Origin of the sequence: Lapidilactobacillus concavus DSM 17758 (assembly GCF_001435835.1) — a bacterium.
GTDB lineage: Bacteria > Bacillota > Bacilli > Lactobacillales > Lactobacillaceae > Lapidilactobacillus > Lapidilactobacillus concavus.
This window is the reverse complement of sequence record NZ_AZFX01000036.1, coordinates 1-57,671: the sequence shown is the minus strand read 5'-3', so window position 1 is coordinate 57,671 and position 57,671 is coordinate 1. Positions and strand designations below refer to the sequence as shown.

The window sequence follows — 57,671 nt, the reverse complement described above, 5'->3', positions numbered from 1 at the left end:
CTCGGTGAGCTCACCCGTGGCATCGACTAAATCAGCAATTCCCCACCAAGGCTCCAAGCAAATATAATTACCTTGTTTAGGATAGGCTGACCAAATCCCTAGATAAGGCGCATCTTTCGTCTTTAGAGTTACCCCATGATTAGTTTTATCAGATAAAATCTGAATTTCATTTTCATCATTCAATTGAAAGATCAAGGCATCATCTTTGAAAATCTCATGAGTCACTTGCCAATCAACGTCCGTTGGTGCCAATGTCCGATGATCGAAATCAATGCCGGCTTTGGGATCCAACGGAATCTGGATGCGGCTCTTGCTAGGTTTGAAGCGCAAGAAATAATCATCAAATTTCAAATCATCTGTGAGTGGGACACGGAAGGCAGGATGACCGCCCACGCTGAAGTAAAGAGGTGCTTCTGTACTAGGATTAGTCACTTCATACTTAACCTTCAACAGCTGGTTGATCAGCGTGTACTTCACCCGAAATTCAAACTTGAACGGATAAACCGCACGTGTTTCTTCGGAATCAGTCAACAAGAAGACAATACTATGATCCGTCTGCCGCTCGACAGTAAACTCGTGGTCGCGTGCAAACCCATGCTGAGTCATATGATAAGTCTGACCCTGATAACGGTACTGATCGTCCTTCAATTTACCAACAATCGGAAATAAGACTGGCGCATGACGCCCCCAAATCTCGGGATCAGCTTGCCAAAGATACTCGTCATGATTGTGCTGGCCAACAATACTTTGGAGTTCAGCACCTAATGTCGAGATTTTAACTTGATAAAATTCATTGTTCAATTCAATCTGCAAAATTTTCACCTGCTATTAAAGAATATATTTACTGAGATCTTGATCGGCCACAATATCGTCAATTCGGTTGGCAACATATTGTTCAGTGATCATCACCTCGCCCATTTGCATATCTGGACCATCGAATAAAACTTCTTCGAGAACTTTCTCGAGAATGGTCGACAAACGCCGCGCACCAATGTTATCACTACGCTTGTTGACTTGATCGGCAGTTTCGGCAATCTTCTCAATGGCTTCCTTCGTGAAAGTCAGTTTAACACCATCTGCCCCGACCAACGCAATATACTGCTTGATCAATGCTGATCGTGGCTCTGTTAAAATCTGAACGAAATCATCCTTGGTCAAATCATTAAGCTCAACGCGGATTGGAAAACGACCCTGCAATTCAGGAATCAAATCGCTCGGTTTGGTCTGAGCGAATGCCCCTGAGCCAATAAATAGCACGTGACTGGTATCCAGTGGCCCATATTTCGTGTTGACCTGCGATCCTTCGACGATTGGCAAGATATCGCGTTGAACCCCTTCGCGTGAAACATCACCGGAATTATTCTGTTTGCGAGAAGAAAGCTTATCAATCTCGTCGATGAAAATAATCCCATCATCTTGTGCACGTTGAATGGCACGTTGATAGAGATCATTCTGATCAACCAATTTTTCCGAATACTGACGGGCCAAAATTTCTCGTGCGTCTTTAACGGGAAGTGTCCGTGAGATTTGACGTTTAGGCGTCAGTTGGCCTAACATGTCACCCATATCGATGCCCATGCTTCCCATCATCTCATTCATCTGATTCGATTTCTTGGGCTCATCGACTTTGATAGTAACCTCTCGATTCTCCAATAAACCACGATCTAGTTTCTCAGCCAAATCCATGCGTTCTTCCAAAACTGCCTTAGAAACATCTTGAGCATCATGGTCATCATCGTCGCTCTGACCAACAGGTTGTTGCATCAGCTGATTCATGAGTTGCATCATATTGTTGGGCTGTTTAGCTTGTTTCTCCTTGCGCTCACCGGGTGCCAACAAACGGATCAACTTCTTGTTAGCCTCCTTCAATGCTTGAGTGTGCACTTGCGAATAAGCCGCTTCTTGTTCAATGACAACGGCCGTATCCGCAAGATCACGTACCATTGCTTCGACATCACGGCCGACATAACCAACTTCGGTGAATTTTGTGGCTTCAACTTTAACAAATGGTGCATTAACAATTGCAGCTAATCGACGGGCAATCTCAGTTTTACCGACACCCGTTGGCCCAATCATCAATAGATTTTTAGGAGTGATATCTTTTTGCATTTGGTCATTTAATTGATGCCGACGATAGCGATTATATAACGCAATTGCGACGGCGCGTTTGGCCGCATGTTGTCCGATGACGTATTCATCGAGCGCGGCGACAATTTCTCTAGGTTTTTTTTCTAAAGCCATGGCTAAACTCCTTTTAAGTAGTGAGCGTTAAACCCGCTCTTTCAAGCGGTGGTCATCATTATGCTTCGAATTGATCAGTGATGATCTGGTGATTCGTGAAAATATCAATCGATGCTGCAATATCGATGGCCTCATGCGCAATCTCTTTCGCACTCATCTTTTCTGCGTGTCGGGTCATCGCAATCGCCGCGGCTTGGGCAAAGTTGCCGCCTGAACCGATGGCAATCACATCTTCATCGGGTTCGATGACTTCACCATTACCCGAGATCAATAATAAATGTTCACGATCAAAAGCAATCAGCATAGCTTCAAGCTTCTGTAAAGTGGCATCCTTACGCCAGTCTTGTGCAAGTTCCACGGCTGAACGGCGTAAATCGCCATTATATGTTCGTAGCTTCTTCTCGAACCAATCTGAAAGTGTAAAGGCATCCGCAACACCACCAGCAAATCCAATAATCACATGATTATCAAAGATGCGGCGAACTTTATGCGCAGTGCCTTTCATAATGTATTTCTCGCCCATAGTCACCTGACCATCGCCGGCGATTGCGATTTGTCCCTGATGTTTAACTGCTACAATTGTTGTCATTTGAATGCCTCTCTTATTTTTTCTTTTGATCACTCGCGCGCGGGAAATATTGTTGATAATCCGCTTGCAAATGTTGCATCGTGACATGCGTATAAATCTGCGTCGAAGACAGGCTAGCGTGACCCAACAATTCCTGAACCGTCCGCAAATCTGCACCATGATCTAGCATATGCGTGGCAAAAGTGTGCCGCAACATATGCGGATGAATATCGCTATGCAGACTAGATTTCTTGATCACCTGATCTAACACATACGCAATACCGCGTGATGTAATCGGTTGGCCGAGCTGATTCACAAAGACGTAGCCATGTTTTGTGGGCGTCTTGCCAGACATTAACTTAACTCGACCATCTGACAAATAATCCGTCAAAGCTTTCTTGGCGTGATGTCCAAACGGCACGTAACGATCTTTATTGCCTTTACCATGAACCAAGACAATTTGCATAGAAAGATCTAGTTGAGTCAACGTGAGCTGGCTCACCTCACTTACTCGCATCCCCGTCGCATAAAACAACTCCAACAACGCGCGATTCCTTTGCGTCAACGGCTCATCACCCTCGACGGCTTTGAATAATGCATCCATTTCTTGCTCATAGAAAAAACGTGGCAAAGTTTTAGCTTGACCTTTAATTTGCACCGAAGCAAATGGATTTTGTACAACTAGTTTATGATTTTCGAGGTAACGATAAAAGGACCTTAAGGCGGATATTTTACGACTGATCGTGCTGCGCGCCATCTTTTTCTGGGTCAAATCAGCCAAATAAGTCTCGACTTCCAGACGATGAACGTCGCCATATGAAGCCAGCCCCCCATTTTGACTCAAGAAATCCGTAAATTCTTGAATATCATCGAGATAGGCTGTCTTAGTCAATTCCGAATACTGCCGCTCAACAATCAAATAACGAGCAAATTCGTCTAACCACTGCGTCTCTGCCATAAAAAAGCCTCCAATCAATATCTACTTTACCATATTGAATGCAGGTTTCATAAAAAGTTTCTTGTTAATTAACGGATTTAGCTGTCTCTGCAATCAAAGCTAGCGCTCGGTCAGCTAAAGCTTGCTGTCTCACTTTTTTGTCTCGAATCGGTGTCAGTAGACTCGGGAAAATACCGAAGTTGGCATTCATCGGCTGAAAATGTTTCGCACTGGCATGGGTGATATAATTCGCCATCGAACCCATCGAAGTCGCTGGTGGCAAGGTCACTAATTCCTGACCAAGTGCAAGCCGCGCCGCATTGATGCCTGCCAATAAGCCACTCGCCGCACTCTCGACATAACCCTCAACCCCAGTCATCTGACCGGCGAAAAAGAGTTCTGAATTCTTGAGCGATTGATAAGTTGGCGCAAGCAACTCAGGTGAATTCATGAAGGTATTTTGGTGCATGACACCATAACGGACAAACTCTGCCTGTTCCAAACCAGGAATCAGTCGGAAGACGCGTCGCTGCTCTCCCCACTTTAAATGAGTTTGAAAGCCAACGAGATTATAGAGACTTCCTGCCGCATTATCCTGGCGTAATTGAACGACCGCATACGGCCGCTGACCCGTTTTTGGATCTTCGAGACCAACTGGTTTCAACGGCCCAAACAACATCGTTCGTGCGCCTCGTCGCGCCATCACTTCGATGGGCATGCAGCCTTCAAAAACTTGGTCATCCTCGAAACCATGTAGTTCTGCCTGTTCTGCAAATGCAAGTTCATGCTGAAAAGTCTCGAATTGTGTCTTGGTCATTGGACAGTTCAAATAGGCGGCTTCGCCCTTGTCATAACGTGACTTCAAGTACACTTGATCAAAATCGATCGATTCCTTGGTCAAAATTGGCGCGGCCGCATCAAAGAAATGCAGTCCGTCAACGCCATTGAATCGCTGAATGGTTTCTGCTAACGCAGGTGAGGTTAACGGGCCTGTCGCAATCACCGTTACCCCCTTTGGGAACTCGCTCAATTCTTCATTGATAATCTCAATCAACGGATGCCGGCGCAACGTCTCGGTCACTTGTCCAGAGAAATGGTCACGATCGACCGCTAAAGCGCCACCGGCAGGAACCGCGTTTGTATCCGCAGCACGCATGATCAACGAGTCGAGTTGGCGCATCTCCTCTTTCAAGAGTCCTACGGCATTCGTGACTTGATTCGCCCGTAACGAATTCGTACAAACCAGCTCCGCAAACTGGTCCGTATGGTGAGCGGGTGTTTGATTCACTGGTCGCATTTCGTATAAGCGGACATGCACCCCACGACGAGCAATTTGCCAGGCTGCCTCAGAACCGGCCAACCCAGCACCAACAACATTCACAACAGGTTCGTTTACCATCTTGATAACCTCATGATTTAGCAATAATTAGCTATTTTCCGATTATTTTTGAACTTGTTCTTCATAGTCGCCGTTTGGACAGATGACTTGGCGACCGCCTTTAACTTTTTTCTCAACGAGATAATGACCATCGACTGGGCAGTCACGGCCCACCGGCTTATCCCAAGTCACAAAGTCACAGTCTGGGAAGCGCGAGCAACCATAGAAAATCCGATTACGTTTCGACTTTCGTTCGATGACTTGACCCTCGCCACATTTTGGACAAACGACGCCGATTTCTTTAACAATGGCTTTCGTGTTGCGGCAATCAGGGAAGCGACTGCAGGCATAGAATTTACCGAATCGGCCCAGCTTGATGACCATCGGTGCACCACAGATGTCACAATCAAAACCAGCGGGTTCATCTTTGATCTGAACTTTTTCGATACCTTCCTCGGCCTTGACTAATTCCTTCGCGAAAGGCTGATAATAACGATCAACAACCTTGACCCAATTCTCTTGGCCCGCTTCAATGCCATCCAACTCATCTTCAAGTTTGGCAGTGAAGTCGATATTCACGATATCTGGGAAAAACTCCTCGATTAATTTATCGACGATTTCCCCGAGCTCCGTTGGCTCAAAACTCTTCCCATTCAATTTAACATAGTAACGCTTCTGAATCGTATCGATAGTTGGCGCATAAGTTGATGGACGACCAACGCCGTTTTCTTCTAGTGCTTTGACTAAACTTGCTTCAGTATAGCGAGCAGGTGGTTGTGTGAAATGTTGCTGTGGATCAGTTTTGACCAACTTAACTTGATTGCCGACTGCTAACTCAGGTAGCACGTTGTCTTTTGAATCATCGCTACTGCCTTGATAGATCTTCGTAAAGCCAGCAAACTTCATCTGCGAACCCGTCGCTCTAAAAATCACGCCATTTTGTTCGAGATTCATGGTCACCGTATCATAAACAGCTGGTGTCATCTGACTGGCAACAAATCGTGACCAAATCAATTGATACAACCGTAATTGATCCCGCGACAAGACGTCCTTGAGTGACTCTGGTGTCCGCATCACGGAACTTGGACGGATGGCCTCGTGAGCGTCTTGAGCGCCTTCCGGATTTTTGGTCTTGTGTAATTTGGTTGCTGCATAGGCCTCGCCCAAATTTTCGTGCAGGTAAGTAGCGGCCTCATGTTTAGCAACACTAGAGATCCGCGTTGAATCCGTACGCATATAAGTGATCAGTCCAACAGTGCCTTCCTTGCCCAGACTGATCCCTTCGTAAAGCTGTTGCGCCAACATCATCGTTTTACGCGTCTTATAGTTTAAACGCCGGTTAGCTTCTTGTTGTAAAGAACTCGTCGTAAAGGGCGCCGCAGGGAAACGCTTTCGCTCCTTCTTGGTCACCGTCATGACATTAAAGGGTTGCTGTTTGTCGATTCGCTTAAGAACAGCTTGAACGGCATCCTTATCAGCGAGCGGTTGCTTCTTCTGATCGAAGCCATAAAAATTCGCCGCAAACTTTTTTCCACGACCCTTTTGAAATTCAGCCGCTAAACTCCAATATTCTTCGGGCACAAACGCGTTGATCTCACGTTCTCGATCAATGACCAGTTTCAATGCAACCGACTGAACACGACCAGCTGAGAGTCCTTTTTTAACTTTTGCCCACAAAATTGGACTGATTGAATAACCGACAAGTCGATCCAAAATTCGCCGTGCTTGCTGGGCATCTACCAAACTCATATCAATACTACGCGGTGTCTTAAAAGCATTCTTGACCGCATCTTTAGTGATTTCATTGAAGACAACTCGATTATCTGCCTTCGGGTCCAAATCAAGAATATGAGAAACATGCCAAGCAATTGCTTCGCCTTCACGATCCGGATCGGCTGCGAGATAAATATGGTCAGCTTTTTTGGCGGCAGTTTTTAACCCTTTAATGGTGTCACCCTTGCCGCGGATGTTGATGTAATGGGGTTCATAATCATTTTCAATATCAATACCCATTTGACTCTTAGGCAGATCACGTATATGTCCAAGACTAGCGACCACTTTATAATTACGGCCTAAATATTTCTCAATGGTTTTGGCTTTTGCTGGGGATTCCACGATGACAAGATTTTTGGTGGCCATGCAAAAACTCCTTTCTTGATCCAATAGCAACAATGAATCGCCGATAACTGACGATTCAAATCGGAAATAATCATAAGCTAGACTTAATCAAGTTGTCAACCATTAGAAATTCGGCCATCTCAAAAACAAGCGTTAAAATTCGCAATCAAAAAATGAATTAGGCGCCCCGCCAAGCACATTCGGTCACTTTTAAAACATCGTCATCAACCGGCGGAATTAAATTGAAAATCAGTTAAAATGTCGCTCGCACAAAGCACCGGTGTCGCACCGGCCTGAATCAATTGATTGGTTCCTTCAGAGAGTTCACTCAAGATATTACCTGGAATGGCGTAGACGTTTCGGTTCTCTTGGAGTGCCAGATTAGCGGTAATCAACGATCCACTTCGCCTTCTCGCTTCTGTCACCAAAACCGCCTCCGATAAGCCCGCAATAATTCGATTACGCTGTGGAAAATGAAATCGACGCGGAGGTGTACCAGGTAAATATTCGGACAATAATAAACCATGCTGAGTGATCACCTGTTGTAAGGCCCGATTTTGTTCAGGATAAACGACATCCAGACCATTTCCAATCACCGCAATTGTTTTGCCTCTTGCCAACAGGGTTTCTTGATGAACCAGTTGGTCAACACCCATCGCCAACCCACTAACCGTTACTAGTTGCTTGCCCACAAACTCAGGAATCAATCGGCGTAAACAATGTTGGCTATAGGTCGTGCATTGACGCGCACCGACGATGCCAATTTTATGCGCGTCCAGTAAATCGCGCTGTCCTCGATAGAAGAGCAAAATGGGGGGTTCGTAAATTTCCGCCAAGGCCAATGGATAGTCATCATCTAAGATAGAAATCATCTGTTCACCGGGCGGCTGTGGTTCGGTCAATACACCCGGAAAAAATTCGAGTTGCGAGCGTATTAAGTGATTAGCAACTGGCCAACTCGTTACTGAATCTAAAGCAACTTCCGCCAACAACTGCGCTAAGTTAAGCTGATCTCGATAATGCCAGCGCGTGTCTATTTTAGCGGCCAATAAGAGTTCGTTTTTATTCAAATCATCACCTACTCATTAGTAAGTACCCGCTTGAGGACGTTCGCCCTTTCTGAAAGTTTGTGGATTGATCAGCTGTTTCATCTTTTCAGAAAACTAAGCCATTAGCGCCGACTACAAAATTCATAGGCAGCGAGTCAAACTCAAAAAAACACACCAATCAATCGCGATGATCTCATGAAATAGATCGTCGCAAGCGATTGGTGCGTTTAATGATTGACAACTTTAAGCGATGTCAATAAATAAATTAATCTTCGTCTGGATATTCGCCAGCGTGATAGACATTTTGAATATCGTCATCATCTTCCAATTGGTCGATCATGCGATCAAACTGTTCAATCTTTTCAGCTGGAACTGGTGTCGTGTTTTGTGGCACCATAGTTAATTCAGATTTGACAAATTGATAACCCTTGGCAGCCAATGAATCACGTACAGCGCCAAAATCTTTAGGATCGGTGTAAATTTCATAGACTTCTTCGGACGTTTGTAAATCGTCGCCGCCTGCATCCATGACATCTTCTAGCATTTGATCCTCGTCAGCGTCTGTAGTTGTGCGATCGATGGCTAAATAACCACGACGATCAAACATGTAACTGACAGAACCTGTTGCGCCTAAATTACCACCATTACGTGTGAATGCAACGCGAACATTTGAAGCCGTCCGATTTTTATTATCAGTAAGTCCTTCAACTAAGACAGCAACGCCACCAGGTGCATAGCCTTCATAGGTGACCTCTTCGTAACTTTCGCCTTCAGCACCCTGAGCCTTCTTGATGGCGCGGTCAATATTGTCGTTAGGCATATTGGCAGCCCGCGCTTTATCCATCACCAAGCGTAATGAAGGGTTATTCGCAGGATCAGGATCACCACTCTTTGCGGCCATATAAATTTCACGTGATAATTTTTGGAAAATTTTACCACGTTTTGCATCCTGTGCATTCTTACGACCTTGAATATTGTGCCATTTTGAATGTCCTGACATTCGCTTCTCCTTCTTTCATTAACAAACTTGGTTAAAACCGTAATTAATCATATCAAAATCAACCTTTTTACGCAATGACTTATTCAAAAAGAGTCAGCGTTTTGACGTTCAAAAGGTAATGTCATGAAGCGTTGTGCTACCGAAACCTTAACCCACCTCGAGTACGTTGATGGTGAACGATCAATGCTGCAATGAGCATTGCTAATAACACACCAACTAAGGCCCCAGAAGAATCGAGCATAACATCTTGAATCATTGGGGTGCGATCGCCAGTTAATAACTGATGAAATTCATCCGTTGCGGCATAACCGGTTGCACTCAACCAGACTAACAAGGCACGCAAACCAAATTTAGGTACCGCACTCGTTAGACCAAGATAAGCAAATAATCCGAGCAATAAATTGTTCCCAAAATGAGCTGTCTTGCGCAACAGGAACTCAATCATACCTGCCAGCCCCTCAGTTTTTATACTATAGACATGCCCAGCATAGTTGATCGAAATCGGTGCTAACCATTTTCGTAGCCAGTCAAAATTAAATTGATTAATTTCAGGCACGATGGTCTGTTGATGATAGGTCATCGAAGAACTGATGAAAATTAAAACCATCATTAAAACTGCAAGTGCCAAAAATATTTTTTCGTGTTGGTGACGCATGACTTCCTCCTGTCGAGCTTCAATATTCGGCCGACAAGCCACACTACTCAACGCCCCATCGACCGACCTAACCGAGTTATTGTAGCACGTCCACTATTCATCGGGCAACGCCAGCACCACTCAGACAGACTGCGGCCCAAATCATTCCCGCCTATCAGGTTTAAAGCTGGCTAATTCGATTCAAGATAAATCGTCGGCTTTAAGAATGTGCCAGATTATGATACATTAAAGCTAGTTTTCGTGATCGACCGTTTGATCATCGTTCTAATCTCAGTTCATAAAGGAAGCTCACCCGATGGATCATCAACTCGAACAACTCTTACGTCAACATTTCGACGCCTTCAGCCCCAATGACGAAACCGAGGCATTATTTGCGAGTATTCTCGCGAACTTAAATGAAGAAGCACGTCAGAAAACGAAAAAAGGATTGCCAACCGAGCAAATTCTTGCCGAAGCACAGCATAGCTTGACCGACGTCGACGACTTACTCGTTGCACTTTCGAATCGCGGTCGTGATAAAGTCTTCGACACCCATCAACTTGGCCGCTTCTATGATCGCTTTTTTGCCGCCAAATGTGTCCATTCATTGCACTGTGATGTCAGTCAATTGAATCAAATCATCATCGATTATCGTTTGGCAACCTTTGTCGTCAGCACTAGTCTAGATGACGAACTAGTCGTTAACGAGTACATGAATCACGACCGCAAGAGTCTGTATGTTCAGAAGCAACAGGATGGTGACAAACTGAAACTGGAGCAGAAGACTCGTGGTGGCGCGTTGGCTTTCATGAAAATACGCGTCGAGATTCTGATTCCTCAATCTTTTACTGGCTTTGTTTATCTGAACACTCGCAGCGGTAACACGATTATCAGTCACTTATTGGGCAACTACATTTTGGAAGTGAGCTCAACTAGTGGTGCGCTTGTGGGTCATGATCTCTCATTGAGTCAAATTCACCTCCAATCAAAATCCGGTTCGATCAAAGCCGGTGAATTGAAAGCTGACCAAATCGTCATGAGTAGTACTAGCGGTGCGATTCGTTGTCAGCATGCCTTCAGCCCAATTCGAACTGGCATGATCAGTGTGACCGCACGAAGCGGTAACGTTGATTTAACCCATCTTAAAGCCAGCGAGCTGAACGCTGAGACTCACAGTGGGTGTTTAAGTGCGACTGGTTTAGAAGCCGCTCAGTACCATTTCTCGGCGAAATCTGGTAACCTGGTGGCAACTCATTTGCAGGGTTCTGGCCAATTCGGAACGACCAGTGGGAATCTTAATCTCGACTTTGATTCGATTGACGCTAATTTGATTGTCAACTCAACGAGTGGTTCAATCACTGTCAAAACGCCCGCTAGCAGTGAGTATCGCATCAACACACACAGTGCGAGTGGAAACATTGTGCTGCCATTCAGTGCTCGAGTAGATCCCTCTCAACGGCAACATTTCAAGCTCGGGCAGCTAGGCGAGGCCCCAACCTTCGAGCTCAGTGCCCATACACAAAGCGGTAATATTCGACTCACGACTGAAACAATGGCTGACTAGAGCAAAATTTTTTAGATGACCATGGCTCACTATCACCACCCTCACGAAGTTTCACTGAATCCAAAAAACGTTGTGTCTCACAACCGACTTTCAGCAGTGCTGAAAGCATTGAGTTATTGAGACACAACGTTTTTTAATTTAGCTTAATAAAACAGCATCATCATTCATTTCTTGTCCACTATTCGCTTTGAAGAGATCAAGTAAGTCGCTGACTGTCAATTGCTGCTTGTCTTTGCCGCTGATATCCACGACAATGCGGCCATGATCTAACATAATCAGCCGATTGCCATACTTAATGGCATCGGTCATGTTATGAGTGATCATCAAAGTCGTGAGATGTAACTCTGCGACTAACTGATTGGTCAAGCGCATGACAATGGCACTTGTTTTCGGATCTAGCGCCGCCGTATGCTCATCTAATAAGAGCAACGCAGGATTCTTCAACGTGGCCATCAACAGCGTGATTGCCTGGCGCTGACCACCTGAGAGTAGACCGATATCGGTCGTCAATCGATTCTCAAGACCCAAGCCCAAGGTTGCAAGACGCTCTTGAAAGAGTTTGCGATCACGACGCTTAACACCTGAAGACCAGAAGTTCCGCCATTCACCGCGGCGCAAAGCCAAGGCCAAGTTTTCCTCGACGGTCAGAAGTGGTGCAGTCCCCATTTTAGGATCCTGAAAAACACGACCAATCAATTTAGCGCGCTTTTCAACGCTTTGATAGGTCACATCGGTCTGATTGATCAAAATATGACCCGTGTCAACAGGCAAACTACCTGCGACACTATTGAGTAATGTTGATTTACCCGCACCATTACCACCGATGACGGACACAAAGTCGCCAGCCTTCAAAGTCAGATTGATGCCCTTGAGCGCGTGATTTTCATTAACCGTTCCACGCTCAAAATATTGATGTAAACGGCGAATTTCGAGAATATCTTCGGTTTGCGTTTTAGTCATTCGTTTGCTCCTCCTCACGATCCAGATTAGCGAGACGATTCTGATGACGCCGTTCACGTTGTTTGATCAGTTGACGCAGCAGTGGCAAGGATAGGAACAATGCCAACATTAATGAATAGAACAAACGTAGACTATTCGGATCGACACCGAGCCATAAAACAATTGCGATGATGAATCGATAGATGATCGCGCCACCGACGATCGTGATTAAGCGAACGCCAAACGAGACGTTGTGAATGATCACTTCAGCAATGATAATTGCTGCTAATGCGATGACCAAGGTGCCAATTCCCATGCTACTATCTGCATAACCGTTGATTTGTGTCATCAAACTACCCGATAAAGCAATCAATCCGTTAGAAATCATGTAAACGACCATTTTCATATTGTCAGTACTAATTCCGTTCGCCAGACTCATCTGCTCGTTATCCCCAACTGCACGTGCAGCAAGGCCCATTTCGGTGTTGAAAAAGAACACTAATAAAGCAATCACAACCACCAACACGATTGTGCCAATCACGATGGCAGCAATCGTCTGATCGGAGATTGGCATCAAGGTCAACACCGTCTTCACATCACCAATCAGTGAAACGTTGGCCTTGCCCATCACGAAGAGATTCACTGAATACAAGCCAGTCAGGGTTAAGATACCCGTTAACAGTGCCGGAATCTTTAGCTTGGTGTGCAAGAATCCAGAAACGAATCCTGCCGCGCAACCACCTAGAAATCCTAGTAGCGTGGCAACGATTGGATTGGTGCCATTAACGATTTGATGAGCCGTGATTGCTGCGCCGAGTGGAAAGCTCCCCTCTGCGGTCATGTCTGCAATGTCTAAAATTCTAAACGTCAGATAGACGCCAATGGCCATTACGGACCACAAAATACCTAATGAAATACTCGAAACCACGATATCCAAGATTAATCACTTCACCTTTGCAATTGTTTGTTGACTGATATTAAAAACTTTAGCAAATTCCTCATTCACTTGTAAAGAAACATCTGTTGGTCGTTGGACTTCCATCTTGGCTGGATTTTGTTTGTCCTTGATTATCTTCACTGCCATTTTAGCCGTTTGTTGACCTAATTTGTGATAATCCAGTGCTTTTGTTGCCACTCCACCGAGTTTCAACATGGCTTCAACAGCTGGTACGACGGGAACTTTTTTTTCTTTTGAAATTTTTCCAATCGTTGCCATTGCACTTGCTGCAACATTATCCGATGGGATGTAGACAGCATCCGCCTCTTGACAGAGACTACGCATGGCCTGCTCGACATCATTCGTTGTGGCAACTGTTCGACTAACCGACTTTAACCCCAGCTTCTTGATGGCTTTCTTCGCAATCTTAATCTGATAAACGGAGTTGGGTTCTGCGGCGTTATAAAGCAGTCCAATTCGCTTCGCCTTGGGAAATAATTGGTGCAACAAATCGACTTGTTGCGCAACCGAAACCAAATCGCTAGTCCCAGTGACATTGCCACCAGGCGTTTTCAAACTTTTAACGAGGCCGGCACCCACTGGATCAGTGATGGCAGTAAACAATAGTGGCGTTTTAGCATCTGCTTGTTTCAACGCCTGTGCGGCTGGCGTAGCAATGGCTAAGTTAACGGCATTTCGATCACGCTGCAGCCGTTCGCTCATCGTTCGTAAGTTCGATTGATCTCCTTGAGCGTTCAAGTAATCGATCTTCAAATTTTTCCCTTGATGGTAACCCTCTTTTGCCAACTCAGAAATAAATCCTTTGCGTGCGGCATCTAAAGATTCGTGATCCATTAATTGCAGAATACCCACACGAACTATTTTTTGATCAGACGCTGAGCTTTGCTTTCGACAACCACTCAAACCTACTGCTAATCCGGCCAACCCTATCATGGCAAGACTTCGAACTATTTTTTGACTCCACTTCATGATGCTTCCTCCTCAAAATAAAAGCCGCAGGATCGAATTCACTTCAATCCACGCGGCAATCTCTGAGTCACACCATAAAAAATACCACGTAGATTAAAAATTCTCACATGATCTACGTGGCTTAAAGTCGTCAAATTACTTCGGCCAACATAGATACAAACCGCCGAGTTTGCATCTATGTCGACACAAACCGGCTATCTAAAGAAGCCGAAGAAAAAGCTGTTGTTTAATTGTGGTTTTGAATCGTTTCTCATTCAAATCACTCCAGTTTTTACTATGCTTCTCATCATAGATGAGGAATATCCAAAAATCAAGTCAAAATTTTATTTTTTGCATCGATCAGTAAATCAGTCTGTTTTACTTAAATTTGCTCTGGTCAATCTTGAACAATTTGGCCAACTGATCATTGAAGCCTAGCTTGACTTCTGCAGGTTTTTCAACTGGTAATTGTTTAACCGTCTTTTGCTTCTTGATGATCTTGATTGCCATCTTGGCAGTTTGACGACCGAGCAAGTTGTAATCAATACCACGCGTTGCAACCCCACCTAATTTAACCATTGGTAGCGTTGCTGGGATAACAGGTGTCTTTGTATTCTCAGAAACCTTGCCAACAGTTGCCATTGCTGCTGTCAGAACGTTGTCTGCAGGAATGTAGATGGCATCCACTTGTTTAGCTAAACTAGCGGTTGCTTGCTCAACATCATTCGTTGTTGCAACTGTCCGTGCCTTAAACGCGAGTCCCTTTTTCTTAATGATCTTCTGTGCTTGTTTGATCTGAACAACAGAATTTGGTTCTGCTGCATTGTAAAGCAAGCCAATCGTCTTTGTCTTAGGGAAAAGCTGTAATAACAAATCGAGCTGACTTTCAACTGGAACACTATCGGTAACACCGGTCGCATTCTTGTTTGGCTTTGCAAAGCTGTTAACCAAACCCGCATTAACTGGATCTGTGATCGCCGTGAAAAGCAGTGGTGTCTTCTGATCAGCCGTCATCATCGCCTGAGCGGCAGGCGTCGCAATAGCAAGGTTTAGGACGTTTTTATCACGTGCAAGCCGCTCACTCATCGTCTTCAGATTGGATTGGTCACCTTCAGCATTGACGTAATCAATCTTGATGTTCTTGCCATCAACGTACCCTGTAGACTTCAATTCGCTTGTGAACCCTTTACGTGCTTCGTCTAAGGCACTTTGGTCAATCAATTGTAAGATACCAATTTTGATCTTGCCGTCACTCTCTGATTTCTTACTCGAGCAACCCGCGAGTAAGGTGACCGCAGCAATTGTGCTTAATCCCATTAATAAAGCTTTCTTCAAAATCGTTTTTTTCATCATTTTACTTCCTCCATTTTTTATCACACGACGCAAAAGGCCAGTCACAGAGAAAATCATTCCTGTGGCTGGCCAATTTAATTCTACCTAGGTAAATTAAAAACCACATGGAATTATTCTCTCCATGTGGTTAATGCGCGTGGTTAATGCGCAAAAATTAACTGCGACCATCATGGATACAAACCTCGAGGCGGCTTGCATCCTTAATGATACAAACCGCTATCCGTAATAGCCGTAGTAATACGTGTTATTCAGTTGTGTTCGATTAAATGTTCTCATTTAAATCACTCCACAAACTTAGTATGTTCTTAGAATAGACATTTAACGTTCTAAAGTCAAGCGATTTTTCTAAATATTTTCATGAGGCTGTGGCTCTTGAGAAAATGGTGCGGCTAAATCAAAAGCAATTGGTTGTCGTAACTCGATCAGCTCAGGCGCCACAAAACAATCATAGGCAACAACTTGCACACCCGCCGCCTGCGCTGTGGCAATGGCGGCCGTTAACTCAGGTTGCAAATTGGTATTGATCGTCATCTTTCGCATACCGCTCATTTGCACGACAAAAAGTAAAAACGCTTGGTAGCCATCAAGTTGTGCTTGCATCAGTGTATGCACATGTTTAAGACCTCGAGTTGTGATGGCATCGGGAAATGCCGCCAGACCATCTTGCTCAAGTGTCACGCCTTTAACTTCGACAAAATATGGTCGCTCGTCACTGAATTCACCCGCCAGATCTAACCGCGAGTCTCCATAGACAACTTCTCTTCGAACATGCTTAACGGATGCAGGATATGGCAGTTGAATCTGCCCACTTGTTAAACCTAACGCAGCTAAATCATTAGGCACCTGCGAATCAATGTTGATCCAGTTGCCTGCTTTATTCACTGCGATCAAATCATAGGCTGTCTTTCGTTGCGGCGCGTGTGAGTGGGTCAAAGCCACGATTACGCCTGAAATCAGGAGCTCCCGACACTTTCCTGTGTTCTTCACATGGACGGTTAAAGATTGTTCACCTTGCTGGCAAATCGCAATAAAACGATTCGGACGACTCACAAAAGTCGCCAAACTAACCTCAGGATACTTCATCAAGCGAGCATCTTTTCGATAGCTTGTGCAACACCACCGTCATCATTGACGCCGGTCACGAAATCGGCAATTTTTTTAACTTCAGGAATGCCATTTCCCATCGCAACTGCTGTTCCAGCGAAGTCGAGCATGGCTAAATCATTGTGCTGATCGCCAATCGCCATCACGTCTGCTGGTTTGATCTTCAGATAATCGGTTAAGTAGGCCAGCCCTGTCCCTTTCGTAGCCGCCTTAGGCATTACATCGATATAGTTCGCATCAGACCGTAAGAAATTGAAGCGCGTTGTTAATGCAGGATCCAGTTCGGCTAAGAGGCGATCGATTTTTTCAGGATCATCAATGAACATGCATTTAGGCATCCGTAAATCGTGAGGAATCTCGGCTAAATCACGAATCTTCAACGGCAGATTCAATAAATAAGACTCCGCGGCAATCGTGTGATTCAGATTATGACTCGTCGTATAGATCGCATCGTTGTTTTCGATACATAGCGAGAGATCGTAGGCTTTCGAGAGCGCCACGAGATCTAAATAATCGTCATAGCTAAACGTCGTACTGGACAAGACTTGTCCCGTCACGCTCTGAACTAACGAGCCGTTGAAGGCCACCACATACTGGTCTTCATCCGTAATGCCCAAAGTTTTCAATTCTGCACGCAATCCTGATAAGGGTCGGCCGGTTGAGAGTACAATCTTGACCCCACGTGCACTAGCAGCTTTGATCACCTGAATATTTTGTGGTGCAATCACATGCTGCGAGTTGAGTAAGGTACCGTCCATATCAATTGCGACTAATTTAATCATGAATCTGAACACTCCTTCGTTGATTTAATAAGCATTAATTTTTCCGTGACTCGTCATGAACCGCTGTCGCCAATTCCAGCCACTCCGATTTCAGCAGCGAATACCAATTATGGTCGACCCAACCGCGTTCAAGTTTTTCGGCGCGCCGATTCACGCCATCGAAATGAAACCCAGCATGGCGAATGACCGCATTGCTTGGCTGATTACCAGTTGCAGCAGCAATCATCAGTTTTTCTAACCCATATTCACCGAAACTGATCTCGAACAACGCTAGCAAACTGCGATGCATGATGCCATATCCTTGTTTATCTTGAGCAAGCCAATAGCCAATATCTGCCGATTGCGTCTCCGCATGAATCGTGTTCAAACTGAGACAACCCACAATTTCACCATGAAACCAAAGCAGCAAATTTAAACTGCGACCGTCAGCAAAAAGCCGGAGCTGTTCCCGAAATATGTCCGCTTCGGCCGCAACGGAATCAAGCTGCCGCGGCCAAGGTAGCCATTCGGCTAAATAAGCTTCGTTTTTTTTAATCAACTCAAAAACCGACTGGGCATCGATCACACGTGGTAGCACCAGGCTAATTTCGTCATCGACGCGATAACTAAACATGACGTCTCACTTCTTTTCTAATTCTTTGCGCCAGTCACGTGACCACAGTAGTCCCATGACGCCTTCACCAACATGGACACCAAGTGTCGGGCCGATGTGGCTCTGAATCACCGTTAAGTCGGGTTGTAATTCTCGTAGTTTAGCGGTCCATTGCTCAGACTGTGCAGGTGAATTACCATCAATGACTGTTACTTGAAGGGGATAATCGGCAGCGGCTTGTGCAGCCTCAAAGTCAGCCAGCGCGTGAGCAAAGGCACGGCGCATCGTCCGCTCCTTACCCTTCACAACTAATTTGCCCGCCTCATCAAAAGTGATCATCGGCTTCATCTGCAACAAATTTCCCAGCAATGCACTCGTATTTGAAATCCGACCAGTTCGCAAGAGATGAGAAAGATTGTCGACAATAAAATCCAAATCGATTGTTTCCCGCAGCGCAAGCAATTTAGGCATAATTTCTTCGGCGTGTTCACCCTGTTCAACCAAATATTGCGCATAACGGACTAAGTCAGCCTCTCCAGCACTCGCCTTACGCGAATCGAAAGGATAAACCTTAATTTCAGTCACAGTCGGTGCGTAGGCACAAAGATTTTCATAAAAAGTGGTGATACCACTCGATAGATTAATACAGATGACTTCGTCGTAACCGGCAGCACTAAGCTCATCAAAAGCACCCTGCATTTGATGCATCGTGATCTGCGCAGTCGACGGTAATTGCTGTTCTTCGTGTAAACGCCGATAAAATTCCGGCGAGGTAATGCTGACATTTTCAAGAAACTGCTCTTCACCAAAAATAACTGTGATTGGTAACATCGTGACGTTCATTGCCTTTGCTTCCTCAGGCGTCAAATAAGAAGCACTATCCGTTAAAACAGCTGTTTTCATTGATTTCTCCCAAACGTTTATCTTTACGTTTCATTTTACTGGATTGTCTGAAAATGTACAGTGAAAAACCAGAAATGTTTGCAAATCGTGTGGCCACCTCAAGTCGCCGACAGCCAAAATAGCACGAATCAGAACTGAAGAAGCACAAAAAGTGATGACAAAATCGTCATCACTTTTTAAATAGCGTCTCCTAAAATTAAAATCAATCATCAATAATCATGCGCTCGAAAAATTGATCAGTCTTGATTCGCGTCACACGCAATTATTTCGCCTATTACTCGACAGTCACACTCTTAGCGAGGTTACGCGGTTGATCGACATTGAGGCCACGCTGGATCGTGGCAAAATAGGCAAGGAGTTGCCCGCAGACGCCAGTTAACAAAGGCATCAATTCCGTCGTTAGTGTGGGTAAAACAACCTGATCGGTGGCCTCCTGACACACTTTCGATGCAATAACTAAAACGTTCGCCCCACGTGCGCGAACTTCTTGAACATTGCCGCGCGTGTGGGCAGCCGTTTCTGACTCGGTAATAAACACGATCACTGGTACGCCAGTTTCGATCAAGGCAATTGTCCCGTGTTTCAACTCACCCGCTGCGAAGCCTTCGGTGTGTACATACGAAATTTCCTTCAACTTCAACGCTGCTTCGAGACTGACATCGTAATCAATCCCACGACCCAGATAGAACGCATCCGTCCGCTGGCCAAGATAGTTCTGAGCCAGTCGTGCCCAAGCGTCATGATCAGAAACCAAGGCTTCCATTCCAGTCGCTGCTATGGCTAATTGTCGGCGGAGATCGAAGGTTTGCGCAATCTCGAGTCCACGAGTCTCACCCAGTGATTTTGCTAAAACTGCTTCAACAGCAATCTGAGCAGTATAAGCCTTCGTTGAAGCAACAGCAATTTCCGGACCGGCGTGCAGTAATAGCACATAATCAGCTTCTCGCGCCAATGTCGAGTTAGCCACATTGGTCATGACTAACGTAGGTAGGCCACGACGCTTGGCCTCGATCATGACCTGACGACTGTCGGCAGTCTCACCACTCTGCGACAAGAAGATGAAGAACGGCCGCGCCGATAGAATTGGCCAATGATAGCCAAACTCACTGGCAACGGCAACTTCAGCTGGAATCTCTGCATATTTCTCAAACAATCGCTTACCAACCAAACTAGCATGGTAACTCGTACCGGCCGCAACGAAGTAGAGACGGTCAGCTTGCGTTAACGCGTCCAACAGCTTTTTTTCAATGATTGACTGATCATCTGGGGTTAAATACGCTTGACTAATTCGTCGCATCACAGCTGGCTGTTCATCGATTTCTTTCAACATAAACGTTGGATAACTTCCTTTTGAGACCGAAGAATCGTCTATGGTGATCGTAATGGGTTCACGCGTCTGTTTTTCACCATTCAATGTCAATATCTCGACATCCGTTGAAGTAACTAAGGCTATTTCCTGATCACGAAGTTCCAAATAAGTCGATGTTTGATCATAGGTCGCTAAGGCATCGGATGCAATCAGGTTGAAGCCATCCGCCACGCCAATCAGCAGTGGACTCTTATTCTTACCGACATAAATTGTATCGGGTTGTTGCTTATCAATTAGCAATAGCGCGTATGAGCCTTCAAGCAGCCCCAGCGCCTTCTGAAACGCTGCCTGTGTCGTTAACCCCTCTTGTTCAACAAATGCTGCCACCAGCTGTACAATCACCTCTGTGTCAGTCTGACTCACAAACTCGGTATCCTTTAAATAAGTTTGCTTGAGTTCATGGTAGTTCGTGATGACACCATTATGTACCAGGTAAAAACGTCGTGAGGTAGAAAATTGAGGATGCGCGTTGGCAACACTTGGTTGGCCATGAGTTGCCCAGCGTGTATGTGCAATGCCGATTGTGCCTTGAATTTCATGACCCACTGCCGCACGCAAATTTTCGATTTTGCCAACAGTTTTAATCAGATCATCGTGACCATTCTGATCGTTAACGTAGAGACCCGCAGAATCATAGCCTCGGTATTCCAAACGTTCCAAGCCTTTCAATAAAACTTCAGTCGTTGCTGTTAGTCCAATAATTCCAACAATTCCACACATAATCTCGTCGCCCTTCCGATAATTGGTCTATATCAATTATTAACTTTGATAAATGAGTACAAATGCGATTTTAATACTGTATAGCAACGATGTCAAGACGAAAATTATCAATTGGTCTATTTCGTTAATCCATATTGGTCTATCTAATTATGACGTCGATAACTCACCTCATGCCACAATCAAGCCTAACTTGTTAGTTGCGACAGCACCAAAAAATCCTCCGTCATCATTTGATGACAGAGGATTACTGAGTTTGATTTTAGTTAATGGTTGCAGTTAGTTAATCGACGCCGATCTCGTTACGAACGACATCAACGATTTGTGCAACGTAGTTATCCACCAATTCTTGTGTGGGTGCTTCGGCCATCACACGTAACAATGACTCTGTACCGCTAGGACGCACGAGTACACGACCATCTCCAGCCATTTGTTTCTCGACCGTGTCGATGGCGGCAACGATGGCTTCATGATCGCGCCAATGTTTCTTATCACTAACTTTAACATTGATCAAGCGTTGTGGATAGGTTTTAACGGGGGCCGCTAATTCTGAGAGCTTCTTGCCTGTTTGTTTCATGATGTTCAGCAGCTGAATTCCCGTTAACATGCCATCACCAGTGTTATGGTAATCAAAAATGATGATGTGACCAGATTGTTCACCACCCAGATTATAATCATGGGCACGCATCTCTTCGACAACGTAACGGTCACCAACTTGAGTTTGAACAGACTTTAACCCAGATTTTTTGATGGCCTTATACAAACCGATATTACTCATAACAGTGGTGACGATCGTGTCATTCTTTAAGCGGCCACGTTGTGAGAAATAAGTCCCAAGAATGTACATAATCTTATCACCATCGATGATATTACCCTGTTCGTCAACCGCAATACAACGGTCACCATCTCCGTCGAAAGCTAAGCCAACATCCGCGCCAGTTTCAACGACCTTAGCCGCTAACTGCTCGGGATGAGTTGATCCAACGTGATCATTAATATTAAGGCCATTTGGCGAGGTGGCAATGGTTTGAAAATCAGTATCCAAATCAGCAAATAAACGATTCACCAGCTTGCTGGTGGCACCGTTGGCAGAATCCAAGACAACTTTCACACCGGTCAATTCGTCAGAGACAGTCTGCTCAATGAATTGTAAATACTTCTGTGCTGCTTCAGGATAATCGTCAACCGTTCCCAACCCTTCGGCTGCAGGACGTGGTAATTCATCAACGGGGGCATCCAAATACTTCTCAATTTCTTCTTCTTCGCTATCTAACAGTTTGTAACCGTCTGGGCCGAAAAACTTAATGCCATTATCTGCCGCAGGGTTGTGTGAGGCAGAAATCATAATTCCGGCGTCGGCACCTTGCGCCTTAACCAGATAAGCAACGGCTGGTGTCGTGATGACCCCAAGTTTAAGCACTTCAATACCAACAGACAACAAACCTGAGACGAGTGCATATTCAAGTAATTGACCAGAAGCACGTGTATCACGAGCAACGAGGACGCGTGGCACCGTATTTTCGCGATCAGCAACCTCCTGTGCGTGCTGAGTTAAAACATAACCACCTGCACGACCCAATTTAAATGCTAATTCTGGTGTCAATTCCTTATTGGCAACACCGCGAACCCCATCAGTACCGAAATATTTTACCATCAAAAATCTCTCCTTATTGTTGCTTATTCAGCGTCACTGCTTGAAGATGAATGACTTGACTAATCTGGGCTAGTACTCGAATCTTCACTGTCTGAGTCCGAAGATTCAGAGCTACTTTTGGCAGAACTTGAAGATCGACTCGACGTGCGCGACGAACTACTCTGCGAACTCGAACCACTCGGCTGCGATAATTCATCATTAACTTGAGACACTTGAATATTGACCGTGACCGAACTTGGGTCGATGTTAACCACACCAGACGGCTTGTCGATCTTGACCGTTTTTTGTATGCTGCTGTTGACCTTGCTGACACTCACAGGCACTGTAATTGTCTTGCCAATCTTGTCCAAGACACTTTGCGGTGCGAATAATGTCACCTGAGTCACTGAGCTCACAAGGGAGTAAACGCGTCCCCCATCACCACTACCACTCTGTTCAAAATCAAGTTTCACTTTTTTGCTAGGCAAATAGATTGGCAACTTCACGTGTGCTGTCTGAGGTGTCAATAAGACATCTACTGTGTTGCCATCCTTATCTAGTGCATCGAGTAAAACTTCCTGTTCGTAATTATCTTTCGTATTGTTGCTGATGTCAAGTTGTGCCACAACTTCGCGCACGCGAGAAACCTCACTCTTGGCACCCGAAACACGCACCGTTGATGGGCTGATCGATGGTGTTCCCACCAAATAACCATCTGCGATCCGACTCGTATTATAGTTGGCTTGAATTGGGAACGTCTTATCTTTACGAGTGGCAATCTTAATTTTGACCGTCTCAGGTTTGATTGAATATTTCAGCGATCGATTCAATCCAGATTGCTTGATCTTAACCGTGTGCGTGCCCACTTTTAGCTTACGAACATCAATGTAGACACGGAAATTTCGCATATTACGAGCGGCACTCACGTTAGCACTTGGTCCTTCGATCGTAATTGAAACTTGTCTAGGATAACCCGTGACATAATAGACGTCCTGATCCGAATCAACTTGTAAATTCGTCTTCAGAGTTTCCTTGGTATCGGCAACAGCTGTCTGCTCTGCAGTCTGGGAGTTCGAATGTGTTGCCCCTAAATTCTGGCTGGTCACCCAAGCAAAAAGCAGCGCAGCTAATCCTAACGACAATACCCGATAGACCCACGGGCGGTTAAAAAATTCTTTCATTTCTTAGACCCACCCTTCTGAATAAAAGCGAGTGCTTGTTTCCACCAATTTTTCTGCTCTTCGGTACTATCGAAGTGAGCGTGTAAGTACTTCAAATAGTCATCACGATTCAATCCGTGGATCAACTGGCTATTCTTGGTAATGCTGACCTCACCCGTCTCCTCTGAAACAACGATTGTCAGTGCATCGGTCACTTCGCTAATCCCTACTGCAGCACGATGACGCGTTCCAAATTCTTTAGGAATCATGTTACTCTCGGATAAAGGCAGATAGGCCGCGGCAACCGCGATTTTATTATCACGAATAATGACCGCGCCATCATGCAACGGTGTATTTGGGATGAAAATGTTAATCAACAATTCACCCGTGACGTCCGCATCCAACGGAATTCCTGTTTCAATGTAATCCTCGAGACCAGTGTTCATTTGAATACTGACCAATGCCCCAATTCGCCGCTTCGACATATATTGAATGGCTTTATCGAGTGCATTAATGAAATGATCCGTCTCTTCTTGGACCTGATGGCTACCACCGTCGAAGAATTGACTACGACCAATTCTTTCCAATGCACGCCGAATTTCCGGTTGAAAAATCACAACCAAAACAACGACACCCCAATTGATTACCATGTCCACAATATAGGACACGGTATGCAGGTTCAGATAGTAACTGACTGCCTTGATCAGCACGATCACTAAAATACCGTTTAACAGCTGTACTGCCTTCGTGCCGCGGACAATCATGATCAGTCGATAAATGAATAGCCAGACGACAAGAATATCGATCAAGTTCGCGAGGTTTTGCCACGAGATCATTTGACTCCAATTTATATTCATGATCAACCTCCTCAGACTTATGATATGTTATATGGCTAGTTTATTACAATCGCGCCCATTTAACAATCAGACAGACGCACAATTTACCCGAAACAACCGGATGATTAACCACTTTTCGTTTGCCAAGTGTTCACCACAAATCCATTCCAATCCCGACTTTTATATCCCAAATCAACTTAAAATTATCCGGGAAAAGTTTTCGTTCAATAATGTTAATTTCTATAAACTAAATGAGAACTTCCAACAACATGAGTTTCTCAATGTGATCCTCACGATCAGTGACCGATTGATTTGACGATCTACGGTCAAATTTTAGCTTTATATTGGTGAGAAACATCGAACTACGGTAGAATAGAAGCTGAATAGATCATGAAAGGATGAAGCAGATGAAGTTTCAATCAGAACCCGGGCGTTTCTTTCTTGAGGATGAGCAGGGTCAATTGACAGCTGAGGTAACCTATCAGCAAGCCACTGGCAAAGATCTTTACGTTATCGATCATACATTTGTTGATCCGTCATTGCGTGGACAAGGTATCGCAAGCCAACTCGTTTACGCAGTCGTGGAAAAAGCGCGCGCAGATCACAAACAAATCATTCCATTATGTAGCTACGCGAAAATGGACTTTGAACGCAAGCCAGAGTATGCAGATGTTTACTATCATAACCCAGAAGGAGATCGTTTGGAAAATGGACACTAATCAGTTAAAAAAGGCGGCCGCAGAAAAAGCTGCCGAATTCGTTGAGGATGGCATGATGTTAGGGCTTGGCACCGGTTCAACTGTCTTTTATCTTGTTGAGGCAATTGCCAAACATGTTCGCGAAGAGCACTTGCAAATTACTGGTGTCGCAACTTCTTCACGCACTGCCCAACAAGCAACCAGTTTAGGGATTAAAATGATTGATATTAACGACGCGCCCACACTCGATTTGACGATCGATGGTGCCGACGAGATCGATCAGAATTTTCAGGGGATCAAAGGCGGCGGTGCGGCTCACCTACTCGAAAAGATTGTTGCCATTAACTCGAAGCGGAATATCTGGATCGTCGACGAAAGTAAATTAGTCGAACATCTAGGAGCATTCCCTCTGCCATTAGAGGTCATTCCTTTCGGTTGTGACAAAGTCTTTCAACGATTGACGGCAGAGAATTTACAACCTAAATATCGCCTCGATGACAAGGGGGAACGCGTTCGCACCCACAACAAAAATTTTGTCATCGATCTTCACGCCGGTACCATTGCACATCCACATCTTTTAGCAGACTGGCTGGATCATCAGACGGGTATCGTTGAACACGGTCTTTTCTTGGACTTAGTTAATACTGTTGTCGTCGGCAAAGAAAGCGGCGTTGAAGTTTTGCAAGCCAACAGATAAGAAACTGGCTTTGATGACATGCACCGTTGAAACCCATTCTGGGCAACCGTCTAGTCATTTTCAGTTCGCCGTTTTTTAAATAAACGGACCCTTTTATTAATAATTAATTAGACTTTATTTCAGAAAAGAGTTACGATAACAATTGTAACTATTAGAATTTGGAGGCTTATTTATGAGTAAAGAGATATCTGCAGCAAATGTTGAAAAATTTGCTCAAGACTTCGATCAATCACCAAAATCAAATGCAATTGCTAATACCGTTGCTCAAAACGGTATCTTGGCTTCCAGCCGTAACATTGCGTCTGACGTTGCAATGACACCTAACTTCTCGGTTGAGATTCAAACGGGTGCGGTTGCTAACCAGAAACAATCTGGCCGTTGCTGGATGTTTGCCGCATTGAACACGATGCGTCACCCTTTACAAGATCAATTCAACTTGAAGGGCTTTGAACTTTCTCAAAACTATACCAACTTCTGGGATAAATTTGAAAAGTCTAACTTCTTCTATGAAAATGTGATTGCAACAGCTAACTTACCACTCGGCGATCGCAAAGTTGACTTCTTATTGGCAACACCACAACAAGATGGTGGCCAATGGGATATGCTTTGCGCATTGATCGAGAAATATGGTTTGGTTCCAAAGTCAATCATGCCTGAAACTTACAACAGCTCACGTTCAATGGAATTAAACTCGACTTTGAACACAAAGTTGCGTAAAGATGCCATTGAGTTACGTCAACAAGTTGCTGCAGGCAAATCCGAAGATGAAATCAATGCAACTAAGACACAAATGTTAAATGAAGTTTACCGTCTGTTGGTCTTCACTTTAGGCAAACCACCCGTTAAATTTGATTGGGAATACACCGATGATGATAAACAATATCACATCGAAAAAGATCTCACCCCACAAAGCTTCTTTAAGAAATTTGTTGGTTGGAATCTTGAAGATTACCTCTCATTGATCAACTCGCCTACCGAAGACAAACCATACAATCATCTTTATACCGTTGACTTGTTAGGTAATGTCGTTGGTGGCCGCCAAGTTCGTCACTTGAACTTGAAGATTGAAGACTTCAAAGCCTTAGCCATTAAACAACTCCAAGCTGGCGAAACAGTTTGGTTTGGTTCTGATGTGGGCAAGTCTTCTGACCGTAAAGAAGGTATCATGGACACAAACGTTTACCAACGCGAAGATCTTTTGGACATCGATCTTTCAATGTCTAAGGCAGAACGTTTGGATCACGGCGAAAGCTTAATGACTCACGCCATGGTCTTAACGGGTGTTGATCTTGTTAATGGCAAGCCAACTAAATGGAAGGTTGAGAACTCATGGGGTGAAAAAGCCGGCAACTTCAAAGGTTACTTCATCATGAGTGATGCTTGGTTCGACGAATATGTTTACCAAGTTGTGATCAACCGTAAATATCTGACACCTGAACAACAACAAGTTGAAGATGCAGAGCACGACAACCCTACCGTCCTTAAACCATGGGATCCAATGGGCGCATTAGCACTCTAAGCTTGAAATATTCTTAAACATCATTAAAAGGCACTCCAGAAAAAGTCGTTTTAACTACTTTTTCGGAGTGCCTTTTTGATTCAATTTTGACAAAAAGCTATCTTTCACTTCATGAGTCGTCTGAAGGAATTTGTTGACTATTTCCGGTTCAAACCGACTAATTCAAAATTTCCTTAGACCGCAAATTCAATTGACGATCATAATCATAGACCAGCGGTTCACCATTGCCAACCTCGACGCCATCGATCTGATCATCAGGAATTGCCTCCAAGTATTTGATCAAGGCGCGTAATGTGCTGCCATGCGCCACAATCATTTGATCTCGACCCTGCCGCAATTCTGGAACGACATGATCCAGATAATAAGGTAACGCGCGGCGACTTGCCATCTGTAGGCTCTCACCCAGTGGAATATCTTGTGGATCCAACAACGCGTATCGACGATCTCGATCACGCGTTGCCAGTAATGGCGGTACAGCCGTATAGCTCCGGCGCCACAGTGCCACTTGCTTCGCACCATATTTTGTTCGCGAATCATCTTTGTTATGACCACGCAACGCGCCATAGTGTCGTTCGTTCAAGCGCCAGCTTTTATAAATGGGCAAATAAAGCCAATGCCGTGCTTCACAAATAATATTTGCAGTCTTAATCGCACGCAAAAGCACGGAAGTATGAACAGTAGTTGGCATAAAGTCGATTCCTGCCAATAACTTCCCGACTTGGCGTGCTTGGGCGACCCCTCTGTCGGTTAAATCAACATCGGTCCAGCCTGTATAAATATTTTCCGCATTGGCCGTACTTTCGCCATGACGCACTAGAACTAATTTTGCCAAAGATAAACCCCTTCTATATCCATTCAATCGATCTCAAAATTCTAATCCAGTGACCACGATCTGTCCAAACGATTCAGGTAAAGCTACCGCCTATTTCAAATCATCTTCAGAAGTAGTTGCCAATTTTTGTTTGATTTGAGCAACGACTTCGGCAATCGTTCCATCCTCAAAAGGACTCTTCAAATGGCCTAATTCGATCAATTCACCAAATGTCTTTTTGCCACCAGCCTTGGCCATCATCAGATAGTCTGTCCAAGCCTTGGGATCATGTTCAATATTGAATCGTTGCCAGAATTCGAAGGCCACGACTTGAGCGAGCGTATAATCAATGTAGTAGAACGGCACTTCGAAGATATGGCCTTGACGATACCAGAATAACCCGCGATCCAAATCAGGCACTTCGGAATAATCACGGTCTGGCAGATACATTTTTTCCAAACGACGCCACGTTGCCTTACGCTGTGCAGGCGTCATCTCAGGATGCGTATAAACTTCGGTCTGGAAATGATCGACCAACGCACCATAAGGTAAGAAAATCAACGCATTTGATAAATGATCGTACTCATATTTGGCCGTTTGCTTGCCGAAAAACTTATCAATCCAAGGATAGGCGATGAACTCCATGCTCATGGAGAAAATTTCGGCTGCTTCGGTCGTTGGAAAAACACACTCCCAAGCGTTCGTATCTTGTGCCTCGTGTGTCTGGAAAGCATGCCCTGTTTCATGAGTCAGAACATCTACATCGCCTGAAGTGCCATTGAAATTAGCAAAAATAAATGGCGTTTTGAACGCTGGCAGGTATTCGCAGTACCCCCCACTTTGCTTACCGTGATGACTCAATAGATCCAGATTGTGATTGTCAATCATCATCTGGAAAAACTCACCCGTCTCAGGCGATAACTCATGATAAAATTCATTCGCCTTTTGCACCAATTCATCAGCTGTCCCTTCAGGAACGGCATTGCCAGATGGAAATGTAAAAGCCTCATCAAAAAATTCGAGTTTATCTAAGCCCAAACGTTGGCGTTGACGCTCATGAATTGACGTGACCACTGGGACCACTTGCGTTAAAATTTGTTGGCGATAATCTGCAATTTCTTTTTCACCATAGCCAAAACGGTCGCGAACGTCTAAACTCATGGCAGCATAGTCACGATAGCCTAATTGATGAGCCATCTGTGTGCGCACCTTAACCATCTGATCATAAATATCATCGAATTCTGCTTCGTGGTCCGCATACCAACCTGCCATTGCCAGACTAGCTGCTTTTCGCAAATGACGATCGGGATCACTCCCAAATTTACCGAGCTGAGGCAATGTATAAGTTTCGCCATTGAACTCAATTTGTGCGGAAGCAATCAGCTTAGAATAACGACTGACGAGTTTATTATTCTGCTGCATCAATGGAATATTCTCAGCAGAAAAACTGCGAACTTGTGCGGCTGCCAGCTCAAAGAGTGGCGCAGGTAAAACTTCGTGTAATGCTTCTTGGAACGGTGAAGTCACCAATGCTTCATAATATTGAGACGTCAACTCGTCATACTTTGGACCTTCATTATCCCAATAATCGTTCTCGCCTTCATAGAACGCGTCCAACGTATTGACGCTGTAACGAATCGACGCCAACATTTGTTGTGAAACGAATCGTTCGCTCAATTGGCTGATTGCCAACGCTGCATTCGTCGCAGTCAGCGGATCATCGGCGCCTTTCAACGCGGCCAACAATTGATTGAATTCTTGCTTCACGTGTTCAAAATTAGGACGTTCATATTTCAAAGTTGTAAAATCTGCCATGCCCTCGCTCCTCGTCATGATCATTCATTTTTTAAAATCATCTATCCTATTATTTTAGCATAATTGTGCAGGAATAACCGCACAAATCAGGTCAACCTCGTTTTTCGAGTGCTTGAAAATTACGTTGGTCCAACCGCCATCCAATCTCTCATTTGCCGACTCGAATACCACCAAGTAAAATCGTTTGCAATTGTTCGAAGCAAGCGTCTATACTTACTTAATGTAAGGATACAAATATTAAGTCACCTTTTTTGGAGGAATTACAATGACAAAAACAATTAAATCTGGTATTGCAATGGCACGAGTGCTTGAAGATTGGGGAGTTGATCATCTCTATGGCATCCCCGGCGGTTCCTTCAACTCATCGATGGATGCTTTTTTCAATGAACGTGCAAAAATCAAGTACATTCAAGTTCGACATGAGGAAGTCGGGGCACTCGCTGCAGCAGCAGATGCAAAAGTGACCGGTAAGCTTGGCGTTGCCTTCGGTTCTGCTGGCCCTGGCGCCACGCATCTCTTCAACGGTTTGTATGATGCCAAGATGGACCACGTTCCAGTGTTGGCCCTCATCGGACAAGTTGCCACGGATACGATGAACTCCGACTATTTCCAAGAGATGAATGAGAATCCGATGTTTGCGGATGTTGCGGTCTACAACCGCACGGTGATGACTGCGAAGCAATTACCTAGTGTCGTTGATCAAGCCATTCGCCACGCCTACAAGGAAAAGGGCGTCGCGGTTGTGACAATTCCCGTCAATCTAGGCTGGCAAGATATTCCAGACACGTTTGAATCAACCGCAGCAAATTATCGCGTGAACCTGCCACAACCTGATGATAAAGATTTGGATGAAATTTTACGCTTAGTCGAACAAGCCAAACAACCCATGATTTACATCGGTCAGGGCGCTCGCGGTGTTTCAGAAGAAGTTCAGAAATTTGCAGAGATGTACAACTTGCCAATTGCTTCATCTGCGTTGGCAAAAGGTATCATTCCAGATCGCAATCCCGCCTACCTAGCTTCCGCTGGTCGTGTCGCAACCAAGCCTGCAGTCGAAGCACTAGCCGTTGCCGATTTGATTCTGTTCATGGGCAGTGACTTCCCATTTGCCGGCTACTTCTTTAATCCAGCTGCTAAATTCGTCCAAGTTGATATCGATTCCAGTAAATTTGGCAAGCGTCATCACGTCAATCTAGCGGTGCTTGCAGATGTCAAAGCAACACTGGCCGGCTTGATTGCGAAAGGTTCTGCACAACCCACAAACAAATGGTATCAAGCTAACCTGGACAACAATAAGAATTGGCATGATTGGATCAACAAGATGGCACAATCGACCAAGACACCTTTGCGTGTTGAACCTATTTATAAAGAAATTAATCGCATTGCTAAAAAAGACGCGGCGTTCTTGATTGACGTTGGTAATGTGACCATTGACAGCTTGCGTTTCCTTGAGATGAATCCAAAGCAAAGTTTTACAACTTCTGGCTGGTTTGCAACCATGGGCTACGCGCTTCCAGGTGGGATTGCTGCTCAGTTAAGTTACCCTGAGCGCCAAGTCTTCACAATCAGTGGCGACGGTGGTTTCACCATGGTGGCGCAAGATCTCGTGACGATGGCCAAATATCACCTGCCTGTCATCAACGTGGTTCTGAGCAACGATTCATTCGGATTCATCAAGGCAGAACAGGATGACACTAAGCAAAGCCATTATGGTGTTGATATTGCGTCTGTCGACTTTGCAAAGGTCGCAGAAGGTTATGGTGTGAAGGGCTTCAAAGTCACCAACCATGACGAATTGGTTGCAGCGTTCGATTATGCCAAAACAGCAACTGAGCCTGTTGTCATCGACGTGAAAATTGCGGATGAACGGCCGATTCCAGTTGAACAACTCAAACTCGACCCTGAGAAATTTGAGCAACGTGAAATCGACGAATTCAATCATGTTTATGATTCATACGATTTGGTGCCATTGAGCCAATACCTCAAATAGCCTCTGCTTAAATAAATAAAAAAGTTGACGTCATTCGACGTCAACTTTTTTAATGTCCAGTAGAAAGAGCTAGTCTTTCTTGACTGGTCGTATATGTTTGAATCCGACAACCGTCTTGTTTTGTAGATCTGCTGCAACTTCATCGTACTTATCTTCGAAGGTATCGATCGAGACAAGAGCTGAGTTTTCATACAGCTTCGTGATCGTTCCTTTGAAGCTCAAAGGCACCTCTTGGCTTTTACGAACACTGATCTTCTCACCAACGCTGAATTCAGAGTTTTGTGGTGTTTCAACTTCCTCTGCCATGGTCGAATAATTCCCCCATTAACTAAATTTAACTTATAAAGTTATACCATGTTTTCTAGGGAAACTCAATGATAATCTCTTCGAAATCTTAGCTGACAACTCGCAAACTCGTCGGTTTAATTCTCGAATTGACTATGATAAAGTCGCGCATAGGTGCCATTTTTAGCAAGTAAGGCCTGATGATTCCCCTGCTCGATCACCGAACCATGAGCCATCACAAGAATCAGATCGGCTTGTCGAATCGTCGATAAACGATGGGCAATCACAAAACTGGTGCGCCCTTTTGTCAATGTGTTGAAAGCTTGCTGGATCTTCACCTCAGTATAGGTGTCGATATTGCTCGTCGCTTCGTCGAGAATCAACATCGGCGGGTTTGCCAGCATGACGCGTGCAATCGTCAATAATTGTTGCTGGCCAGTTGAGAGGCTATTATGATCTGCCTGGAGTAACGTATCATAGCCCTGTGGTAACTTTTCGATGAATTCTGCGGCACCACTCTCAACTGCTGCTTGCTTGATCTCATCTAAGCTCGCTTCTGGTCGACCAAAGGCAATATTATCACGAATGCGGCCAGAAAAAAGCCAGGTCTCTTGCAGCACCAATCCATATTGCCGGCGCAAATTTTCACGAGTCAACTGACGAATATCTACACCATCGAGCTTGATGCAACCTGCTGTCACGTCATAAAAACGCATCAACAAATTAATTAGTGTCGTTTTGCCAGCACCCGTCTCGCCCACAATGGCAATCTGTTGTCCCGGTTGAATCGTTAAATTCAAGTCTTCAATCAGATGTTGATCAGGCTCGTAACTGAATGACACGTCCTCAAATTCAAGTTTACCAACCACTTGATCAATCACTTCTGGCTGTTCGGGATCAGCAACCTCTTCCGGACGATCCAAAATATGAAAAATTCGCTTGGCAGAAGCATAAGCAGATTGGAATTGACTACTCAGGCTTGTCAGATCACTGAACGGCTTACCAAAAATCGTGGCAAAGATCAGAAAACTAGAAATCTCCCCCACACTGATTTGTCCCGAAATGGCCCTCAAGCCACCCGTTAAGCCAATGAAAGCATACATGATATTGTTGATCGCCCGTGCACTGGGATTCGCAAAAGAAGCGATAAATTGAGAAATAAAGCCAGTTTGGTAAAGTTGTTGATTACGCTTTTGAAAATCTTCACGCACCTGAGACTCATGTGAAAATGCTTGAATCGTCTGTAATCCCGCGATAGTTTCTTCAGCGTAACCGTTCAAACTGCCCAAATCATCGGCCTGTAATCGGAAGTATTGTTGTGATTTGCTCGTAATCATGTTAGCACTCAAGTATGACATCGGCGCAGTCACCAGCACCATCAATGCCATGACCCAGTCCAGGTGTAGCATCAGAACAATCGCGCCAATAATCGTGATAATTGCCTGAACCGAAGTCAATAATCCTTGCAAGACCCCATCAGAGATTGTTTCAACATCATTCACGAATCGACTCGTAATATCACCATGTTGTTGCGTATCAAAGAAACGTAAGGACAAATAATTCAACTTACCAAAAAGTGCGCGTCGCAATTGATTGACACCTTGATAGGCAATCCGATTCGTCAACCAGGTCGCCAGCCACAAACAAATATTGCTGACAAAGTAAAGCACTAATAAACTGGCAATATCACGGTTAAGTTCAGAGAAGTTTACTTTTCCTCGGCCTAACAATTGATCAATGGTCTGTCCAATCAAAACTGGTGCAAACAAAGTACCTAATACTGACCCAATGATTAGAATTGTCGAAAGTATGAATTGCCATTGACGTTGAAAATAGGACATTAAACGCCGGAATGTTTTCATTAATGATCACCTGCCTGATCTTGATCTAACTGGCTGGCAACCAGTTGTTGATAGAATGGATTATCACGCAGTAATGCTTCGTGTGTATCGAAACCTGCAATCTGACCATTTCGCAATACCAGGACGCGATCAGCATGCATCACAGTTCCGATCCGTTGCGAAATAATCAGTGTATTCTTCAGCCAAGTCTGCTGACGCAATGCTTGTCGGAAGTGGGCTTCGGTTAAATAATCAAGCGCACTTGTGGCATCATCCAGCAAGAGTATGGGTGCTTGCTTGACCAGTGCCCGCGCAATTGCCAGTCGCTGACGCTGACCACCTGAATAGTTACGCCCACCACGCTCGACTCGGGCCGCTAATTGGCCATCTGTTTGTTGCACGAACTCTGTCGCCTGTGCAGTCGCTAAAGCCTCCCATAGCGACGATTCGGTGGCATCTTGACGTCCGAAACGCAAATTGCTAGCGATAGTGCCAGAGAAAAGCTCTGTTTGTTGTGGCACGATACTAATCATGGCTCGCAATTGTGCAAGCGGCAACTGTGCAATATCTTGCCCAAATAATTTGATCGTGCCAGAGGAAGGCTCGATAAATCGAGGAATTAAGTTGAGCAATGTCGTTTTACCTGATCCAGTCCCACCAATTATCCCAATTGTCTCACCGGCGTGAATCGTCAAGTTCAGCTCTTTAAGAATTGCTTGACCGCGTTGTCCCTCACTTTCTGCCGCGTAGAAATTCACATGCTTGAATACCAATGTTTCAGGCCGATCTAAGTTTAAGTTAACTTGTTCGGTCGTTGTCTCCGTGATTTCGGGTATCGTCGCCAAAACATCTCGTACTCGTGAAGCCGAAGCCATTGCTTTTGTCAACAGAATGACGAGGTTAGACAACATCAAGACGGCTGCCAGAATCATGTTGACATAGTTGATGAAGGCCAAAACGGTCCCCTGATCTAATGTGCCGGTATTCACGCGCCCACCACTCAACCAAAGAATGAAAATGACCATCAGATTAACGACCGTCGCCGTCAATGGATTGTATAACGCAGAAAGCGCACCAATCTTCAAACCAGTTGATGTTTGTTGATCGTTCGCCTGATTAAACTTAGTCGTTTCAACATCAGTTTTCGCAAAGGCGCGGATCACTCGAACGCCAGATAAATTCTCCGAAACTACTGTCGACAAATGATCTAGCTGCGCTTGATAACGACGATAAAGTGGCGACATACGTGTGGTCAACAGATAAACGACCACTCCCAGAATTGGCGTCGCAATCAGGAGAATCAAAGCTAAATGCCAATCCAAAATAAACGCCATCAGCAATGACCCGATAATCATGAAAGGTGCTCGAGAAACTTGACGGATCAGCATCGCAATCCAAGTCTGCATTTGATTGACGTCATTCGTTAATCGTGTCGTCAGCGTCGCCGCGCCAATCTCATCTTGCTGATGGTATGAAAGCTGGGTGATTCGTTCAAATAAACCCGTGCGCAAATCCGTTCCATACCCTTGAGCCGCCCGTGCCGCAAAATACTGACAAACTAATGCTGAGCTGAATCCCAACGTCGCAATGCCGATCATGATAATACCGTGAATCGTCACGAAACGCGCGTCCCGATTTCTAACGCCTGAATCAACGATCACTGCCATTAAGCTAGGTAATAATAATTCGCAGATCACTTCAACAAATTTAAAACTCGCGCCAAGAATTGCTTGACGCCGATAAGGTACTAAGAACCGCCGTAACTCCCACATAATGCCCTCCCTAGTTATCTATAATGATATCATACCGCCCCAGTCAGAAAAAAACACGGGTAACAGATTAGCTTGAGAAAATTTTCAGAAAATTATGGATAATATTCTGAATATCTAGTCAAATAGGTACGTCTTTCGTTGAAAAAGTGATACAATTTGAGTAAGTGAGGGGATTAATATGGCACATTCAGACACAATTGAAAAACTGATTCAATTTATTTTAAACGCACCCGAAATTGTACGTGAACCCAGAGTTTATTCCAATCAGGTCACCTATGCATTTTCTGACAAATTACCAGTACCTGGTGAGCATCAAATTTTTCCGGAGATGCGATTACATGTCGAACGCTTAACACCCGAATTTGTAGATGACCATCGCGTTGTCATTGATCAGTTATTTAAGCAAACGCGCGATACCAGTGACAATCAAAGTTTCAACGACGTTTGGTTGACTGTATCTCATTTAACGGATCGTGGCCTATTTTTGGTAGAGTTTTCGTTTGAGTAAATTCAAATTTGATGCCACACAACGAGTGATCTCACTGATTGTACTTACACTCTCCCTTTGGATCATGAATCAGCTTGTCGATTGGCCCTGGTTGATTTATTTGGTGTTGGCGAGCGGCTTGGCAACCATGATCACATTGATCGCCACATTAATCTACGAGTTACTCATCCATAAGCATTAATGACTCCTCAAGATCGATTGGATTCACGTTTTTTTCAAAAAAGGACTTGACGATTATTTTCAGATACGTTAAACTATTTCTTGTGCTTATGATTTAAATTGCCCGTTGGTCAAATGGTTAAGACGCCACCCTCTCAAGGTGGAGTTACGAGTTCGATTCTCGTACGGGTGATTTACTGGGATATAGCCAAATTGGTAAGGCGGTGGACTCTGAATCCATAATTTCTAGGTTCGAACCCTAGTATCCCAATTTATTGGTTGATCAAGGTTTGTCGATGACGACATCTTAGCAACATTCAAGACATCTCATGAGATGTCTTTTTTTGTGTGTCCACATTTAGCCTAAACCAGTGCTGCACAACTTTTGATCATGAAGTCAATGAATGAAAGTATCCATACTTTTCGGGAGGCATCAACAATGCCATTCGAATACGAAAAAAGCGGGTCTACAAATTCAGATCCGCTTATACCTTGATCGTAAACAATCTGCCCCTGCTATAGCTTAGAGCTTCAAATAATTACCTTCAGTATCCAAGTAACACTCCTCGACAAACGTCCAATTAATTAACTGCCAGAATGCGGCTAAATAATCTGGTCGACGATTCTGATAATTGAGATAATAAGCGTGCTCCCAAACATCCACGCCAAGAATCGGACGAAGATGTTGGCTGATTGGATTATCTTGGTTTGGCGTCGAGGTGATTTTTAACTGATTGTGATCATCAACGACCAACCATGCCCAGCCAGAGCCAAATTGATTGACTCCCGCCTCAGTAAATTGATCTTGGAAATCTTCAAGACTACCAAATGCTTCATTAATTGCAGCAGCTAGCTTTTCTGGCAAACTGGTTTGTTTTTCGGGCGTCATCCACTGCCAATAAAGGGTGTGATTCAAATGTCCCCCACCGTTATTACGAACAGCCATCCGGATTTCATCAGGGAGCTCATCTAGGTGCTGCAAAATCTCGACGAGTGGCTTCTCCTGCCAGGTTTCACTCTTACTCAGAGCAGCGTTCAATTTTTTAACATAAGTTGCGTGGTGCTTCTCATGATGAAGATGCATCGTTTGTTCATCAATCAAGGGATCCAAATCGCCGTAACCATAATTTAATGCGGGTAATTCGTAGACCATTTCTAATTCCTCCTTTGTCATCTCTACCTCTAGCCTACTATCCTGATGAAAACGTGTGCAATATTTCTGCTTATCAAAACCAAGCACTTCTTTGTTAAAAAAAAGATATGAACAATTCACATTTTAGGCTAAAATTAACTTTAGAGAACGTTTGTTATTCATCGCTCTCAAATCGCGTCCATTGGGCATAAAAGATAAATGGAGGAGCAAAATGTCAAGTTTATTTGCGGTGCTTTTACTAGCATCACTATTATTTGCGATTGGATTAACCATTCGCTATTTTGTCAATCGGCATCAAAATAAATCAACTCAAATCAAAGGAGTTGGTTTTAAACCGTTAATGATTGGTGCTGGGGTTGCATTCTTTGTGAGTGTCATCGGCGTTGGGGCAACGTCATCAACTGATGCAGCAACCAACCAGTCAAGCAGCTCGAAGCCCTTGATTGCCATCACAGCAAAGCAACGGCGCTCCGTTGCCAGTCAGAAGTCTGTAGAGCTCAAGCGTTCAAAGTCCCTCGCAACAAAGTATGAGGCTGCTGAGGCGGCTTCGCAATCATTAGCTAAGGTTGAAGAAAGTTTGTCAGATAAAGCTGCAGCTGCGGAAAGTATTTCCGAAAAAGCCGCCAGAGAGTCCAGTGCGGCCGCTGAAAGCCGCTCAATTGCCGTTGCATCAAGTCGAGCAGCTAGCTCATCGACTGCTAAGGCCCAAAGTTTAGCTGCGTCACAGAGCCAATCAACGGCCACTGCAGCCGCTGCGAGAACCCGTACAACTACGGCAGCAGCTAAACCACCCGTCACGAGTCAGGGTGCAGGTGATGTCGTGACTGGACGAGGCTCAATTATTGGTAATGCGAACTCAAAAATCTATCATGTGCCCGGACAGGCTGGCTATCACATGAGTTCTACCAATGCAGTCTATTTCAAAACCGAGCAAGAAGCAATCAATGCGGGTTATCGGAGGGCCAAAAGATAAATGAAGACAAAAACTAAATTCGCAGCTCACTTAATCTATCTTGCAACGGCATTATTACTACTAAGCGCCTGCTCAGGCCAAGGGGCTGCTGCAGAAAAAACTGCCGAAAAAAGCGAAGCACAACAAAAGATTGCCAAGAGCTATCAGCATACTAAGAAGCAAGTCAGCCGCTTACGTGACGAAAATGATCAGACTGAACTTGCCCTTGATGAGCTAGAAGCTGATCGTGAATCAACAGAAGCACACATTGACGAAATCACGAGTCATATCAGTCAGCTCAATAAAACCACCCCTGCAACTTCAACCACCGCTACTTCAAGGCCACCCGCAACTTCAACCGCAAAGACGGCAGCAGCTGCTCAACCAAAATCTGCTTCAACAAACCTCGCTAATCTTAATTACACCAATTCTCAAGAAATCCCCGTCAATAATAATGAGCCTAATTTTTCTGCTCAAGAATTATCCACGGCCAGAGGTGCCTGGGAGTCTTATGCAAACCTCGATTCTTTGAACCGGGCGGTTGATGCGAATGCGCTTCTCAGTCAAAAGCTGATGCCAACACAGAAGCGAACCGATCTAACTTGGGACCCAACCGGTTGGAAAAATAAACGAACCAAACATGGCTGGCTTTACAATCGCAGTCATCTAATTGGTTTTCAACTCTCTGGAGAAAATAATAATCCAAAGAATTTGATTACTGGCACACAGTCGCTCAACAATCCACTGATGCTCTCCCATGAAATGGATATCGCCACCTACATCAAGGCTAGTCCTGCACATTACGTTCGCTATGAAGTTAAACCTATTTATCGTGGAAACGAGCTGGTTGCACGCGGTGTCCAAATGCGGGCGCAATCAATTGGCGATAACCAAATTCATCTCAATCTCTATATTTTCAACGTCGAATCAGGTTATCGTATCAATTACTCAGACGGCAGTAGCGTCGTCGAATAAACGGTAGTAATTATTTAGAGACCTTGATGATGAATCGGTGTTTTTATTTAATCATTATGATGTTATAGGCGATGTTAGAATCACCCTTCTCGACACGACATCCGGCTGTTGATCAACTTAACTATTGACGTTCATTAATCGCTGGCGTCGAGACGTGAAGGTCCCCCTGCAAGATTCAAGGTTATCCGATGCAGCTTCAGAATCTCAAGTTATCATGATCCCCCTATCAACAAACCATTCGAGCAAAAACTGATTCTCGTTAAAAACTGCCATATGGGAGGGTTTCATCATGGATGAAAATGGAAAATCAGTACCACAAGAAGTTAAGGGCTGGAACTGGGGAGCATTTATGTTCAACATCTTCTGGGGAATTGGTAACAAGACTTATCTATCGTTGTTATGTCTCATTCCAATTTTCAACGTTGTCTGGGTGTTCGTTGTCGGCTTCAAAGGCAACGGTTGGGCCTGGCAAAAAGGCAATTACAAAGACGTTGAGACATTCAAAGCTGTTCAAGCAACTTGGAATAGAGCCGGTATCGTCCAATTTATTTTATCAATTATTTTAGTTATCGTTTATATCGTCTTTATGAGTACAATTCTTGTTGCGTTGTCAAAATACATGAACTAAGGTGTAATTGAGCCCTAACGGCAATCATTTCAGCTTTCGAACTGAATAAATCATCACCAAAAAGCTTCAAAACCGCTGATTCTCAATCACGATTTTGAAGTCTTTTGTTTGATTTGAGATCAACTTGTCTTGAAATAGGCAACAACAATCTCGGCTCTCATTAGGACTTTAAGTATAAAATAGTTTCTCTTCAAATCAAGACAGAAAGATAGTCAGCATCCACAAATCAGCTACGTTTTGGCAAAGCAGGGACTTTTAAAGGTTCAAAAGCATCATTGAGCACACAGAAAAAGACGACTTATAAAAAGTCGTCTTTTTTAATACCTGGGTTCCAAATCTTATGTTAACTCAAACACCTTGAAGTAAACATCTGGTCAAAGACCTGATGTCTGGTTCTTACAAGCGTTCGTTCAAATCCTTTGCGAGGTCTTCAAAACCTGGTTTGCCAAGCAAAGCAAACATGTTCTTCTTGTAGGCTTCAACACCTGGTTGGTTGAATGGGTTGATTCCGTTCAAGTAGCCAGAGATACCGACAGCGATTTCGAAGAAGTAGATCAAGTAGCCTAATGTGTAAGCATCTTGTTGAGGAATCGAAACAGTCATCACTGGTACACCACCATCAGTATGTGCTAAGACAACACCTTGGTAAGCTTTGCTGTTAACGAAGTCCATTGACTTGCCTTCAAGATAACCTAAGCCATCGAGGTCTTTTGCTTCTGAAGGAATATCAACGTCATGACGTGGTGACTCAACTTTAACAACAGTCTCCATCAAATTACGACGGCCTTCTTGGATGTATTGACCTAATGAGTGTAAGTCAGTTGAGAAGTTTGCAGATGAAGGATAGATTCCCTTCTGATCCTTGCCTTCTGACTCGCCCATTAATTGTTTCCACCATTCGCCGAAGTATTGCAATGTTGGCTCGTAGTTTTCTAACAATTCGGTTGTGTAGCCTTTACGGTATAAAATATTGCGCAATGCAGCATATTGATAGGCTTCGTTCTTCGATAAATCAGCATCACTGTAAGCCGTACGAGCATCTGCAGCACCCTTCATTAATTGATCGATGTCGATGCCAGCAACAGCGATTGGCAACAAGCCGACAGCAGAAAGCACTGAGAAACGACCACCAATGTCATCAGGAACAACGAATTCTTCGTAGCCTTCTGCATCAGATTCAGTCTTCAAAGCACCCTTTGCGCGATCAGTTGTGGCGTAGATACGACCACGAGCGCCTTCAACACCATATTTTTCAACTAACTTAGCCTTCAAAACACGGAATGCAATTGATGGTTCTGTGGTTGTCCCAGATTTTGAGATGACGTTGATACTGAAGTCGCGATCACCAATTAATTCAAGCAAGTCATACAAGTAGTTAGGACTAATTGAGTTACCTGCGAATAAAACTTGTGGGCCTTTACGATCTGGTGCCATATTGTAGAAGGTGCTGCTCAAGAAATCAATGGCAGCGCGTGCGCCTAAATATGAACCACCAATACCAATGGCAACAAATACTTCGGAGTCATTCCGAACTTTCTCTGCTGCTGTTTTAATACGTGCAAATTCATCCTTATCATAGTCAACGGGCAAGTCAATGAATCCGCGGAAATCATTGCCAGCACCAGTTCCTTGACGTAATTCTGTATCAGCAGCAGTCACTAAGGCTTGCATCTCGCTTAATTCGTTATCGTGAACGAACTTCCCTAATTTACTGCTATCAAATGAAATATGTGCCATTAGAACTTTTCCTCCTAAATAATCAAAAAGTGAAGTCTATCTCCACAAAATACTTTAGACGTTTTTCATCCCGATTGCAACAATTGTTGACGAATTGGTTCAGGAAATTTCAACCTTTTTTTCATGGTAAATTTTGCATTGAGAGTCGTGCTAAGCATTGCAACTAGCGTTTTCAGCAGTCGCCTTATGATTCAACGAAACGACAACTGGTCTCCTTGTCCAGACGAGTTTATGAAAAAGAAATAATTTTTCCAGATGATTCCTGAAAGATCTGGAGACCAGTTTCATGATACTGATCAAGTAGCCACAAAAAAGAAGCCTGCACCAAACTTGTGCAAGCTTCAAAATAATCAACTTTAAATTAAAGTTCTTCAGGAACCAATTTAACTGGTTTTGTACCCATCCAGCCGATGATTTCTTTAACTGTATCTTCGATTGCTTTCGTACCAGGTGCAAGCAATTTACGAGGGTCAAAGCCTTTACCAACTTGGTCTTTGCCAGCTTCGATATATTCACGAGTTGCTTTAGCAAATGCTAATTGGCATTCAGTGTTGATGTTCAACTTAGAAATACCCATTGAGATTGCTTTTTCAACTTGGTCTTGAGGGATGCCTGAACCACCATGAAGAACTAATGGCAAGTCAACAGCTTCGCCAATTTCCTTCAGACGATCGAAGTGTAAGCCAGTCCAGTTTGCAGGGTATTGGCCATGAATGTTACCAATACCAGCAGCTAAGAAGTCGATACCTGTTGCTGCAAGTTCTTTAGCTTCTTCAACAGATGCCAATTCACCTTCACCAACAACGCCGTCTTCTTCACCACCGATTGAACCAACTTCAGCTTCAACAGAGATGCCCTTAGCATGTGCTAATTTAACGATTTCCTTTGTCTTTTCAACGTTCTCAGCAAATGGAAGGTCGTGGCCATCAAACATTACGGAGTTGTAACCTGCAGCAATTGCTTCTTTAGCTGCGTTGTAATCACCATGATCCAAGTGGATAATAACAGGAACAGTAATGTCCATGCTCTTAACAGTTGCTTCGATCAATTGTTTGCAAAGCTCATAGCCACCCATATACTTAGCAGCGCCCATTGATGTTTGGATCAAAACGGGAACATTCTTTTCTTGGGCAGCACCTAAAATAGCGCGAGTCCATTCCAAGTTATTGGTGTTAAATGCGCCGACGCAATAGTGACCTTTACGAGCAGCTTGAAAAATTTCTGTACCATGTACTAATGGCATTGTATACATCCTCCTGTGCGAGAAAAAATTTTTACCTACAACGAATACTTTATCATTAATTCGGAAAAAATGGTAATGTTTTGTAAACTTTTTTTAATAACGTGAATTCTTTCAGAAAATTATTGGGGCTTCGCCGGGACGAAACGCCGAAAAATCAACCAAAAGCATAAATAACCGATCATCGCCCCACAAGTATTAAAAATCAAATCATCGATGTCACTGACACCGGTCCAAATGAAAAATTGAATGGTTTCGATCAACAGTGACAGCAGCATCCCTGCAGCCACCGTCCGAAAGAAGCCGCGACGTCGGCGAACCAATGGCCATAACAAACCAAACGGCACGAACCAAACAATGTTGCCATAAAAATTATAGAGAAAGTCTAAAATCGACGTTCCAAAACGCAACTTGAACGTTTCAATCAGCGGCTGAAGGTTGATTTGCGAACGCGGTCGTTGCCAGTAAATTTTGATTTGCCAGGGAAAATACATCCCGCGAAAGACTGTCAGTGCCAATAATAGTAAGAGATAAAAGACAAAGACCCAAAGCACTAATTCCTGTCGCCAGGCTGGCCGTCGTTTCTTGATCAACAAATAAGCGACGCGCAAGATCGCAAACAATAGAAAATAAACCAGCGACTTATCCAAACTATAAAAAACCAGACGCACCAACGGAAAGTGATTCCACTGATGGCCATAGGTTGCTTCAATATATGAATAAATAGGCCCGAGCAAGTACATTTTGTCATCCCCTACAAAAGCGTGTCATTTCGCGCACGTCGCAACAAGCTCACGCAAATAAAATTCACCTCTAGTCTAGCAAAACTAACCTTACATAGCCGAAGAGTTGAGTTGTCCTAAAGAAATTTTAATAAATCAACATTTGACGCGCATCATCGCCTTGAGCACAAGCCAATCATGTCCAACCTTAATCGCCCATCTTGCCGTCTTCTCTTGCTAATTCCTTAAGAAAAGGCACGATTTATTTCAGAAAATTGCGTGACCTCGTGATTTAGGGGTAAAATAGACTCATTATATGTGTGAGGTTTTCCTTTTGAAAAAACAACAAATCGGTCGTTTTCTCCAAACACGACTGGGATTCTTTACTTTAATCACATTGCTATTCTGGCTGAAGACAGTTTTCGCCTATTACGTTGATTTTTCGTTAGGCGCAACTGATCCGTTGCAACACTTCCTGATGTTCTTCAACCCAATCGGAACGACCATGTTGCTGTTGTCGATCGGCTTGTATATCAAGCGGCCCAAGTTGAGTTACGCCATCATGTTCACCATCTACGCACTCAATACGTTGCTGCTCTTCAGTAATGTGCTCTATTATCGCCAATTTACCGACTTTTTAACCTTTAATACGATCATGAATGCTAGCAAGGTTTCAGCCGGACTGGGTAAGAGCACGATTTCGTTGCTGCAATGGTACGACATCTTCCTTTGGCTAGATGTTTTCGCAGTGACCCTGTCATTGGCGCGTCACTGGCTAAAAGTCGACCTGCGGCCATTTAAACCGCGTTTCGCGTTCACGACAACGTCTCTCGCTGTTTTTGTTTTCCTCTTCAACTTGACCTTGAGTGAAGCCAATCGACCACAATTACTGACGCGGACGTTTGATCGAAACTATATTGTAAAATATTTAGGGCTAGATACCTTCGTTTTTTACGATAGTATGAAGACTGCGCAGAATAATCAGATTCGTTCGTCCGCGGATGGCACTGATATTAATAAAGTCCTGAATTATGTCAAAACGCACCAAGTCGACGCCAACCCCCAGTATTATGGTAAGGCTGCCGGTAAAAATGTGATCATCATCCATTTAGAGAGCTTCCAACAATTCTTGATTGATTACAAATATGACGGACAGGAAGTTACCCCGTTCTTGAATAGTTTGTATCATGATAAGAACACGCTAAGTTTCAGCAATTTCTTTCACGAGGTTGGTCAGGGAAAAACCTCTGATGCTGAAAATATGTTGGAAACTGGCACGTTTGGTTTGCCTGAGGGCTCGGTTTTTACCTCTTTGGGTGCCGACAACACTTTCCAAGCCGCCCCTGCGATTCTGCAACAAACCGATCAATATACGAGCGCTGTTTTCCACGGCAATGTCGGCAGTTTCTGGAACCGAAATCATGTCTATAAGAACCTTGGCTATGATTATTTCTTTGATTCTAGTTACTTCAACGCGTCCACCTCTGCCAAAATCGGCTATGGCATCAAGGATAAATTGCTTTTTGCCGAAAGCATCAAGTATTTAGAACAGTTGCAACAGCCTTTCTACACCAAATTTATCACGGTGACGAACCATATGCCATTCCTGCTTTCAGATGATGATAGCGACTTTATTCGACCAACGACTAAGGATAAGGCTGTGAATAATTACTTCGCGACCGCTCACTATCTCGATCAGGCCGTCAAGGAATTCTTCCAGTACCTAGATAAATCTGGTTTATCAAAAAACACTTTGGTGATGATCTATGGCGATCACTACGGACTATCAGATAAGGATAATCAATCCCTGGCGCCACTTGTTGGAAAAGACACCTCATATTGGACCGCTTTTGATAATACACAGATGCAGCGAGTGCCGTTCATGTTACATATGGATGGGCTTAAGGGTGGCATCAAGAAAACGTACGGTGGTGAGATTGATGTCCTCCCAACATTACTACATCTACTCGGCATCAACACCAGCAAATATGCCTTCTTCGGTCAAGACCTCCTCTCCAGCCAGCATCAACAACTCGTCGCCTTTCGTAATAATAATTTTGTGACGAATCAATACACGGTATTAGGCGGCAGCGGTGCTAAAGGGAATGTCTACGATAATCAAACTGGGGAATTATTGATCGATCTGACTCCAGAACAGACGGAGATACTCAACGAAGATCAGAAGAAAGTCGATAATGCCCTCGCCCTCTCAGATTCCTTGAACACGAAAAACCTGCTCCGTTTCTACACGCCGGCTGGCTTTACACCAGTTAATCCGGATAATTATAGTTATCTCGATCAAGTCAATTCCTTAATCACGACACGCCAGAGTTTACAGAAAGAATCGACCTCCTTATTCAGTGAAAATGGGAATAAGAGTACGACAAACCTCTATCAAACGGACGCACCAGAAATCACGGATGCTAAAACAGAAATTGACACCCTACCAGAATCAGGTTCAAGCAGTCAATCGAGCCAATCTTCCCGTGCGACGTCATCGAAACGATCCTCAAAGACAACGAATCAATCTTCCCGTACCAAGAACTAATTAACTGACGATCGTCAAAAAGAAGTTGATCATCCACGCAATTGGTGGCCAACTTCTTTTTTAGTCCTTAAATGGTGAACTACGACGACTCAAACAGGCTGTCTATCGCCAATAATCAGTCAACAGGCCAACACCAAAAAAGCATTCACCCTTTAACAATCTGCGAATTGTCAATTTGGTGGATGCCTTTTTGAGTGTGACGTTCAATGCTTATTTTTCAGTTTTATTTTTCGGTTCTTTATGTTTCTGACGTCCTCGCTGTTGTTTGGAAGTTGTCTCAGTGATCGTTGTTTTAGCAATCGTTTGGTTCGGGAAGAAAATGGTAAACGTACTCCCATGGTTGAGCTTACTCGTCACTTCAATATGACCATGATGTTGCTCGATCAAAGAATGCACGATGGCTAGGCCCAAGCCGGATTCGCCGTACTTAGTGTTCTTTCGCGATGGGTCTGCTTTGTAATAGCGTTCCCAGATATTTTTCAGCTGGTCGTCACTCATGCCAATACCATTATCGCTAATTGTAATCTCAGCCCCATTCTCAAGTTGCTTCAAGGCCAACGTGACTCGGCCGTTTTCAGTGAACTGAATCGCGTTCTGTGTGACGTTGAAGATAACTTGAATGAAACGGTCATAATCCGCAAAGACCTTCACAGGATCTGATGTGGCCAAAACCAGTTCATCACCAGCAGCCATCGCCTTCTGGGTCAATTGCTCGACAATATTACCGACGGCTTCAGTACCATTGAACTCGCGTTTATTCAACACGGTTTGATTCGAACGGATTTTTTCATAATCCAGATTCTCATTAACTAAACGAATCAACCGCTGCGTTTCCTTACGCATCAACTTGAAACTCTTGTCCTTCGCTTCCTCAGGAATGGCATCGTACTCCAAACCTTCGAGAATACCATTGATTGTGGTCAAAGGTGTCCGCATCTCATGCGCCGCGTTTGCCATGAATTCGCGACGACGCTGTTCTTGCCGCGCGATTTCTTTCTGCGACTCATCCAACGAGGAAACCATGCTATTGAAATCAGAAGCTAGGTCGTCGATCTCATCGCGTCCGTTTGAAACCAGCTCGACATCGAAATTTCCACTAGCAACCGTACGTGTTGCCTGACGCAAGCGGTTGATTCGACGGACATAGAAACGTGCCAAGACAAAACTGACCGCTAAAGCAACCAGCAGTGAGGCTGCCAGCCCAACAAGTAAATTATTTTTCATCTCACGTAGCGTCGATTTGATTCGAGTGACCCGGGAACCAATATACATCGCACCGACAAATTTTTTATCTTGATTGAACCAAGGGTAGACGACATAGGCCAGCTCCCCACCACCAATTTTAGGCCCTTGGCTTTGCGACCGATTCGTCTGTGAATGAATAATTTTACCCGCCTTGAGTTGTTTCCAGGTCTTCGCATCCAATTGCAGGTTCCCTGCAGAAACACCGGCCGTCGGATAAATTTGTTCATTTCCCTCGTTAAAGATCGCGTAATAGACTTGATCGTTACTCAGAACAAATCGAACTTCGTTTAAAAAATCCGAAGACATCGCCTGGTAGGTTCCCGTCTGCGGATCAGTTCGTGTGAACAGCTCACCGAATTTATCGGCATAACCTTCTAATTGTTGCCAGGTCGTTTCGTAAGCCTGTCGATTATTGTAGTTGATCACCGCAGCACTGACAATCAACAGCGTGGTGAAAATCACCAGGAAGAAACCTAGCATCTGTTGATAAATGAGTTTCATTCAATTCCAGCTTCCGAATCATCAAATTTATAGCCGACACCCCAAACGGTTTGAATCACTTGAGGTCCGACTTTTTCAATTTTTTGACGTAACTTTTTGATATGCGCATCAACCGTACGCTCATCGCCGTAGTATTCATAGTCCCAAACCAGTTCCAATAATTGTTCCCGTGAAAAAACTTGGCGTGGTTTTTTCGCAAGTGTCTTTAACAAATCAAATTCTTTCGGTGTTAAGCCGGGAATCTCTTTGCCATTCAAAAAAGCTTCACGAGTCTTCGAACTCAGTTTGAAATAATCAGTCATCACATCAAATTCGCCTTGATCAATGGTCGGTCGATTCTGTGCGTCGCTATCTGTTGTGGCGGACAAATCAGCTCGCCGATGAATGGCTTTGATTCGGGCAATCAACGTGATTGGACTGAACGGCTTCGTGACGTAATCATCCGCGCCTAAATCGAGTCCCAAGACTTGGTCACTCTCGCTATCGCGGGCAGTCAACATGATAATTGGCACCGTCTTCGAAATTTCACGAATCTCCTTGGCTACCTGCATACCGTCTTTGCCAGGTAAATTCAGATCAAGCGTGATCATATCCCAGCCTTCGGGATCGGCTTTGAATTTATCGGTTGCTTCGTTGCCATCGTAAGCATATTCGACTTCCCATTGTTCTTTTTGAAAAAACATTCCCATCATTTCGGAAACAGACGTATTATCTTCAATCATTAATATTCTCATAGTTACCCCACATCCTGTGATTTATATTATAAACGCTGTGCAACCTAAAAAACACATTTTCACTGAAAAAGCAAAAAGGTTTCATAGATGTCAAAAAAGTGAACAAGGCTCGGCTCCTGTCAAGAGAACAATCAAATAATTAAAGTGTTTATGCACATTCTTGAACGGCATGATTTCGATATTCTATCGGCGTCATGCCGTTTAATGTTACTTGAAGCCGCTCAAAGTTATACCAGCGAATAAACTCATTGATCTGAGCAAGTAATTCACTCTTTGATTGCGCCGTTCTGAACGCAAAAAATTCGTCCTTCATGTGACTCCAAAAGGATTCTATAGAACTGTTATCGCCAGGGGTACCCGCTCGTGACATACTATGATTGATGCCATGACCTGCTAGGAAAGTGTTGTATTCACCAGAGGTGTAGCTAGAACCCTGATCGCTGTGTAAAATGGCTGGTTTAATTGCATTTGTGTTCTCTAAAGCCAACCTGATCGTATCGGTAACTAACACCGATGTCTCAGTTTCGGCTACCTGCCAAGCAATAATACTATGATCATATAGATCCTTAATGGCGTTTAGGCGAAGCCGATACTGATTTCTAAGACCATATCTTAATTCGCTACAATCAGTTACCCAAATATGGTTAGCCTCATCTGGATGAAAATTATGACCCTTATCTGCATCATACAGAAGGTTAGCCGAGAGTTGCTCTTTATGTTCCTCATGTCGATCATGTTTCTTAACCCTGATAGATGCTTTGATTTCATTTTCGGCCATTAATCGTCGCACTTTATTATGTCCAACATGATACTTGGTATTCTTATTAACATACATTGTTAGACTCTCAACACCGTAGAGTTGTGTTGTTCCTCTAGCTCGATCATATACTTTACAACAGCTTGATCGTCGATCTGACGCTGACTTAGACCGTGATTTAACCACTTATAGTAACTTGATCGTGAAATTCCCGTATAGGTACACAAATAGCCGATATTATAAGGTTGATCGTTATCTGAATTCACTTCTTGTGTGAGTTCTTTAATAACTTGATATTTTTCTGTTTGAGGACATTCCTTCTCTCTAATTCTTGGATTTTTTCCCGCACGGCTAGCTCCGTTGAGAGCCGCATTACGCGGGCCTGAAGCCGTTTGTTTTCAAGCATTAATTTCTCGTTCTCAGTTAATTGACCATGATCTTCTTTCGCCTTACCACGACGATCCTCTAGGCCCATCGAACCATCTCGTTTGAACTTTCTAACCCAGGTATAGGCTTGTCCATATGAGACGTTAAATTTCTTTATAGCACCGACGTAGTCTAGATCATTGGCAATCACCCATTGTGCGATCTCAATTCGTTCAAGTTGAGTTGTTTTACGACCATCTCTCATATCGTTTTTCTCCCTAGTAGTTTCTAATGATTTACCACTAGTATACCGGGTTACCCACTGATATATAACTGCCACGTTAGGAATTTGATATTCTCTGGCCAATTGTGGATATGACGTGTGTCTTGTTAGATATTTTTGAACGATTTCCAGCTTTAGCTCGGTTGGATAACGGTGCGGCCAAGCTCGCTTTAATCCCGCTTCGCCATCTTTGTGATAACGTTGGACCCATTGCTGGATCTGTTCACCTTTAATATTGTACTGAGTGCCAACTGCGTTAGGAGTAATTCCCTGCTCCACTAAGCTAATACACGCCAGTTTTTCCTTCAATGTATAGCGGGAACCTTTTCTTCCCATAAAAAACTCCTTCCTAAGTGTACAAGCTTTGATTATTTGCTTGTCTACTTAAGTAGGAGTATAGCCCAATAATACTGAACTATTTTTGATAAGCGGCTGGGAGTTGACCAATTCGCATTAAGTAATGACGCAGCTTCACTTCGGTATGCAAGAAAATTACAGCGATTGCCAGGTAAACTGTCAATGTCCAAGCACCCTCAAAATAAGTCAAATGAAAATAGGTCACAATGAATCCTAACAGCAATTCAATCGCGCCAACAAATAAAAAAGCGTTGCGACACCAGCGCTGAGCTAGATAAAAGCCACTGCGCGTTGCCGTTGCCAGTTCTGAGCTATAGCTATAAACGCGGGTTGGAGATTTGGCCGGATGAATTAAGTAAAATAAACCCATCGCAAAAATAAGTAAACCACTAATCAGATAAATCATAAGCAGCCTCCACAAACACTATTGTCACTGATAATCAATACTTGGATCAACTTCACAAATAAACCCATTTAAACACTATTAGTATATCATTTTTTACACGAGCTTGACTCGAATTCATTAATTTATATTTTACTTGAATCACAGCGCGATGCAAAGCTTTTAGATAACGGCGCACAACCAGACAGTGTACCTCTTCCCCAAAGTTTGTTAAGATGAAAGGGAAAAATATTGGAGGTCATATCTATTGAAAACTAATTATCAAGGTGTCGTCTTCTTCGACTTGGATGGCACACTTCTAAACGCAAATTCCGCCGTTGATCCCGATGTCGGTCAAGCCGTTCATCAATTGCGCGGTAATGGTTACTTGCCCGTCATCAATACCGGCCGTTCACCTTTAGAAATTGTCGGTGCTCGCGAAATGACGGGCATTGATACTTTCATCAGCCTCAACGGTAGCTATCTCGAACACGACCACCGCCCTGTTTTCGAAGGTAAAATTGACACCGAGCTGGTCGATCAGGTTGTTAAACTATCTAACGAGCTGGGTGACGCCGTTTCATTTTATACCACGGACCAAATCAAGGCTTCAAAAGACGACGAGAATATCAACGCCGCCTATCGCCTGATCCACACGCCGATTCCCGAAGCGCAACCAGATTTCTACTTGCACAATGAAATCTTAATGCTACTGCTACTAACAAAAAGCAACGACCATTATTACCATGAACGCTTTCCCCAACTGACTTATTACCGCAACAGTCCCTTTTCGATCGACACCGTCAAAAGCGGCATCTCGAAAATGAACGGTATCAAGGAATTGGTCAAAGATCTCGAACTCGACGGCCTGCCAACGTACGGTTTCGGCGATGGCCCGAACGATCTCAGCATGTTGAAATATGTTGACCACCCCGTTGCCATGGGTAATGGTCTGAAAGAAGTTAAAAAAGTTGCCGAATTTGTGACTGATAGTAATATTGATGGCGGCATTATTAATGGACTGAAACACTTTGAACTGATATAAACTGCAAAAAGCTCCTTTAGTTGAATATTTATCCAATTACGAGAATCTCATTCGAAGTAAACTACCAAATTATCACATGCTTCTTAAACACACAAAATCCCCTTCCACGGGTATGAAAGAGGATTGAATATTTTATAATCAAATATAATTATACCAGAGTCAACTCTGGCTATGGAGGAATATTTGTGAAGAAAAAAGGTTGGGCAATAATTATAATTTGGCTAAGTTTTTTGGTACTCACGGGGTGCACACAACACAGCAATACGGGCAATAAGAAATCAATTGTTAGCTCAAGCAAAAAGGTTTCAAAACTAACTGCTGCTAGAACAGATGTCAACTCACTTTTTGACGTTCAGTACACAGAACTCCGCGATGGTGTGGAAGAAGATGAAATAGAGGCTGTTAATAAAGAAGTTAATTCACTTCCTTCCAGTAATAACAGGACAAAGCTAAAGAAGCATATGAAAGCTGCGTATCACCTATTTCCTGCGTACGAAACAGCACAATCATCTAAAGATGCTAGACAAGCTGCCAAGGATAGCAAAGAAGCAGATGCGGTTGATAAATCTGAGGCAATAGCTTCCAGCAAAAAAGCTAGCTCTAAGGCGTTGGCTGCAAGCAAAAAAGCTAGTTCCAAGGCCGCCGCTGTGAGCAAAGACGAAGTAGCAGAATCAAGCCGAGCTGCTGCAAGTCAAGCCGCAGCTTCCAGCAAAGCCATAAAAAAAGCCGCAAAATACAGAGGCATAACCGTAAGTGGAACTGGGAATAATGTCTTTCAAAAATTTTCGCTTACAACTGGCTATGCCATTATTACTGCAAATAATGCTGGATCGTCTAATTTTGTAGTTGATATGAAAAATGGTGATGGAACGGATTTCAAAAGTATTCTGATTAATGAAATCGGCAACTATTCTGGTTCACTATATATAGAAATACCAACAGATGGAGACTATCTATTCAGTGTCGAATCCGATGGCAATTGGAATTTTAATATTGTCCAAAAGATTAACCCGGCAAAAATCAACAAATCATTACAAGCATCTGGGTCGGGTACTTCCGTTATATTCATGAAAATACCAAAGAACGGTAGTTACAAAATTACAACCACCAATTCCGGTGAAAGTAATTTTGTCGTGATGAACGGTGAAGATAATTTACTCGTAAATGAAATTGGTAATTATTCAGGTTCACAAATTCAAGGGATTGATGCTGGCACCTATCCTATTAGCATTGAGTCAGATGGAAATTGGACAATTAAATTTGAGAAAATGTAATTGATATCGTGAAGAATTAAAAAATCATGTACCTTGGGATCAACGCTCCCGGGGTACATGATTTTTTTAATTTTTATAATTTGAAGTTAGCTGTCCTGCTAGCGAATATGTGAGCATAAAAACAAACAATAACTGTAAAAGAAGTTATAGACTCTGACAAATCGAAGATATCGTAGAAACTTTTACTGATTATCACGTCCAATTGAAAGTATAAAAAAACACCATCTAATTTCTTAGACAGTGGCATGCATCCGTGGGGAGCTATTGTTAGCTACATTAGTCTGTACTATCTTTTGAGATAACGATTTTCCAGCTGTTACCACAAATGTTACCATTTAATACTTTTTGACGTTATTTCATAATCACCCAAGGAAATAAAAAAGCAGTAGTACCAAGGGTTTTAACGTCCCAAGATAACTACTGCTTGCTAATCGGTGGAGATGAGGGGAATTGAACCCCTGTCCATGCATACTGCTACGCCAATATCTACACTCATAGTCGCATTATTTAAGATTTAATGGTTATCGTGCGCCATGCCACAAGGCTAACCGATAATCACGAGCTTGATCATCTCTTCTTGTTCATTCAAGCGGCACGAACAAGCGTAGCCTATTAATTTGAGACCCAAAATCCGAATTCTAGGCTAACTCGGCAGGATCACGCGCGCTGTGTTTTAGGCAGCTACCGCGTAAGAAACTTTATTATTGTTTGCAGTTAGATTAACTGTGACGTTTTAACGTAGACGTGACCTACGGAATGCAATTGACGCTCAGATACACATGTCGAATCCAGAACATCCCCAGTACGTTAACGATTATACCATGTTTGTGGCCTAATTGGAAGCTAATTCACCCCTGCGATTCTAGCCTCTCTCATCCTATGCTGCAGTATGCGGTTGTTTTCATCTTATCATGAAAATTACTCATGACTGTTTCAGTGATAAACAGTCTATAATGAAAATCGGGAGTGATTTTCATGTCTATACCAGAACCACAAGTCGAACTTGCACGTAATCTCAAAAACCGCCATGTCCAACTGATTGCTATTGGTGGCACCATCGGCACAGGACTGTTCCTTGGTGCCGGCAAATCAATTCATTTGGCTGGCCCGGCGATTCTATTGGCCTACTTAATCACTGGCATTGTCTGTTTCATTCTGATGCGAGCACTTGGTGATTTATTATTATCGAATTTGCAACATCGATCCTTCATTGACTTCATTAACGATTATCTTGGTCCAACCGCCGGATTCATCGCTGGATGGACTTACTGGGTTTGCTGGATCGCAATCGCAATGGCAGAAGTCACTGCGATTGGTCTCTATGTTCGCTTTTGGTTGCCCAACGTGCCTCAATGGCTGCCTGGAACGATTATTTTAGCCATTTTACTGACACTGAATTCCATCACCGTTTTGCTCTTCGGTGAGACGGAGTTTTGGTTTGCCTTGATTAAAATCATCGCAATCCTCGCGCTAATCATCGTCGGCGTCTTCATGATGGTTGGTCATGTCAAAACACCGGTTGGACACGCCGATCTTCGCAATTTAATCAGCTACGGCGGTTTTTTCCCAAAAGGCATCCGCGGATTCTTATTATCATTTCAAATGGTCGTTTTTAGTTTCGTAGGTATCGAAATGGTTGGCTTGACTGCCTCTGAGACTCAGAATCCAACAAAAGTTATTCCCAAAGCCATCAATCAAATTCCGTTACGAATTATTCTGTTTTACGTTGGTTCACTCCTTGTGATCATGGGCATTTACCCATGGAATCAAGTTAATCCAAACGAGAGTCCCTTCGTCACCGTCTTTGATAGTATCGGCATCAAGTTTGCTGCCAGCCTAATCAACTTTGTCGTTCTAACCGCAGCCGCATCTGCTTGCAATAGCTCGCTTTTCTCAGCGGGACGCATGTTATTCTCACTGACACTCAAGAGTCACCAGCCACATCTACAAAAGCTCGGACATCTTTCAAAAAATCACGTCCCCAAAAATGCGTTGCTGTTTTCAGGTATCGTGATTGCAATTGCTGTGCTTCTCAACATTTTCATGCCTGGCGAAGTTTTCACACTGATCTCCAGTGTCGCCACAACTTGCTTTATTTTCATCTGGGGTGCAATCATCATTGCGCACTTGCGTTATCGCCGGACAAAAACTGGTCAGCGTAGCCAATTTAAGCTGCCAGCTGCCCCTTACAGTGACTACCTTGTTCTCATCTTTCTTGGCTTCACATTTGTCATCTTGCTGCTCAACCGTAGCACGCTGATTGCCCTACTGATTGCGATGATTTGGCTGTGCCTACTCGCAATTCTTAGTCATCTCAAATCAAAACGGAATCACCATTTATCTTAAGTTGTGCTTTAATAACTTTTAAGATACACTAAACTGTTACGAAACATTAACACAGTGTTTATCGCTGTATTTAAAGCAAAGGAAGTTATCAGATGACCACACTACGCTTCTTAAACGGCACGGATACCATTGGCGGCAATATGATTGAATTTGTTCACCAAAACAGTCGTGTCATCATGGACTTTGGAATCGCGTCAAATTTTGATCAGAAAACAGTCCAACAAGCCATGGACGACCACGATCTCCCCCATCTGCCTGATCTCTTATTACCCGATCAACCACAAAAATTCGCACACCAAGCCATTTTTATTTCTCACTTGCATATTGATCATATGGGCGCGTTGAAATATCTTCAGAACACTGAGATCCCCATCTATCTTTCCAACGACGCAAAGAAACTGTATGACGTGCTGATGGACGAAGGCGTTGAGACACGTGTTGCTAACTTACATGGCCTTAATGATAGTGAAACCATTCAAGTCGGCCATTTACAGGTGACAGGCTTCCTGAGTGACCACGACACGGTTGGCCCGATGGCATTTCTAATTGACGATGGGGAACATCAATTCATGCATTCAGGCGATGTACGTATTAACGGCCCTCATCAGGATCGCGTGACAAACTGGGCGACTCGCGTGCAGAATCAACTTCTTGTTTATCTTACCGAAGCGACGACCTACAGTTTTGACACCGAACAGCCACTCGTCATTGCTGGAAATAACACCGAGCCTATCTATCGTGAGCAAGATCTCGTCCCACTTTTCAAGAAACAGATGGCTAATGTCAAAACCAACCTATTAATTAACCCCTATCCACGCAACGTTGAACGATTAATTAATCTAAATCAGGCTGCACTTGAGGCGAATCGACCAATCATCTGGGAAGCTAACTATGCACAACTCATTCGTGCCTTCGCACCAGACGTGACATGCTATCAAATCATTGATAACCAAATAGCGCCTAATGAATTCAACTGGCACTGGCAAGATTTACTAAACACACTACAACATTCACCAGAAAAATTTGTCGTTCAAAATTCATGGCAGCAACATCATCGCCTGGCCGATTTTCACGACGGCGTTTACCTGCACCTCAACGGCGAACCTCTCGGTGACTACGATCCTAATTTCAACAAACTTAAATCAATATTGGACGAGCAACACCTCGAATTCATCCCAATGGGTGCAAGCGGACATGCTGCCAAGCAAGACATCTTCGCGCTAGCTAAGCAAATCAACGCACGCTACACGGTTCCTTGGCATAGCTTCAAACCAGAACTACTCGCTGATCAGCTAATCACCACCCACACCGAAGCATGGTTGCCGGAACGAGATTTGTATTACGAGTTTAAGTGAAGATTGAGTTAGATCATATCAAACTGAAAAGATATAAAAAACGTTATCAACCACATGCCACTCCAAGAGATAGTCTAGACTTGGATGGCTTGTCGGTTGATAACGTTTTTTGATTGAATCATGAATTATAACTTAAACTGCTCCTATCCTAGTATTTGGTACATAAATTTCTGAACAGTTGTGCCATAATTAA

General features: G+C 43.8%; 50 protein-coding genes, 2 tRNA genes and 1 other RNA gene (1 of these 53 running past the window's edge). 17 read left to right on the top strand and 36 right to left on the bottom strand.

The genetic code is table 11. The features are described from left to right. From FC15_RS03330 to FC15_RS03290, 9 genes are all read right to left on the bottom strand, one after another. Nucleotides 1–813 carry the 5' portion of an aldose 1-epimerase family protein gene (locus tag FC15_RS03330; RefSeq protein ID WP_057823949.1) on the bottom strand. It extends 69 nt beyond the left edge of the window, so the window shows 813 of its 882 coding nt (coding positions 1–813); its start codon is at nucleotides 811–813; its stop codon lies off the left edge, out of view. A 15-nt stretch (nucleotides 814–828) separates the two neighbouring features. After that, nucleotides 829–2,241, bottom strand: a complete 1,413-nt coding sequence (hslU, locus tag FC15_RS03325) for an ATP-dependent protease ATPase subunit HslU (protein ID WP_057823947.1) — start codon at nucleotides 2,239–2,241, stop codon at nucleotides 829–831. Between the two features lie 58 nt (nucleotides 2,242–2,299). Further along, on the bottom strand, nucleotides 2,300–2,830 hold the full coding sequence (hslV, locus tag FC15_RS03320; protein WP_057823945.1) for an ATP-dependent protease subunit HslV: 531 nt from the start codon (nucleotides 2,828–2,830) through the stop codon (nucleotides 2,300–2,302). Nucleotides 2,831–2,843: 13 nt separating this feature from the next. After that, nucleotides 2,844–3,767 carry a tyrosine recombinase XerC gene (xerC, locus tag FC15_RS03315; RefSeq protein ID WP_057823943.1) on the bottom strand — a complete coding sequence of 308 codons (924 nt, stop codon included), beginning with the start codon at nucleotides 3,765–3,767 and terminating at the stop codon, nucleotides 2,844–2,846. 64 nt (nucleotides 3,768–3,831) lie between these two features. Next, nucleotides 3,832–5,145, bottom strand: a complete 1,314-nt coding sequence (gene trmFO / locus FC15_RS03310; RefSeq protein WP_057823941.1) for a methylenetetrahydrofolate--tRNA-(uracil(54)-C(5))-methyltransferase (FADH(2)-oxidizing) TrmFO — start codon at nucleotides 5,143–5,145, stop codon at nucleotides 3,832–3,834. A gap of 42 nt (nucleotides 5,146–5,187) precedes the next feature. Then, entirely contained in the window at nucleotides 5,188–7,263 is a 2,076-nt protein-coding gene (topA, locus tag FC15_RS03305) for a type I DNA topoisomerase (RefSeq protein ID WP_057823938.1), read from the bottom strand. A gap of 203 nt (nucleotides 7,264–7,466) precedes the next feature. After that, entirely contained in the window at nucleotides 7,467–8,312 is an 846-nt protein-coding gene (gene dprA / locus FC15_RS03300; RefSeq protein ID WP_057823936.1) for a DNA-processing protein DprA, read from the bottom strand. Between the two features lie 244 nt (nucleotides 8,313–8,556). Then, complete coding sequence (locus tag FC15_RS03295) at nucleotides 8,557–9,291, bottom strand: YebC/PmpR family DNA-binding transcriptional regulator (protein WP_057823934.1); 735 nt, start codon at nucleotides 9,289–9,291, stop codon at nucleotides 8,557–8,559. Nucleotides 9,292–9,427: 136 nt separating this feature from the next. Beyond that, nucleotides 9,428–9,946, bottom strand: coding sequence for a VanZ family protein (locus tag FC15_RS03290; protein ID WP_057823931.1), 519 nt, complete (start codon nucleotides 9,944–9,946; stop codon nucleotides 9,428–9,430). Between the two features lie 295 nt (nucleotides 9,947–10,241). Here FC15_RS03290 and FC15_RS03285 point away from each other — a divergent pair, with 295 nt between their 5' ends. Then, nucleotides 10,242–11,489 carry a DUF4097 family beta strand repeat-containing protein gene (locus tag FC15_RS03285; protein ID WP_057823929.1) on the top strand — a complete coding sequence of 416 codons (1,248 nt, stop codon included), beginning with the start codon at nucleotides 10,242–10,244 and terminating at the stop codon, nucleotides 11,487–11,489. Between the two features lie 138 nt (nucleotides 11,490–11,627). On the opposite strand, the gene FC15_RS03280 is transcribed toward FC15_RS03285, so the two are convergent. The 12 genes from FC15_RS03280 to cdaA all read right to left on the bottom strand — a co-directional run bounded on the left by FC15_RS03280 (nucleotide 11,628) and on the right by cdaA (nucleotide 24,804). Continuing rightward, complete coding sequence (locus FC15_RS03280; protein WP_057823928.1) at nucleotides 11,628–12,449, bottom strand: ABC transporter ATP-binding protein; 822 nt, start codon at nucleotides 12,447–12,449, stop codon at nucleotides 11,628–11,630. After that, on the bottom strand, nucleotides 12,442–13,365 hold the full coding sequence (locus FC15_RS03275; RefSeq protein WP_057823926.1) for an ABC transporter permease: 924 nt from the start codon (nucleotides 13,363–13,365) through the stop codon (nucleotides 12,442–12,444). Before FC15_RS03275 ends, FC15_RS03280 begins: the two co-directional genes overlap by 8 nt. 6 nt (nucleotides 13,366–13,371) lie before the next feature. Then, nucleotides 13,372–14,355: an ABC transporter substrate-binding protein gene (locus FC15_RS03270; RefSeq protein ID WP_057823923.1), complete on the bottom strand. Its 984-nt coding sequence runs from the start codon at nucleotides 14,353–14,355 to the stop codon at nucleotides 13,372–13,374. Nucleotides 14,356–14,712: 357 nt separating this feature from the next. After that, a complete protein-coding gene (locus FC15_RS03265; protein ID WP_057824113.1) occupies nucleotides 14,713–15,669 on the bottom strand; it encodes an ABC transporter substrate-binding protein in 957 nt (318 codons plus the stop codon). A gap of 363 nt (nucleotides 15,670–16,032) precedes the next feature. Next, the gene (gene sfsA, locus FC15_RS03260) at nucleotides 16,033–16,770 is read right to left on the bottom strand and encodes a DNA/RNA nuclease SfsA (RefSeq protein WP_057823921.1); all 738 of its coding nucleotides are present in this window, start codon (nucleotides 16,768–16,770) and stop codon (nucleotides 16,033–16,035) included. Continuing rightward, complete coding sequence (locus tag FC15_RS03255; protein ID WP_057823919.1) at nucleotides 16,770–17,573, bottom strand: Cof-type HAD-IIB family hydrolase; 804 nt, start codon at nucleotides 17,571–17,573, stop codon at nucleotides 16,770–16,772. Before FC15_RS03255 ends, sfsA begins: the two co-directional genes overlap by 1 nt. Nucleotides 17,574–17,607: 34 nt before the next feature. Continuing rightward, a complete protein-coding gene (locus FC15_RS03250; RefSeq protein ID WP_057823917.1) occupies nucleotides 17,608–18,186 on the bottom strand; it encodes a GNAT family N-acetyltransferase in 579 nt (192 codons plus the stop codon). Nucleotides 18,187–18,192: 6 nt separating this feature from the next. Next, nucleotides 18,193–19,068, bottom strand: a complete 876-nt coding sequence (locus FC15_RS03245; RefSeq protein ID WP_057823915.1) for a DegV family protein — start codon at nucleotides 19,066–19,068, stop codon at nucleotides 18,193–18,195. Between the two features lie 274 nt (nucleotides 19,069–19,342). Further along, entirely contained in the window at nucleotides 19,343–21,157 is a 1,815-nt protein-coding gene (gene glmS / locus FC15_RS03240) for a glutamine--fructose-6-phosphate transaminase (isomerizing) (protein WP_057823913.1), read from the bottom strand. Between the two features lie 280 nt (nucleotides 21,158–21,437). Beyond that, nucleotides 21,438–22,808, bottom strand: coding sequence for a phosphoglucosamine mutase (gene glmM / locus FC15_RS03235; RefSeq protein ID WP_057823911.1), 1,371 nt, complete (start codon nucleotides 22,806–22,808; stop codon nucleotides 21,438–21,440). A gap of 59 nt (nucleotides 22,809–22,867) precedes the next feature. Further along, complete coding sequence (locus FC15_RS03230; RefSeq protein ID WP_057823909.1) at nucleotides 22,868–23,968, bottom strand: CdaR family protein; 1,101 nt, start codon at nucleotides 23,966–23,968, stop codon at nucleotides 22,868–22,870. Beyond that, nucleotides 23,965–24,804: a diadenylate cyclase CdaA gene (cdaA, locus tag FC15_RS03225; protein WP_057823907.1), complete on the bottom strand. Its 840-nt coding sequence runs from the start codon at nucleotides 24,802–24,804 to the stop codon at nucleotides 23,965–23,967. The genes FC15_RS03230 and cdaA overlap by 4 nt, the downstream gene beginning before the upstream one ends. Nucleotides 24,805–25,190: 386 nt before the next feature. On the opposite strand from cdaA, the gene FC15_RS03215 reads away from it, so the two are divergent. The 3 genes from FC15_RS03215 (at nucleotide 25,191) to FC15_RS03205 (ending at nucleotide 27,697) form a co-directional block, all read left to right on the top strand. Beyond that, a complete protein-coding gene (locus FC15_RS03215; RefSeq protein WP_057823903.1) occupies nucleotides 25,191–25,502 on the top strand; it encodes a GNAT family N-acetyltransferase in 312 nt (103 codons plus the stop codon). After that, nucleotides 25,492–26,178, top strand: coding sequence for a ribose-5-phosphate isomerase RpiA (gene rpiA, locus FC15_RS03210; protein ID WP_057823901.1), 687 nt, complete (start codon nucleotides 25,492–25,494; stop codon nucleotides 26,176–26,178). The genes FC15_RS03215 and rpiA overlap by 11 nt, the downstream gene beginning before the upstream one ends. Nucleotides 26,179–26,350: 172 nt before the next feature. After that, nucleotides 26,351–27,697, top strand: a complete 1,347-nt coding sequence (locus tag FC15_RS03205; protein WP_057823898.1) for a C1 family peptidase — start codon at nucleotides 26,351–26,353, stop codon at nucleotides 27,695–27,697. Nucleotides 27,698–27,854: 157 nt separating this feature from the next. Here FC15_RS03205 and FC15_RS03200 read toward each other — a convergent pair whose 3' ends face one another. Together FC15_RS03200 and FC15_RS03195 are read right to left on the bottom strand one after the other, a co-directional pair. After that, entirely contained in the window at nucleotides 27,855–28,529 is a 675-nt protein-coding gene (locus FC15_RS03200) for a 2,3-bisphosphoglycerate-dependent phosphoglycerate mutase (protein WP_057823896.1), read from the bottom strand. Between the two features lie 90 nt (nucleotides 28,530–28,619). Continuing rightward, nucleotides 28,620–30,323 (bottom strand): M3 family oligoendopeptidase, encoded by a 1,704-nt coding sequence (locus tag FC15_RS03195; RefSeq protein WP_057823894.1) that lies wholly within the window; start codon nucleotides 30,321–30,323, stop codon nucleotides 28,620–28,622. A 265-nt stretch (nucleotides 30,324–30,588) separates the two neighbouring features. Here FC15_RS03195 and spxB point away from each other — a divergent pair, with 265 nt between their 5' ends. Then, on the top strand, nucleotides 30,589–32,313 hold the full coding sequence (spxB, locus tag FC15_RS03190; protein WP_057823892.1) for a pyruvate oxidase: 1,725 nt from the start codon (nucleotides 30,589–30,591) through the stop codon (nucleotides 32,311–32,313). Between the two features lie 69 nt (nucleotides 32,314–32,382). Here spxB and FC15_RS03185 read toward each other — a convergent pair whose 3' ends face one another. The 3 genes from FC15_RS03185 to FC15_RS03175 form a co-directional block, all read right to left on the bottom strand. Then, complete coding sequence (locus FC15_RS03185; RefSeq protein ID WP_057823890.1) at nucleotides 32,383–32,619, bottom strand: DUF2187 domain-containing protein; 237 nt, start codon at nucleotides 32,617–32,619, stop codon at nucleotides 32,383–32,385. A 116-nt stretch (nucleotides 32,620–32,735) separates the two neighbouring features. After that, nucleotides 32,736–34,460, bottom strand: coding sequence for an ABC transporter ATP-binding protein (locus FC15_RS03180; RefSeq protein WP_057823888.1), 1,725 nt, complete (start codon nucleotides 34,458–34,460; stop codon nucleotides 32,736–32,738). Next, the gene (locus FC15_RS03175; protein ID WP_057823886.1) at nucleotides 34,460–36,211 is read right to left on the bottom strand and encodes an ABC transporter ATP-binding protein; all 1,752 of its coding nucleotides are present in this window, start codon (nucleotides 36,209–36,211) and stop codon (nucleotides 34,460–34,462) included. Before FC15_RS03175 ends, FC15_RS03180 begins: the two co-directional genes overlap by 1 nt. 178 nt (nucleotides 36,212–36,389) lie before the next feature. Here FC15_RS03175 and FC15_RS03170 point away from each other — a divergent pair, with 178 nt between their 5' ends. The 4 genes from FC15_RS03170 to FC15_RS03155 all read left to right on the top strand — a co-directional run bounded on the left by FC15_RS03170 (nucleotide 36,390) and on the right by FC15_RS03155 (nucleotide 37,149). Continuing rightward, nucleotides 36,390–36,719 carry a hypothetical protein gene (locus FC15_RS03170; RefSeq protein WP_057823885.1) on the top strand — a complete coding sequence of 110 codons (330 nt, stop codon included), beginning with the start codon at nucleotides 36,390–36,392 and terminating at the stop codon, nucleotides 36,717–36,719. Further along, nucleotides 36,712–36,900 (top strand): hypothetical protein, encoded by a 189-nt coding sequence (locus FC15_RS03165; protein WP_057823882.1) that lies wholly within the window; start codon nucleotides 36,712–36,714, stop codon nucleotides 36,898–36,900. Before FC15_RS03170 ends, FC15_RS03165 begins: the two co-directional genes overlap by 8 nt. Before the next feature lie 99 nt (nucleotides 36,901–36,999). Next, nucleotides 37,000–37,071 (top strand) — tRNA-Glu (locus FC15_RS03160). A 5-nt stretch (nucleotides 37,072–37,076) separates the two neighbouring features. Continuing rightward, nucleotides 37,077–37,149, top strand: a tRNA-Gln gene (locus FC15_RS03155). A gap of 252 nt (nucleotides 37,150–37,401) precedes the next feature. Here FC15_RS03155 and FC15_RS03150 read toward each other — a convergent pair. Next, the gene (locus FC15_RS03150) at nucleotides 37,402–38,031 is read right to left on the bottom strand and encodes a superoxide dismutase (protein WP_057823880.1); all 630 of its coding nucleotides are present in this window, start codon (nucleotides 38,029–38,031) and stop codon (nucleotides 37,402–37,404) included. Nucleotides 38,032–38,242: 211 nt separating this feature from the next. Here FC15_RS03150 and FC15_RS03145 point away from each other — a divergent pair, with 211 nt between their 5' ends. The 3 genes from FC15_RS03145 (at nucleotide 38,243) to FC15_RS03135 (ending at nucleotide 40,586) form a co-directional block, all read left to right on the top strand. Beyond that, nucleotides 38,243–39,004: a sunset domain-containing protein gene (locus FC15_RS03145; protein WP_057823877.1), complete on the top strand. Its 762-nt coding sequence runs from the start codon at nucleotides 38,243–38,245 to the stop codon at nucleotides 39,002–39,004. Next, nucleotides 39,005–39,958 (top strand): DNA/RNA non-specific endonuclease, encoded by a 954-nt coding sequence (locus FC15_RS03140; protein ID WP_057823875.1) that lies wholly within the window; start codon nucleotides 39,005–39,007, stop codon nucleotides 39,956–39,958. Nucleotides 39,959–40,247: 289 nt separating this feature from the next. Next, nucleotides 40,248–40,586, top strand: a complete 339-nt coding sequence (locus FC15_RS03135; protein WP_057823874.1) for a hypothetical protein — start codon at nucleotides 40,248–40,250, stop codon at nucleotides 40,584–40,586. Between the two features lie 396 nt (nucleotides 40,587–40,982). On the opposite strand, the gene FC15_RS03130 is transcribed toward FC15_RS03135, so the two are convergent. The 3 genes from FC15_RS03130 to FC15_RS03120 form a co-directional block, all read right to left on the bottom strand. Then, nucleotides 40,983–42,323 (bottom strand): glucose-6-phosphate isomerase, encoded by a 1,341-nt coding sequence (locus tag FC15_RS03130; RefSeq protein WP_057823872.1) that lies wholly within the window; start codon nucleotides 42,321–42,323, stop codon nucleotides 40,983–40,985. Between the two features lie 361 nt (nucleotides 42,324–42,684). After that, a complete protein-coding gene (gene fba / locus FC15_RS03125; RefSeq protein ID WP_057823869.1) occupies nucleotides 42,685–43,566 on the bottom strand; it encodes a class II fructose-1,6-bisphosphate aldolase in 882 nt (293 codons plus the stop codon). Between the two features lie 119 nt (nucleotides 43,567–43,685). Then, the gene (locus FC15_RS03120; RefSeq protein WP_057823867.1) at nucleotides 43,686–44,306 is read right to left on the bottom strand and encodes a VanZ family protein; all 621 of its coding nucleotides are present in this window, start codon (nucleotides 44,304–44,306) and stop codon (nucleotides 43,686–43,688) included. Between the two features lie 295 nt (nucleotides 44,307–44,601). Between FC15_RS03120 and FC15_RS03115 the strand changes: the two genes are divergently transcribed. Further along, on the top strand, nucleotides 44,602–46,833 hold the full coding sequence (locus FC15_RS03115) for an LTA synthase family protein (protein ID WP_057823865.1): 2,232 nt from the start codon (nucleotides 44,602–44,604) through the stop codon (nucleotides 46,831–46,833). Nucleotides 46,834–47,043: 210 nt separating this feature from the next. Here the strand turns inward: FC15_RS03115 and FC15_RS03110 are convergent, their stop codons facing one another. The 5 genes from FC15_RS03110 to FC15_RS03090 form a co-directional block, all read right to left on the bottom strand. After that, nucleotides 47,044–48,579 carry a sensor histidine kinase gene (locus FC15_RS03110; protein WP_057823863.1) on the bottom strand — a complete coding sequence of 512 codons (1,536 nt, stop codon included), beginning with the start codon at nucleotides 48,577–48,579 and terminating at the stop codon, nucleotides 47,044–47,046. After that, nucleotides 48,576–49,313 (bottom strand): response regulator transcription factor, encoded by a 738-nt coding sequence (locus tag FC15_RS03105; protein WP_057823862.1) that lies wholly within the window; start codon nucleotides 49,311–49,313, stop codon nucleotides 48,576–48,578. Before FC15_RS03105 ends, FC15_RS03110 begins: the two co-directional genes overlap by 4 nt. A 148-nt stretch (nucleotides 49,314–49,461) precedes the next feature. Further along, the gene (locus FC15_RS03100) at nucleotides 49,462–50,256 is read right to left on the bottom strand and encodes an IS3 family transposase (RefSeq protein ID WP_235803321.1); all 795 of its coding nucleotides are present in this window, start codon (nucleotides 50,254–50,256) and stop codon (nucleotides 49,462–49,464) included. 76 nt (nucleotides 50,257–50,332) lie between these two features. Continuing rightward, entirely contained in the window at nucleotides 50,333–51,055 is a 723-nt protein-coding gene (locus FC15_RS03095; protein ID WP_057823861.1) for a helix-turn-helix domain-containing protein, read from the bottom strand. A 79-nt stretch (nucleotides 51,056–51,134) separates the two neighbouring features. Then, a complete protein-coding gene (locus FC15_RS03090; RefSeq protein WP_057823858.1) occupies nucleotides 51,135–51,482 on the bottom strand; it encodes a hypothetical protein in 348 nt (115 codons plus the stop codon). Between the two features lie 244 nt (nucleotides 51,483–51,726). Here FC15_RS03090 and FC15_RS03085 point away from each other — a divergent pair, with 244 nt between their 5' ends. After that, entirely contained in the window at nucleotides 51,727–52,503 is a 777-nt protein-coding gene (locus FC15_RS03085; protein WP_057823856.1) for a Cof-type HAD-IIB family hydrolase, read from the top strand. Nucleotides 52,504–52,688: 185 nt separating this feature from the next. Continuing rightward, nucleotides 52,689–53,777, top strand: coding sequence for a toxin Cry1Ac domain D-VI-related protein (locus FC15_RS03080; RefSeq protein WP_057823855.1), 1,089 nt, complete (start codon nucleotides 52,689–52,691; stop codon nucleotides 53,775–53,777). A 432-nt stretch (nucleotides 53,778–54,209) separates the two neighbouring features. Here the strand turns inward: FC15_RS03080 and ssrA are convergent. Then, nucleotides 54,210–54,578, bottom strand: a transfer-messenger RNA (tmRNA) gene (ssrA, locus tag FC15_RS08975). Between the two features lie 174 nt (nucleotides 54,579–54,752). On the opposite strand from ssrA, the gene FC15_RS03075 reads away from it, so the two are divergent. Next, entirely contained in the window at nucleotides 54,753–56,123 is a 1,371-nt protein-coding gene (locus tag FC15_RS03075) for an amino acid permease (protein WP_057823853.1), read from the top strand. 92 nt (nucleotides 56,124–56,215) lie between these two features. After that, nucleotides 56,216–57,478: an MBL fold metallo-hydrolase gene (locus tag FC15_RS03070; RefSeq protein ID WP_057823852.1), complete on the top strand. Its 1,263-nt coding sequence runs from the start codon at nucleotides 56,216–56,218 to the stop codon at nucleotides 57,476–57,478. Nucleotides 57,479–57,671: the final 193 nt, after the last annotated feature.

Bases quoted from the DNA above. Each gene is read 5' to 3' on its own strand.
- hslU (WP_057823947.1), bottom strand. From the start codon at position 2,241: ATGGCTTTAGAAAAAAAACCTAGAGAAATTGTCGCCGCGCTCGATGAA.
- hslV (WP_057823945.1), bottom strand. From the start codon at position 2,830: ATGACAACAATTGTAGCAGTTAAACATCAGGGACAAATCGCAATCGCC.
- xerC (WP_057823943.1), bottom strand. From the start codon at position 3,767: ATGGCAGAGACGCAGTGGTTAGACGAATTTGCTCGTTATTTGATTGTT.
- trmFO (WP_057823941.1), bottom strand. From the start codon at position 5,145: ATGGTAAACGAACCTGTTGTGAATGTTGTTGGTGCTGGGTTGGCCGGT.
- topA (WP_057823938.1), bottom strand. From the start codon at position 7,263: ATGGCCACCAAAAATCTTGTCATCGTGGAATCCCCAGCAAAAGCCAAA.
- FC15_RS03295 (WP_057823934.1), bottom strand. From the start codon at position 9,291: ATGTCAGGACATTCAAAATGGCACAATATTCAAGGTCGTAAGAATGCA.
- FC15_RS03290 (WP_057823931.1), bottom strand. From the start codon at position 9,946: ATGCGTCACCAACACGAAAAAATATTTTTGGCACTTGCAGTTTTAATG.
- FC15_RS03285 (WP_057823929.1), top strand. From the start codon at position 10,242: ATGGATCATCAACTCGAACAACTCTTACGTCAACATTTCGACGCCTTC.
- FC15_RS03280 (WP_057823928.1), bottom strand. From the start codon at position 12,449: ATGACTAAAACGCAAACCGAAGATATTCTCGAAATTCGCCGTTTACAT.
- FC15_RS03270 (WP_057823923.1), bottom strand. From the start codon at position 14,355: ATGAAGTGGAGTCAAAAAATAGTTCGAAGTCTTGCCATGATAGGGTTG.
- sfsA (WP_057823921.1), bottom strand. From the start codon at position 16,770: ATGAAGTATCCTGAGGTTAGTTTGGCGACTTTTGTGAGTCGTCCGAAT.
- FC15_RS03255 (WP_057823919.1), bottom strand. From the start codon at position 17,573: ATGATTAAATTAGTCGCAATTGATATGGACGGTACCTTACTCAACTCG.
- FC15_RS03250 (WP_057823917.1), bottom strand. From the start codon at position 18,186: ATGTTTAGTTATCGCGTCGATGACGAAATTAGCCTGGTGCTACCACGT.
- FC15_RS03245 (WP_057823915.1), bottom strand. From the start codon at position 19,068: ATGAAAACAGCTGTTTTAACGGATAGTGCTTCTTATTTGACGCCTGAG.
- glmS (WP_057823913.1), bottom strand. From the start codon at position 21,157: ATGTGTGGAATTGTTGGAATTATTGGACTAACAGCAACGACTGAAGTT.
- glmM (WP_057823911.1), bottom strand. From the start codon at position 22,808: ATGGTAAAATATTTCGGTACTGATGGGGTTCGCGGTGTTGCCAATAAG.
- FC15_RS03230 (WP_057823909.1), bottom strand. From the start codon at position 23,968: ATGAAAGAATTTTTTAACCGCCCGTGGGTCTATCGGGTATTGTCGTTA.
- cdaA (WP_057823907.1), bottom strand. From the start codon at position 24,804: ATGAATATAAATTGGAGTCAAATGATCTCGTGGCAAAACCTCGCGAAC.
- FC15_RS03215 (WP_057823903.1), top strand. From the start codon at position 25,191: ATGAAGTTTCAATCAGAACCCGGGCGTTTCTTTCTTGAGGATGAGCAG.
- rpiA (WP_057823901.1), top strand. From the start codon at position 25,492: ATGGACACTAATCAGTTAAAAAAGGCGGCCGCAGAAAAAGCTGCCGAA.
- FC15_RS03205 (WP_057823898.1), top strand. From the start codon at position 26,351: ATGAGTAAAGAGATATCTGCAGCAAATGTTGAAAAATTTGCTCAAGAC.
- FC15_RS03195 (WP_057823894.1), bottom strand. From the start codon at position 30,323: ATGGCAGATTTTACAACTTTGAAATATGAACGTCCTAATTTTGAACAC.
- spxB (WP_057823892.1), top strand. From the start codon at position 30,589: ATGACAAAAACAATTAAATCTGGTATTGCAATGGCACGAGTGCTTGAA.
- FC15_RS03185 (WP_057823890.1), bottom strand. From the start codon at position 32,619: ATGGCAGAGGAAGTTGAAACACCACAAAACTCTGAATTCAGCGTTGGT.
- FC15_RS03180 (WP_057823888.1), bottom strand. From the start codon at position 34,460: ATGAAAACATTCCGGCGTTTAATGTCCTATTTTCAACGTCAATGGCAA.
- FC15_RS03175 (WP_057823886.1), bottom strand. From the start codon at position 36,211: ATGTGGGAGTTACGGCGGTTCTTAGTACCTTATCGGCGTCAAGCAATT.
- FC15_RS03170 (WP_057823885.1), top strand. From the start codon at position 36,390: ATGGCACATTCAGACACAATTGAAAAACTGATTCAATTTATTTTAAAC.
- FC15_RS03150 (WP_057823880.1), bottom strand. From the start codon at position 38,031: ATGGTCTACGAATTACCCGCATTAAATTATGGTTACGGCGATTTGGAT.
- FC15_RS03145 (WP_057823877.1), top strand. From the start codon at position 38,243: ATGTCAAGTTTATTTGCGGTGCTTTTACTAGCATCACTATTATTTGCG.
- FC15_RS03140 (WP_057823875.1), top strand. From the start codon at position 39,005: ATGAAGACAAAAACTAAATTCGCAGCTCACTTAATCTATCTTGCAACG.
- FC15_RS03135 (WP_057823874.1), top strand. From the start codon at position 40,248: ATGGATGAAAATGGAAAATCAGTACCACAAGAAGTTAAGGGCTGGAAC.
- FC15_RS03130 (WP_057823872.1), bottom strand. From the start codon at position 42,323: ATGGCACATATTTCATTTGATAGCAGTAAATTAGGGAAGTTCGTTCAC.
- fba (WP_057823869.1), bottom strand. From the start codon at position 43,566: ATGCCATTAGTACATGGTACAGAAATTTTTCAAGCTGCTCGTAAAGGT.
- FC15_RS03120 (WP_057823867.1), bottom strand. From the start codon at position 44,306: ATGTACTTGCTCGGGCCTATTTATTCATATATTGAAGCAACCTATGGC.
- FC15_RS03115 (WP_057823865.1), top strand. From the start codon at position 44,602: ATGTGTGAGGTTTTCCTTTTGAAAAAACAACAAATCGGTCGTTTTCTC.
- FC15_RS03110 (WP_057823863.1), bottom strand. From the start codon at position 48,579: ATGAAACTCATTTATCAACAGATGCTAGGTTTCTTCCTGGTGATTTTC.
- FC15_RS03105 (WP_057823862.1), bottom strand. From the start codon at position 49,313: ATGAGAATATTAATGATTGAAGATAATACGTCTGTTTCCGAAATGATG.
- FC15_RS03095 (WP_057823861.1), bottom strand. From the start codon at position 51,055: ATGGGAAGAAAAGGTTCCCGCTATACATTGAAGGAAAAACTGGCGTGT.
- FC15_RS03090 (WP_057823858.1), bottom strand. From the start codon at position 51,482: ATGATTTATCTGATTAGTGGTTTACTTATTTTTGCGATGGGTTTATTT.
- FC15_RS03075 (WP_057823853.1), top strand. From the start codon at position 54,753: ATGTCTATACCAGAACCACAAGTCGAACTTGCACGTAATCTCAAAAAC.
- FC15_RS03070 (WP_057823852.1), top strand. From the start codon at position 56,216: ATGACCACACTACGCTTCTTAAACGGCACGGATACCATTGGCGGCAAT.